This window comes from Bacillus cereus group sp. MYBKT111-2, from assembly GCF_051915205.1.
Taxonomy (GTDB): domain Bacteria; phylum Bacillota; class Bacilli; order Bacillales; family Bacillaceae_G; genus Bacillus_A; species Bacillus_A paranthracis.
This window is the reverse complement of record NZ_JBQAEG010000016.1, coordinates 1-51,198: the sequence shown is the minus strand read 5'-3', so window position 1 is coordinate 51,198 and position 51,198 is coordinate 1. Positions and strand designations below refer to the sequence as shown.

The following is a 51,198-nucleotide window of genomic DNA, read 5'->3' as shown; positions in this document are numbered from 1 at the left end:
GTTCATCCTGAGCCAGGATCAAACTCTCCAATAAAGTTAGTTTGTCTAGCATCTAAAATAAAAATTGACGTTTCACGTTGTTTGTTTCGTTCAGTTTTCAAAGAACTTGTCCGTCGCTCAGAAGCGACTTCATCATATTAACATCTTCATTTTCCGATGTCAACTAAGTTTTAAAATTTCTTTTTTGTCGTTTTCTACGTTTCCGCATCAGCGACGTTTATTAATATACCATCATGGTTTTTAAATAACAAGTGTTTTTTATAAAAAAACAAAAAAATTATCTATCCTCCTTTCTTCTATAGTAAAACCTTTTATTCTCTCTACTGAAAATAAGTATTTTGATTGTATACCAATACACTCTAATTAACCAAACTGCCTTTCATAATCCCTCCCACCTTTTCATTCTCTTCTACATTAAAGTCCACATTTAAAAAGAAAATAGCTTCGCCACTTCCTAATAATGCGCACATGTTGATTTTTTGTCCCTCCACACAAATCATTACTAATTGAAAGAACCGGTTGTTGGCAGATAGCTCCACCCCAACCGAATTCGAGGTGAGAATTTTATCGTCCGACCAACGGCGGGATAGATAACGAAATTCCAACGAAACATCAACTTAAGATTATTGTTAGAATTTTTTTACATTTAATTAATGAAAAATATCCATTTTTTGTTATATAGTAAGAAAGGACGTACTCAACTATAAATAACCCAATGGAGGAATTACTTTATGGATAGGTTAACAAAGTTTTCATTAAAAAACCGCGCCGCTGTTATCATCATGGTTTTTCTCATTTCCATACTCGGTGTTTATTCCGGCTCTAAATTACCTATGGAATTTTTACCCAGCATCGATAATCCCGCAGTCACCGTCACAACCTTATCTCCAGGACTCGACGCCGAAGCAATGACAAAAGAAGTAACCGATCCCCTTGAAAAACAATTTCGCAACTTAGAACACATTGACAACATCACCTCTTCTACTCACGAAGGATTATCACGCATCGATATCGCGTATACATCCAAAGCAAATATGAAAGATGCCACACGTGAAGTTGAAAAGGCCATTAATACAATTAAATTACCTAAAGATGCAACGAAACCGATAGTTAGCCAATTAAATACTTCTATGATTCCACTCGCTCAAATTGCAATCCAAAAGCAAAACGGATTTTCAAAAGCAGATGAAAAACAAATCGAAAAGGAAATCGTACCACAACTCGAAAGCATTGATGGCGTTGCCAATGTTATGTTTTTCGGAAAATCAACTTCTGAATTATCTATTATACTAGATCCAAGCCAATTAAAAGATAAAAGCGTAACAACGGAACAAATATTAAAGGTTTTACAAGGAAAAGAAACTTCCACTCCAGCGGGAGCTGTTACCGTTAATAAAGAAGAATATAACCTTCGTGTCATCGGGGATATAAAAAATGTAGATGACATTAAAAACATCACTGTTGCACCTCAAGTTAAATTACAAGATGTTGCTCAAATTGAACTTAAACAACACTATGACACAATCTCACATATAAATGGCGAAGAAGGCACTGGATTAATCATCATGAAAGAGCCAAGTAAAAACGCAGTTGCAATTGGAAAAGAAATCGATAAAAAAATTAAAGATATAAGTAAACAATATAAAGATCAGTTTTCTATTAAACTTTTAGCATCAACTCATGAACAAGTTGAAAATGCTGTTACTAGCATGGGAAAAGAAGTAATCCTTGGAGCAATTGCTGCAACTCTAATTATCTTAATCTTTTTACGCAATTTCCGAACGACACTCATCGCTGTTGTCAGTATTCCATTATCTATTTTATTAACACTCTTTTTACTACACCAATCTAACATCACACTTAACACTCTAACACTTGGTGGTTTAGCCGTTGCAGTTGGACGTCTCGTCGATGATAGCATCGTTGTCATTGAGAATATTTTCCGCCGGTTACAAAAGGAATCTTTCTCTAAAGATATTATTCTCGATGCAACGAAAGAGGTCGCCGTCGCAATTACTTCTTCCACCTTAACAACGGTCGCTGTTTTTTTACCTATCGGCCTCGTATCAGGAGTAATCGGAAAATTAATGTTACCTATGGTATTAGCGGTCGTATATTCTATACTATCGTCCTTAATCGTTGCACTAACAGTTGTTCCACTTATGGCTTTTTTACTACTCAAAAAAACAAAACACAAAAAGCCAAGTTCTTCACCACGATATGCGGCTACATTAAAGTGGTCTCTTTCGCATAAATTCATTATTCTACTTACTTCTTTTTTATTATTCGCAGGATCGATTGCTGCCTATGTATTACTACCGAAAGCGAATATAAAATCTGAAGACGACACAATGTTATCTATTAATATGACTTTCCCAGCTGATTACGCTCCTGAAACACAAAAACAAAAAGCCTTTGATTTCGAAAAGAAGCTACTTTCTAATTCAGATGTAACGGATGTTATTTTACGAATGGGATCTAGCGCAGAAGATGCACAATGGGGGCAAACGACCAAAAATAATCTCGCAAGTATATTGGTAGTCTTTAAAAAAGGTTCTGATATTGATCAGTATATTAAAGAGTTAAAGAAAGAACATAAAACTTTTGAACCCGCTGAACTTGATTATATAAAAATGAGTTATTCAAGCTCTGGCGGCGGCAATAATTTGCAATTCAACGTAACAGCCACTAACGAAACGAATTTAAAAGAGGCTGCTACTATCGTCGAAACAAAACTAAAAGATATGAATGATCTTTCTAAAGTAAAAACGAATTTAGAAGACTCTAAGAAAGAATGGCAAATCCATGTTGATCAAACAAAGGCCGAACAACTAGGATTAACACCAGAATTAGCAGCTCAACAAGTAGCATTCCTTATGAAGAAATCACCTATTGGTGAAGTTTCAATCAATAACGAAAAAACTACTATTATGATAGAACATAAAAAAGAAAGCATTACGAAACAAGAAGACATTTTAAACACAAACATACTATCACCTATTAATGGACCAATTCCTTTAAAAGACATTGCAACTATTTCAGAAAAACAACTTCAAACAGAAGTCTTCCATAAAGATGGAAAAGAAACCATTCAAATTACCGCAGAAGCTTCAAATGAAGATTTAAGTAAGGTAAGCGCAGAAGTGAACAAAGCGATAGCCGACTTAGATTTACCTAGCGGAGCCAAAGTAAATATCGCAGGCGCCACTGAATCTATGCAAGAGAACTTCACAGATTTATTCAAGATTATGGGGATTGCAATCGGGATTGTATATTTAATTATGGTTATTACCTTTGGGCAGGCGCGTGCTCCTTTTGCAATCTTGTTCTCCTTGCCATTAGCTGCTGTCGGCGGTATTTTAGGATTAATCATTTCAGGAACACCAGTTGATGTAAATTCCTTGATCGGCGCATTAATGTTAATCGGGATTGTCGTTACAAACGCTATCGTATTAATAGAAAGAGTACAACAAAACCGAGAACACGGTATGGAAACGAGAGAGGCCTTACTTGAAGCAGGTTCCACTAGATTACGCCCAATTATTATGACAGCTATTACAACAATCGTCGCTATGCTACCACTCCTATTTGGTCAATCACAAGCAGGAAGTATGGTATCGAAAAGTTTGGCAGTCGTTGTCATCGGCGGTTTAGCAGTCTCAACTGTCCTTACATTAGTAGTCGTTCCTGTAATGTATGAACTATTAGATAAAATCGGGAGAAAAAGACGCTCTCGTAGAAAAATAAATACTTCTACAGAAACACCTGATATTTAAACGAAAAAGCGTTATCTTCACGAATGAAGATAACGCTTTTTTCTCTACCTACTCATATAATTCATCATTTTTTCTGCATACCGCTCTAGAGGTTCACTAGAATTCACAATAAGATATTCACTATTTAGAGGTCTTTTACTACCATTTAACCACTTTTTAAAAGCTACTTCCGACTCTACCTTTTCAATTTGACTGACCAGACGCTTACGTGTTTGTAGTCTCATATTAATCTCTTCCATATCATTCAGATAACACTCAATATATTTATATTTCACACCATGTTTATTAGACAGCTTAATTCCTTTTTCAACCATCCCTTCATATAAAGTGAAACTTTAATCAGTGGGGTTTGTTCATCCCCACTGATTATTAGTTGAACCAATCGGGCTTTTACGGGCAGTTAATCCCCCACCTAACTTCTTTGCTTTCGCTGAATTTTGAGGTGGGGGTCTTACTGCCCGTTAAATGCGGGATAGACATGGACTATCCAATATCACACTATGTCCTTGTTCTAAATATGAATCAATCAGCGCCCATTCAGCATCATACGCAAGTCCACCAATAATCGTTGATTCAATACCTTTCACTTCTAGTGATCTTAACAATGCTGATTTCAAAACGTCATGATCTACAATTATAGCACCTGTTAACTCCCCTATATACTTAGAAACTGTAGATTTTCCCGATCCTGGAAAACCTGACATTTGCAGAAAAAACAAATTAAACCCACTCCCTCATTTTCATCTTTTTATCCCACTATTTGTGAGCAGTAAAACCCCACTGTTTAAAATTTCACTTTATCTATATAACGAATTACAAATTCAACAATCGCTATACCTTTTCCTTCTATATTAAAACGCAAAAAGAACCCCCTACTTATAAATAGAGAGTTCTTCTTTATAACTTATGCCGCTTTTACCTTCTTCGTCGTTTTACTTTTTCTTTTCGCTCCTGTAAAACGTTTGTGCAATATAGATGCTACTAAGCGTGAAATAACATTGAATAGCAATACCATAATAATTAATACAGCTGCAGACTTTGTCGCAATTAACTTCGCATCCGGAATAATTCCTTCAGAATTTAACTTCCAAATGTGAACCGCTAACGTTTCAGCTGGTCTAAATGGGTTTAAAGGATGAGCAGGACTTGAGAAGTCCGCTGCTGAATTTAAAATTGGAGATGTTAAACCCGCTGTATAAATTAATGCCGCCGCTTCACCAAATATACGACCTGCCGCTAAAATAACACCTGTAATAATTTGTGGTAGTGACGATGGAATAATAATACGAGTGATCGTTTGCCACTTTGTTGCACCTAATCCAAGACTCGCCTCTTTCACATTAGAAGGAACCTCTGAAATCGCATTTTCACAAACACGAGTTAAACCTGGCAAGTTTAAAATTGTTAAAGCAAGGGCACCACCCATTACTGTGTATCCCCATCCTGTCATTGTAACGAACACTAACAAACCGAATAAACCAACAACAATAGAAGGTAAAGATGCCATTGTCTCAATACATAAACGAACAAAGTTTAAAAAACGTCCTTGTTTTGCATACTCTGCTAAATATATTCCAGCGCCTAATCCGAGAGGAATAGATATAATAAGCGTTATAACAAGCATATAGAAAGAATTGAATAACTGCGGACCAATCCCACCACCAGCTCTTGTATTACTTGGTTCTCCAAACAAGAAATTAGGATCCCAAAAACCCCATCCCTTTTGTAAAATCTCAAACACTAAGAACACTAGTAAAGCTACAACTAAAGCCGCAACCGCATAAAAGATACCTGTCCAAACTTTATTTACCGTTCTTGCATTCATTATTATCGCTCACCTCTTTGCCCAATTGCTCGAATTACTAAAATAAACAGGAATGAAATAACAAGTAAAATCATTGCTAAAGTCCATAGCGCATTGTTCCAAGCAGTTCCGTTTAATGTATTTGTCATGTCCATTGTCAAAATACCAGTTAACGTTGCTGTCGGGCTATATATGCCTTCTGGTAATTTAACCGTATTCCCAATTACCATTTGAACCGCTAATGCTTCACCAAAAGCACGCGCTAAACCTAAAACAATACCTGTTAAAATCCCCTTTTTCGCAGCAGGAACAATCACTCGGCTAATCGCTTGCCATTTCGTTGATCCTAAACCATAAGAAGCTTCTAAATAATCAAATGGAACAGAGCGTATTGCATCAGAAGCGATACTAGCAATAGTAGGCAAAATCATTATACTTAATACAACAATACCTGCAATTAAACTAAAGCCCACTCCTCCAAACGAATCACGTAATAGCGGTACTAAAATTGTAACCCCTAATAATCCGTATACAACCGAAGGAATACCAACTAATAATTCTAAAACAGGCTTCAATACTTTATTTCCAAACTTCGGCGAAATTAAATTCATGAATATAGCAAGAGCTATAGCAATTGGCGCACTAATAATAACCGCACCTAACGAAACCACCGTTGAACCTACAATAAAAATTACAGCCCCGAAAGTTCCCTCATCAGCATTTGGACTCCATTTTGTCGATGTTAACATTTCAGTAAACGAGATACCACTTTGCGTAAATGATTGAATTCCTTTACCGCAAATAAATGCAATAATAGCTAATGTAACTAAAACAATAAAAATACCACAAAACGTAACAAGTGATCTTCCTATATATTCACTTTTCACGTAATTAATTTGTTTTTTCCCCTTCATCACAGGACAGACCCCACTTCATAAATTGAAATGAACAGGACTGGCCTTGCAGCCAGCCCCATAAATTTTATTACTTATTTAATTTAGACATTGGAATATAACCCATATCTTCTACTTGCTTTTCAAAATCTTTACCTTTTACATAGTCAATGTAAGCTTTTGTTGCTTCTTTTGCCTCACCTTTCGTTACCATGTACTCGTAAGACCAGAATGGATATTTACCAGACGCAATGTTTTCAACTTTTGGTTCAGCACCATCAATTTTCACTGTTTGTAGCGCACCTTTTTTCTCGCCAACCATGTAAGACATTGCTAAATAACTCACTGAACCTGGAGTAGAGTTAATCGCTTGTTCTACTGCACCGTTAGAATCTTGTGTAGTACCAGTTCCATCATTAATTTTCGCGTCTTTCATAATTGTTTTTTCAAATGTAGCACGTGTACCAGAAGAAGCTGGACGGTTAATTACGTTAATTTTTTCATCTTTCCCGCCTACCTCTTTCCAGTTTGTTACTTTTCCAGTGAAGATATCTTGTACTTGTTGTACTGTTAAATTATCAACTTTTACATCTTTATTTACGACAAGTGCGAATGCAATACCCGCTACCTTGTTATCTACTAATTCTTTCGCCTTATCAGCATCTTTTATTTTATCTGCAGATGGAACATCTGAGTTACCAATTTGGACCGCACCAGAAGCTACTTGGTTAATTCCAGTTCCACTACCGCCACCTTGCACTTGAATAGAAACGTTTGAATTTTTCTCCATAAATTTCTTTCCAGCTTCCTCTGCAAGAGGTTGAAGTGCTGTAGAGCCTGCAGCTGCTATTGTACCTGACAATTCTTGTTTTGCATTATCGCTTCCTTTAGCATCTTTACCTGACGTCTCTTCTGCTTTTCCACATCCCACTAATGAACCCGCTACCACTAAAGCTGCTAAAGAAAATTTAATACCCTTTTTCATGACCATGTCTTGTACCCCCATTTGGATTATCACTTTTCACATTTATCTACTTCTTTCGAACACAAATTCATTGTAGGACAATAATATTATGTGAGTGTTAAGCAATTTTTAATTTTAAGTAAATGACGATAATACCCCTTAAAAACTAGGAATCCCAACATTTATAGTTGAAGAACCCAACAAAATCCACACTAATTAGGCTGCAATGTAAATTTATTCTTAACAATGTAAATTCAATGTAAATATTTTTCACTCTTTTTTCCTTTTAGTTAAAGTTACATTTACAATTCCGTTGTATTTTGTTACTTTTACGCGCTTAATTTATGTACATTACACAGAATTTCAGTAATATTTTTTAGTACAACTAAATAAATTGGAACAATTCTAAAAATAAATGAATATTTTTAAAGTACCAATTGACAGCATCATCCAATGTAGTCTACTATATTACTAACAAAAAGTTTACCCAAGGAAACTTTTTAAACTTAAACTAACAATATAGAGATGAGGTAACTTTTATGGTATCGGCTAATAAAAAACCACTTTCCGAATTTAAGACTGGAGAGTTTGTACAAATTGAGAAGATACAATTAGAAGGAACTATGAAACGACGTTTATTAGATTTAGGATTTATCCCCGGCGCAACAATTAAAGTATTACAACGCAGCCCACTTGGAGATCCGGTCGCTTATCAAGTAAGCAACACAACTATCGCACTACGCAAGGAAGAAAGTTCCCTTATTTTCGGGGTATTAATAGGAGATGATTTCAGATGAGCAAATATCGCATTGCTTTAGCTGGCAACCCAAATACCGGGAAAAGTACATTATTTAATACTTTAACAGGTTTAAAACAACATACTGGAAACTGGACGGGAAAAACTGTTTTAAAAGCTGAAGGAGAATATGAACATAACGGTAGTAAATATACATTAATAGATTTACCTGGGACTTACTCACTATATTCAAATTCTGCGGATGAAGAAGTAGCAAGGGATTATATTATATTTGAAAAACCAGAAGTAACTGTAGTTGTTGTAGATGCAACAGCAATGGAAAGAAATTTAAATTTAGCACTTCAAGTGATGGAAATGACGAGTAACGTAGTCATTTGTATTAACTTAATTGATGAAGCTGAGAAAAAAGGCATCGTTATCGATGAAAAAAAATTAGCAAAATCACTTGGTGTACCTGTAGTTAAGATTTCCGCTCGTAACCGAGTAGGCATCGGTCATTTACTAAATGTCATTGCTAAAGTAGCAAATAAAAAGCTAATTCCAGCACCAATTAAAGTTACTTATAGTGAAAAAATCGAAAATATGATTCGAGAATTAGAACCACAAATTTATAAAGTATTCGGTGATACGTATCCAGCACGTTGGATTGCATTACGTATATTAGATGGAGATAAAAATTTCTTAACTGCACTTGAAAAACATCATAACGAACCACTTGTAAGGGAGGTCGTAATCAATGGAATCTCACTCAGCCAGTAAAGCTCTTCCATTAGACTATATTATTCAACACGCTCAAACACTTTCAAAAGAAGATATACGAGATGATATTGTCGGAGATATTTATCGAACATCTGCAAGCATCTGTAAAGAATCTGTTCAATATACAAATACGGATAAATTATATCGTTCTGAAAAACTAGATAAAATTTTCACATCTCCAATATGGGGATTCCCAATTATGCTCGGTATTTTATCTATCATTTTTTATCTTACAATCGCTGGTGCTAACGTACCATCTGATATGATTGCTGAGTTTTTCGGATGGGCCGAAGGATATTTAACTTCTTGGTTCCAAGCAGCACACGCACCTGAATGGTTACATGGCATTTTAATACTTGGTTTATTCCGTGGTATCGGTGCTGTTATTAGCGTTATGTTACCACCTATGGCCATCTTTTTCCCTATGTTCGCACTATTAGAAAACTATGGATACTTACCACGCGTTGCGTTTAATATGGACCGCTTATTCAAACGCTCTGGTGCACACGGTAAACAATCTTTAACAATGGCAATGGGATTCGGTTGTAACGCTGCAGCTATTATGTCAACACGTATTATTGAATCACCACGTGAACGTATGCTTGCAATCTTAACAAATAACTTCGTACCTTGTAACGGTCGCTGGCCTATGTTAATTTTAATGGCCTCATTATTTATGGCTGCTGGTTATACTGGTAATATGCAAACATTAGTTACTGCCGGCGTTGTAGTTGGAATGGTTGTAATTGGTATCGTTATGACATTAACTGTTTCTTGGGTACTATCAAAAACAGCTTTAAAAGGCGTTCCAACCCACTACACACTTGAGTTACCGCCTTACCGTAAGCCAAAGGTTTGGAATACAATTGTACGCGCAACACTCGATAAATCAGTTTATGTTTTAAAACGAGCTGTTGTTGTAGCTGCCCCTGCGGCTGCATTAACTTGGTTACTAGCTAATATTTTCATCGGTGACACAAGCTTACTTATGTATTTTGTAAATTTTCTAGATCCATTTGCTAAAATGTTAGGACTTGACGGCTTTATTCTAGCTGCGTTTATTCTTGGACTACCAGCGAATGAAATTGTTATCCCGATTTTATTAATGTCTTACTTATCAACCGGAGCTTTAACTGAAATAGATGATTTTAATCAAATTAAAAATTTATTCTTAGAAAATGGTTGGACTTGGTTAACAGCGTTAAACACAATGTTGTTCTCACTTCTTCATTTCCCATGCGGAACGACACTGGTTAACATATATAAAGAAACAAAAAGTGCAAAATGGACATTCTTATCGTTTGCAATCCCTACCGTTATCGCCATTGTTGTGACATTCCTCTCTACACAATTGGTACATTGGTTAGGGCTTGTATAAAGCAAAGCATACATAGAAGGTATCCCCCTTCACATATGCTTTGCACGAAAGAAACCTGAAATCATTCAGGTTTCTTTTTTTGCACATCAACATTCCAAGGCTGCGCTCCATACGTTGTGAGTTTCTTATGAATAAAGTATATAGCGCCTGGAAGAATCGCCATTAATATTGTGCAACTAATTCCTAATCCAGTAAACAACTTCCATCACCTTACTTCACTTTCTTTGGTAATGCTGAACCTGAATGTTCAATTGTTGGATCAACGTGAACATTAATTTCAGCATTACTAAAATAATTCTGGCCTTGATCCCAATTCTTACTAACTTTCTTCCACTCTTTATAATTATGCCTCTTATATACCTCTCCTAATTCCAATACATCTACCTTATATTTTTTTTGAACAAGCTGTATAGACTTTTCAATACGCTTCTTCATCTCCTTTGAAATCTCTTTCTTTAAAAACTTTTCATTCATCACTTGTTTTGGTTCATTAAAATGTAACTCAGCTAATATGCCTTCTGTGGACAAATGAATATCAAACTTCGGTTTTGTAGCATTTTCAGTAGACACTTGGATCTTTCGGCGCAACTTATGAATTTCATATGTAATGAGCTGATTCTTTTTACGAACAGTAAAGAAACCTCCAATTTTTTTACCTATTACATAGTTCATTCCTAATGTTTGTTCTCCATTCAAAGTTCCAACGCACTTATTATCCTTTCCACGGATCAATGCCGCTCCTTCCATTTGTACGCCTTGTTTAGTTAACCCTAAGAGAGGTAATGCAAAACTTCGATCTGCAATCATTTTCCCTTGTACTTCACCAATTCTCGCCGCCTCAATCATTTGAGCGTTTTTCGGAGGATGTTCAGCTAACATATCAATGTACTGCGCCGGTAAGTTTTCAGGTTTTGCACTCTGTTTTAAAATAGATTCTGCATTTTTCTTAGAAACGAACAAACGAATATTTCTTCTCATTTCATGGTCACGAAAATATACATCTAACGTATTTTGCAAAACATACGGATTTGCTAGTAATTCATCCGAAAAAATAATGACTTGTATATGCGGAAAAAATAATGTTCGACTAATTTTTTTAGCAATTATTCTTATTTGCTCAAAGACGCTATCTGCTTTCGCACTTACGTTAATATAATTTTCACTATCTCCATCGCCCTGTCCACCTTGTTGTGCTAACTTACTGGGAAGTACCATCTGATACGTCCCTTTCATAATCGGATTTGATTTCTTTTTCTTCACAATATCGTAAGCTGCGCCTACTACAAAGCCTCTTTCTTCTATTTCTTCTAGTTCAGAGCACCCACTTATAGATCCAACTAAAACCATAACCATTATAATTTTAAGAAGGTGTTTCATTTCTACCATTCCTTCTTTTTATTTTATATACAATAAAAACTAGCAAAGGAGCTAATACGACAAATCCCATATCTATCCACGCTAAATACGTTCCGTAACTTGATAACGTATTTAAATTACCCGGGAGCATATTCAGCATAAAAATCAGAGGCGCGCTTCCGAAAATAAAAATATGTTTCTTCACTTTCGGAAACATGGCACAAAATAATAAAGAGGCGACGTCATAATACATTGCTGTCGTGTTATAAATAGTAATAATCCAAGTCGTAAAAAAAATCGCGTCGAACCTTTCTAAAAATCCTCCACCAATTTCAATTTCTTTCCCTAATTCAATTGTCGGATATGTCAATCCACGTGTTGTCATATACGTAAAAACACTAATACAAGTTACATAAATTAAAATGTATGACAACACGTTTACCATCACAGCTTTTGCAACTGCCATCGGTGCTTTTTTCGCCGTCTTATCGTTTAACAAAACTGCATAAAACAGAGCTACCTCAAATCCAATAAATGTGAATATAGAATTTTTAACCCCAACAGCGTATTGACTTACTTCCGTTTGGAAAGCCGGAAACAAATTGTTTATTTCCATTAAATTTATATTTAATAAAGAAAGAAGCACTATTGCAATTAAAACAATAGGTAAGAACATAACATTTAATCGTAATAAAGCTGCTCTCGACCCTGCTATTCCATAGATAACAACTAATAAGAAGAAGAAAGATAGGAGCTGTACCGGCGTATCACTAAATAAATACGTTTGCGAAATAATTGCAATCATCCGCGATTCATATGCTGTCAAAGCCGCAAACGTCAATACTAAAATGCTACTAATTGTATATGCAACAGGCTTCGTCAAATGTATGCTTGTATATTGAACAAAGTTTTGTTTTGGAAATAAAATAGCCACCCTTGTTACAAACCAACCTAAAACTGCACATATTAATCCGCCCAAAAGCAAAATAATCCAACCATCTGAAAATAATGTTTGGTTTGCAATATCCCTTGGCATAGATAATGCGCCTATACCAATAATGGTCGATGATACCGCAAACCCAATTTCCCGAGATCCAATTTCTTCATCGCCATACTCAAATGGTTTCAATTATTCTCGCTCCTTTGGACGTACTGTAGAATCTTTTGTTTGTAAATATTCAGGTCTCTCTTTCAGCATTGATTTTGGCATGCGAATAAACTCTTCTTTCCAATCTTTATAAAATGCAGGAGCAATTGGAGTTGTATACGGTACACCAACACTTGTTAAATTTGTAATATGAACAGCAAGCGCAATAAGAGCTAGAATGATTCCATACAACCCAAAAGCCGTTGCTGCTAATACAAAGACGAAAAGTAAAATTCGAAACGTAATCGTAATGCTATATACAGGGAGAGAAAAGGTAGCAATAGCTGTAACCGCAATAATGATAACTAAAAATGGATTTACAATTCCTGCATTCACCGCTGCCTCTCCAATTACAAGACCACCTACAATCCCAATTGTTTGTCCCATCGGTTTCGGCAACCTAATTCCTGCTTCTCGTATTAACTCCATCGTTAATGCCATCATTAACGTTTCAATATAGGCAGGAAACGGAACACCTTCTCTTGCTCCAGCAATCGAATAAGCTAATTTAGAAGGAATAAGTCCTTGGTGATATGAGACGAGCGCTACATACATCGCTGGCATTAAAATCGCAATTATACCAGAACCCATCCTCAAAAATCTTAATAATGTTCCGATCACCCAGCGTTCATAATGATCTTCCACAGATTGAAAAATATCAACAAATACTAGCGGAGCTATAAGGGCAAACGGTGATCCATCCACCAAAATAGCTGCCTTTCCTTTCGCTAATGAGGCCACAATATTATCAGGCCTTTCCGTATTCAAAAACTGCGGAAACGGCGACAAATTATTATCTTGAATTAATTGCTCAATTGTACCCGTCTCAAAAACAACATCTGTCACTATGGATTGAAGACGCCGATCTAGCTCTTTTACAATGTAAGGATTAATAATGTCTTCTATATATACTAAAGTCACTTCTTTTTGAGATCTCTTTCCCATAATATAAGATTGAAATCTCAGCTTTGGGTCACGTAAACTACGGCGAATTAATACTTTATTCACGTTAATATCTTCATTTAATCCAATTCTCGGTCCACGTATTAAATCTTCTGTTACTGGCGGTTCTAAACTTCTTTTTTCCCAAGCTCTACTATTAATCACGATAGCGGTTTGAATATTATCAATTAATATAACTGTATCTCCCGCTAAAATCGCATTTATAATATCCGGCAACGTTGTCTTCTTGCCAACTTCTGCAATAGAAATAAAGCGATCCAATAATGTTTGAACAACAGCTTCGTCTTTTTGTATCTCTTCATATTGAAGTGTACGAACTACATATTTATAAACATTATCCTTATCTGTTAACCCACATAAAAAGACAACAGCACAGCGTGTAAAACTACCGGCAAGGGCAACTTCCCTAATTGTTAAATCATTCGGCGAACCTAACTCATCTCTAATTTCTTTCATAACTTCAAATAAGTTACCTTTTAGCTCTAACAAGTCCCCCACCTAACTTCCTTTTCAACAAGTTTTTAGTTAGATTCCGCTAATAGAAGAAAATATATACAAAAAAAGAGCTATCTCTTTTCAAAGATAGCTCTAGCATACGAATTACTTTTCTACTATTATATTGTCTTTCTTTATAGATACATTTTTAGTGAATCCGCTAACGATAAACATCACAATCATATTCATTAACAGCGCGACTATACCTACATTTAAATCTTTTATATATTGAGGGAAACCCGGAAACATCGTAGCTATAGTTGAACCAGATAAAGTAATATACGCAACCACTAATAACCCAATCCCCATCCCGGCAATTGCCCCTTGCTTCGTAATAGTCTGACGTGGAAACAAACTACATACAAGTGCCGGGAAAAGTTGTGTCACTATACTATATCCCATTAAAAGAAGTGCTCCTATCGTTTCTCCACCTTTAAAAGTAAACAAAACAGCTACAAGTGTTACTACAGGAACAAATAATTTCGCTACTTTTGCCACTTGTCGATCCGAGGCAGATGGGACCATTGTTCGGTAAATATTTTTCGCTAATAATGTAGAAGCGGCCATGACAAGCATAGAACCTGGAACTAATGCCGTTAAAACTCCAGCACTACCAATAATCCCAATAAACCAAGGATCAAAAGTTTGAAGAGCCAGACGGAATAACGAAAGGTCTACATCCCCTCCCTTTAATCCAGGAACTTGCAAAATAGCTGCGAACCCTGCAAAGAACACGAAAAGTAAAACTAAAGAGTACAGTGGCATAATGGCCGCATTTTTACGAAATACTTTTTCATTTTTTGCAGAGAAAGCAGAGGCAAATGTATGGGGCCACATATAGAAACCGAGAGCTGTTAATACAATAGTAGAAACAAACCAAGAAATGCTCATTCCTTCATCAGGTAAAGATAAAAATCCTGGTTTTGCTGCTTCTACAGCTTCAAACATCGGCTGAAATCCTCCGTAATAATGGTACGGTAAATATATACCTAAAAACATAACGATAAACAGGATCATAATATCCTTCAAAGCGGCCGTCCAAGCAGAGCCGTGTATACCTGAAACCATTACATATATCGTTATAACAATTGCGCCAATCCACACTGCGATAACTGGTGATACCCTTCCGTAAGACGCTTCCGAAACGATAATTCCTAATCCTTTTAACTGTAAAACAAGGTATGGGATAATCGAAATAACCCCAATGATAGAAACGATAAGGCCAAGTGCCTGACTCTTATATTTCTTCACAAAAAAATCTGGCTGCGAAACTAGATTATGCTCTTTTGCATACTTCCAAACTGGTGGTAATAAAAAATAAGATAAAATATAAGCTAACGCACCATAACCTAAAATATAAAAAGTAGGTGCTCCTTTACTATACGCCCATCCACTTCCACCTAAAAATGTGAATGTCGTATAAATTTCACCTGCCATAAGAAGAAAAACAAAAATAGTACCAAAGCCTCTTCCTCCAACTGACCATTGCTCTAAATTCATATCTTTTCCATGTTGCGCCCGAATTCCCAAAAATAGTGCGAGAAACAAAAATAAAATAATGATAAGTAATGCGGTCATTTTACATCCCCCTTATTAGCAGGATCAAATACGTACACAATCCCCATACAAAGAGATGTAATAAGCACTGATAATAATATCCAAAATAATAAAAATGGCATCCCTAATATATAAGGAGTAACTGAATTAGCAAATACGGGGCCAACAACTAAACAAAAAACTGGAATAAGCGCTAATACGTGTATTTTCTTCATCTCATTCTCCTTTACTTATGAAATTCATAATCGATGATACAAAGACTTGCACGCCAATTGGTAATGCATCTTCATCAATCGTAAAACGAGGATGATGGTGAGGATATATAATTCCTTTCTCTTTATTTCCTGCTCCGATAAAAAAGAATGTCCCTGGTGCTTTTTGTAAAAACGCTGAAAAATCTTCTCCAGCCATCGTCGGCTGTAAACGAGTAACTCGTTCCCTTCCATAAAGCTGTAATGCTGTTTGCTCAATAATCTCTGTCACTTCATAATCATTTACTACTGGACGATATCCATATTCATAAGAAAACGTATATTTCGCTCCATAAGCTTCCGTCACATGCTTTACAATCTGTTCAATCCTTTTCTCTGTTTCTTCTCGTAACTCATGTCTTAAACTCCGCACTGTCCCTTCAATCTCCGCTTGTTCTGGAATCACATTATGGGTTGTCCCAGCGTGAAATTGCGTAACAGATACTACAAGAGAATCTAACGGATTCGTGAGGCGAGATACAATTTGCTGAAGTTGCGAAACTACTTGTGTACCAATTGCAATACTATCAACTGTTTCATGAGGGATTCCAGCATGTCCACCTTTTCCTTCTATTATAATTTTAAAAACATCTGGAGCAGCCATTGCGGGACCATAAATTACACCTACTTTTCCAACCTCTAACGATGCCCAAAGGTGAGCACCAATAATATAATCGACACCTTCCATTACACCCGCTGCAACCATTTCCTCTGCACCGCCAGGAAAGTTTTCTTCAGCATGTTGGAATAGAAAACGAATCTCCCCTTTAATCTTCTCTCTTGCTTCTACTAACTTATGTACAACTCCAAGTAATATCGCTATATGTCCATCATGGCCACATGCATGCATTACACCCGGATATGTAGAAATAAAGTCAAACTCATTTTCTTCATGAATAGGAAGAGCATCCATGTCAGCTCGAACCGCAACTATTTTACCAGGCTGCTTTCCAATCAACCTTGCCATTACACTATATTTAGTAGGTCTTGATACTTCTAAACATGGGATTTCCCGAAGTATATCGAACACAAACTGCGATGTTTTCTCTTCTTGAAAAGATAGCTCTGGATACTTATGAAAATGCCTTCTCCACTCAACCAATTGATCCTTTGACAAAACAAGTTCTTTTGCAACATCCATTTCTCTTCTCCCCTTCTTCACCAAGTTAAATGTTATTATAACGTGAATTGTTAACTTTTAAAAGAATCTTCTGAATTTTCTATTATAATTATCTAAAAATAAAAAGCCATCAAAAAGATGGCTTTTTCATTATTATAAAATAGTAATCGCTTGTTTCCCCATTTGCTCCCACGCTTTCTCAAACTCTGCTCGTGGAACAGCAAAACGTGGATTATTTTTTAGAGGATCATTTACATATACAAAGTTTTGATCGTATCCAACTACTACTACACTATGCTCAAAATATGTAATTTTCACTTCACCAGAGCTTGTATTCCATGTTTCAAAACTGCTTTCAGCTAGCGGCTTAAATGTTGTATTAATAATAACCCATACTGGAGAACCAGAACTGATTACCTTATATAGATCATTCACGTCTCTATCTGTTAAATTAATTACTTTTTCAGAAACATATTTTTCTGCTAAATTAAAGATTGGTTTATTGTATACACCATATCCTGGTTCAGCTTTCGTATAAATATTTCCAACAAATCCCTCATAAGGATTTCCACGCAAACCATTTTGTTCAAATGGAACTCGATGAATTTCACTAGCAAGCTGCATCTTATCCACTTGCACACCTTTATATTGTAGCAACATAGCTAAGCTTGTCACTTCACATCCACGAGGTAATTCTGGTAACTGCTTTATAAACGGAACATTTTCAATCATAGCCGCTTCTTTCATTTCAGATAGAAAATCTAAGCGTAGCACTTGTGCCTTTTGTATAATCTTATCTTTCCCTATAAAAAACGCTGCAGCAAATATAATTCCAAAAACAAAAAGATATTTTAACTTTTTCATTTTAAACAAAACTCCATTAATTATTATTTTACAGACATACCTCTTACCATTGTACCTTTCTTCTTGCTAGTTTGCTAGAAAGATTCTGTGAATTATTGTTCATAACTACATCGTTATAAAATTCTAATTATTTTTAATAAAAAGAAAAAACAATATACTTTTTAGCAACATTTTGCTAAAATCAAAATTATTAACATGGTGAAGATATCACCTTGTTAACAAAACCATTCTTAGAGTATTTAGTCATAGTTCGTTTTTTTACATACTCCATTCATTTCATAGCAAATAAACTGAGTATGTGTCACATCCCCCACTAATGATTAAAAACTCAGAATGAAAACCAGTTAACACATATAAGAAAATAACGGGGTGAGGGGCATATGAATCAACAAGTAGAACAAACAGATTTAAAACGTACAATGAAAAGTAGGCACCTATTTATGATTGCACTTGGTGGTGTTATCGGAACTGGCCTATTTATGGGATCTGGTCAAATCGTCCATAACGCCGGCCCTGGTGGTGCTATTCTTGCATTTTTAGTCGGTGGATTTGTTATGTATTTAACGATGTTATGTCTTGGTGAATTATCCGTAGCTATGCCAGAAGCAGGTTCATTCCAAAGCTATGCAAGCAAATTTATTTCACCTGGTTTTGGTTTTGTTGTCGGTTGGATGTATTGGTTAAATTGGGCTGTTACAGTTGGAGTAGAGTTAACAACTGTAAGTATTTTAATGAAACGATGGTTTCCAGACGTTTCTTCGTGGATTTGGTGTGTTACATTTGCGGCAGCACTCTTTCTTGTAAACGCTTTATCAGCAAAAGCATATGCAGAAGCAGAATTTTGGTTCGCAAGTGTAAAAGTCGCAACTATTGTTGTTTTCATGGTACTCGGTGGTGCAGTTATGTTCGGTCTACTAGACTTTAACGGAAAACCAGCTCCAATGCTTCACAATTTCACTGAAAATGGCGGCCTATTTCCAAATGGTGCATTAGCTGTTCTTCTTACGATGATCACAGTAAATTACTCCTTCCAAGGAACAGAATTAATCGGAATTGCTTCAGGAGAAAGTGAAAATCCTGAAAAAACAATTCCTAAAGCAATTAAAAATACCATTTGGCGCACACTATTCTTCTTCGTTCTAGCGATATCAGTTGTTGTAGGTTTACTCCCGTGGCAAGAGGCTAATCTAGTCGAAAGTCCATTTGTACTTGTATTTGATGTAGCTGGTGTTCCATATGCAGCAGACATTATGAACTTTGTTATTATTACAGCTGTATTATCCGTAGCCAATTCTGGTCTATACGCAAATTCGCGTATGCTTTGGGCGATGGCAAAACAAGGAATGGCAAGTCCAGCATTTACGAAATTAACTAAAAAAGGTGTACCACTAAACGCATTGATTTTCAGTCTAATCTTTGCAAGTCTATCCCTATTAACAAGTGTATTTGCAGCAGATACTGTCTTTTTAGTTTTAACATCTATCGCAGCAATGGCTGCTGTTGTCGTTTGGATGTCAATTGCGGCTTCACAGTTTTTCTTCCGTAGAAACTTCGTGAAAAACGGTGGTGACATAAATGATTTAAAATATCGCACACCACTTTATCCGCTCGTTCCAATCGTAGCGTTCTCACTCAATTTCATTACATTTGTTAGTTTAGCTTTCATTCCAGATCAGAGAATTGCTCTTTATTGCGGCATTCCATTTATGGTCATTTGTTACATTTTATATCAAGTGAAATATAAAAAAATTGTCACATTTGAACAACAACAGACTATTTCACAAGAAATAAACTAAATATACGAAATATTCAGCTATCTTTCTTATGATAAGATAGCTTTTTTCTATTTCTTGGGTATCCTGGTATAACTTTATTTATCTTAAAATTTTCACAATCGCATTTTTCTCTGGAAAATAGTTTACAATGTAATCAAGTTACAAATGATATTCACCTTAAAAAGTGTGCATTTGTGTCTATTTTTTAACAATATCTCAAAAACTATTGCCTTCTATAAATTAATAGGTTTATATTGTTTTATTGGCATAGTTTCAATCCAAGGAGAAAGGAGATTTTCAATCGTGCAACTAAAGAAAGCGTTTTGGAAGTTGGCTTCGCTTCTTCCGTTATCATTACTTCTGTTCCTCGGTGGCTGTGATAAAAAACTCGCAGTATTAAATCCGCAAGGACCTGTTGCAAAAGCACAGTATGATTTAATTGTTTGGTCATTCTTGCTTATGTCATTAATTATCGCAATTGTATTCATCTTGTTTACAGTCATCTTGATTCGTTATCGTGAAAAACCAGAGAATATGGACTATGAGCCACCTGAACAACACGGTAACACATTATTAGAAATCATTTGGACGCTTGTTCCTGTTATTATCGTTATCGCATTATCGATTCCAACAGTAAAAGCAACTTATGCTTCGGAAGAGGTTCCGAAAGAGTCCAAACATATTAAACCAGTGGAGATTTATGTTACATCTGCAAACTGGAAATGGTTATTCAGTTACCCAGAGGAAAAAATTGAAACCGTTAACTATTTAAACATCCCAGCTGGTGTACCAATTCAATTCAAACTGACTTCTGTCGGCCCAATGAATGCTTTCTGGGTACCAGAACTTGGTGGTATGAAGTACACAATGGATGGCATGATTATGGACCTTTATTTACAAGCTGATAAGCCAGGTTCTTACCTAGGCCGTAGCGCGAACTTCTCTGGTGAAGGATTTACTCACATGGAGTTCGAAGTTGAAGCAAAAACTAAAGAGAAATATGACAAGTGGGTTAAAGAAGTACAACAAACTGCTCCTAAACTAACAGAAGATAAGTACAACGAAATTGTTAAACCTGGTGTAGTTGGTCGTATGACATTCTCTAGCCATCACTTAAGTTATGTAGATCCAAAATCACTTGAATATTGTGATTACAACTACTACAAAAACAAAAAATAATAGCTATAATTCCAACAGATTGGAGTGAACACAGTGAAGCTTGATGAATTCTTTGTCACAGGTGACCCGATTATTTACGGTGCAGACGCTTCTATCGTTCTTGTGACATTAGCAATCATTTTCGTACTAACTAAGTATAAAAAATGGAAATGGCTTTGGGACGAATGGTTAACAACTGTTGACCATAAAAAGATTGGGGCCATGTATATTATCTCTGCGGTTATTATGTTATTCCGTGGTGGTATGGACGGTTTAATGATCCGTGCACAGTTAACATTCCCTGAAACAACTTATTTAAACGCTGAACACTATAACGGAATCTTCACAACACATGGTACAGTTATGATTCTTTTCATGGCGATGCCATTCGTTATGGGATTAATGAACCTTGTAGTACCATTACAAATTGGTGCTCGTGACGTTGCATATCCGTTCTTAAATGCTTTAAGTTTCTGGTTATTCTTTGTCGGAGCAATGTTATTCAACATCGCTTTCGTAATTGGTGGTTCTCCAGACGCTGGGTGGACTTCTTACTTCCCAATGGCAGGTACAGAGTTTACTTCTGGTGTAGGAAATAACTACTACGCAATTGCATTACAGATTTCAGGTCTCGGTACGTTAATGACAGGTATTAACTTCCTTGTTACTATCTTAAAAATGCGTACACCTGGTATGACTTTAATGAGAATGCCAATGTTTACTTGGTCAATCTTAATTACAACGATTATCATTATTTTCGCTTTCCCAGTATTAACAGTTGCTCTTGCATTAATGACATTTGACCGTCTATTCGATGCTCACTTCTTTACGATGGCGAGCGGCGGTATGCCAATGTTATGGGCCAACCTATTCTGGGTATGGGGTCACCCTGAAGTATATATCGTTATTTTACCGGCATTCGGTATTTTCTCTGAAATCATTAGTACATTCTCACGTAAACGTCTATTCGGTTACAGTGCGATGGTATACTCAATGGTTGCAATTTCTTTACTAAGTTTCGTCGTATGGCTTCACCACTTCTTCACGATGGGTGCAGGTCCAGCGGTTAACTCATTCTTCTCGATTTCGACAATGGCGATTTCGATTCCAACCGGGGTTAAGATCTTTAACTGGTTGTTTACACTGTATAAAGGACGTATTCGTTTTACAGTTCCAATGCTTTGGTCATTGGCATTTATTCCAAACTTCGTAGTCGGTGGGGTTACAGGGGTTATGCTTGGTATGGCAGCAGCTGATTATCAGTACCATAACAGCTACTTCCTAATCGCTCACTTCCACTACGTATTAATCGCAGGTACAGTATTCGCTATGCTTGCTGGATTCACATTCTGGTATCCAAAAATGACTGGTCATATGTTAAATGAACGCCTAGGTAAATGGACATTCTGGATCTTTATGAGCGGATTCAACATCTGTTTCTTCCCAATGTACTTCTTAGGTTTAGACGGTATGACTCGTCGTATGTACACTTACTCTGAAAGTCTTGGATGGGGATGGCTAAACCAAATCGCATCTGTTGGTGCGGTAATGATGGGTATCGGCTTCCTACTTCTTTGCTACAACGTAATTTGGAGTGCTCGTCACGGTGAACGTGACACAACTGGAGATCCATGGGACGGCCGTACACTTGAATGGGCAACTCAATCTCCTGTACAACATTACAACTTCGCGAAACTTCCTGAAATCAAAGAAGCTGATGCTTTCTGGTACATGAAAAAACGCGGAGAAACAGTTACACCAGCAGCAGAAGACATCAAACCAATTCACATGCCAAGTAACTCTGGTGTGCCTATTATTGCGTCTGGATTCTTCGGTCTTGCAGGTTTCGCATTAGTATTTAGCTGGTTCTGGCTTGCAGCAATCGGCGGCATTGGTATTTTAGCTTGCTTAATCTATCGTTCATTCGATTACGATGAAGGTTACTATATTAGTGTTGATGAAATTAAAAAATCAGAACATGTAGCATGAGAGGTGAAATGATATGGCGGCTTTAGATAAAAGCTTACCTTTGGAATATCAATCCGAACAAAGCAGATTGAATATCCTAGGATTCTGGATTTTTCTTGGGGCTGAAATTATGCTGTTCGCAACACTTTTCGCCTCTTATCTAGTACTTGCTGGTCGTACGGCAGATGGCCCAACACCAGCACAACTGTTTGAACTTAAAACGCTTTTAATTCAAACATTATTACTTTTAACAAGTAGTTTCACATGTGGTATCGTGATTCACGAAATGCGTAAGCACAACCAAAAAGCAATGCTTGGATGGTTCGTCCTTACATTACTTTTAGGTGCAGGCTTCCTATTCTTCGAGATCGAAGAGTTCATTATGTATATTGGTGAAGGCGCAACAATTCAAACAAGTGCTTTCCTATCTGGATTCTTCGTTCTTCTTGGAACACACGGAGCCCACGTAACAGGCGGTATCATTTGGGCAATTTGTGTTATTATCCAAATTTTAAAACGAGGTTTAACACCAGTTACAGCTCGTAAAGTATTCATTATCAGCTTATACTGGCATTTCCTTGATTTAGTTTGGGTCTTTATTTACACACTAGTTTACTTGAACGGGATGGTGGCGTAAATGGGTCAAAATAACAATCAAGCAAACGGGCATGCGCATAGCGGATTCCCTTGGTCACACGTTTTCGGATTTATTTTATCGCTTGCACTAACGTTTCTAGCGTTATACGTGGCACTTTATACAAACCTGCCACTATCAACGATCTTAACTACCATTATCATAATGGCTGTTGCGCAAGCGTTGTTACAATTAATTATGTTCATGCATTTAAAAGAAGGAGAAGGAAGAGTTCAAGTTCTTACTATGATTTACAGTTTCTTCGTTGCAACTGCAACAGTTGGTTTAACTGTATGGATCTTCTTCTCAATGTAATGTACATGAAAAAGACTGCTGAGATTCCTCAGCAGTCTTTTTTTATTCCCTCCCCTATTACATCCACATTACGGAATTAACAACAGAATCATGAAAAATATACTTATTATGACAAATGTTAAGAAAACTCTTTCTTTATGAAATCGAATCCATATGCGTTGCTTTTCTACCTATTATATGGCTAAATAAGTACTATATTTATTTGAAGGGAGAGAACGCAATGGAACATCACACTTCTGTTCTATCACTTATGGTTGTCGTTGCAATCGCGTTTTTCGTTCCCCTTTTGTTACAACGCTTTAAATTAAAAGCACTTCCTGTCGTTGTTGCAGAAATCATCGCAGGAATCTTTGTAGGTAAAAGTGGGTTTAATATTATTGAGCCAGATATGTGGCTTCAAGTCTTATCGACACTAGGATTTATCTTTCTTATGTTTTTAAGCGGTTTAGAAATTGATTTTTCTATCTTTAAACAAAAAGGGAAAAAGAATACGACAAACGAACCAAACACATTCCAAGCAGCAAGTGTTATCTTCTTATTTATTTTCATCTTATCTTATGCCCTATCATTACTATTCGTATGGTTAGGATTTGTAGATAATGCAATGTTTATGACTTTAATTATTTCAACAATCTCTTTAGGTGTTGTCGTACCAACATTAAAAGAGAATAACCTAGGAAAAACAGCAATTGGACAAATCATTTTATTGGTCGCTGTTATTGCGGATTTAGTTACAATGATTTTACTTGCTGTATTCGTCGGATTAAATTCCGAAAGCGGCCAAAGCATGTGGCTCCTTCTTCTTCTATTCGGCGCTGGTATTGTTATTTACTTCGTTGCAAAACGTTTTAAAAACATTCCATACTTAGATAGCTTAAAAGCTGGTAGTGTACAAATTGATACAAGAGCTGTTTTTGCACTCATCTTAATATTAGTTGGGTTATCTGAATCCGTTGGAGCCGAAAATATTTTAGGTGCCTTCTTAGCAGGTGTACTCGTATCATTATTATCACCAAATGAAGATATGGTTGAAAAACTGGATTCTATCGGATACGGTTTCTTCATTCCTATTTTCTTCGTAATGGTTGGTGTAAATTTAGAGGTCTGGTCTATTTTTAAAGAACCTTCTAGTATGCTCATGATTCCAATTCTAATTGTAGGACTCTTTATTTCAAAACTGATACCATCACTCGTCTTACGAAAATGGTATCCACGTAATATCGTACTAGGAAGTGCCATCTTATTAACATCGACACTTTCTTTAGTTATTGCAGCTGCACAAATTGGTGAAAAACTAGGAATCATTAGTCCAAGTTTATCTGCCTCCCTTATTTTAAGCGCAGTTATTACTTGTATTTTCGCACCTATATTATTTAAAAAGATGTTCCCAAAAGTGGAAACACCAAAACCAAAAGTTTCAATCATTGGTGCGAGCAGAATTACCCTTCCGTTATCACTTGATTTAAAACGAGAAGATTATGACGTAACACTATATATGATGCGTCAAAATAAAATAAATGATGAGGAAGCGAAATCGCACGACTTCCCAATTGTGAAATTAGATGACATCACAATTGCATCATTAACCGAACAAACAGCATTTCATGCAGACCGCGTTGTTGTTGCAACAAGTGATGATGAACAAAACTTACTATTAGCAGAACATGCAAAAGAACTAGGTGTTGAACATGTTATTGCAAGTGTAGAAGATCCGCTTCTACAAGAAAAAGCAACACAAGAACATATCGCCGTATTCTCAACCATTAACTCTACACGTATTCTATTACGTGCATTAATTGATAAACCGAGTCTCGTTCGCTTAATTACAACAGCAAACGAAACAGTCCGTGAAGTTGAACTACGAAGCAATAAATATAACGGCGTTGCACTTCGTCGCCTTCCGTTTCTAGGTGATGTACTAGTCATTCAAATTTATCGTGGGAATAAAGCATTAATCCCGCATGGTGATACAAGACTACAACACGGTGACACATTACTTGTAACAGGCTCAAAGGAACATATCGATACACTAAAAAGCATATTAGAATAGAAAAATGCCCCTTACATAATTAAGGGGCATTTTTTTCCATTCCATATGGTAAAATGTTACTATCACATATTATGAGGATGGATTACATTATGTCTATTATAACTTTAGCTCTCTTATTATTAGCAGAAATACTCGTTGCCATTATTCTCATCGGTGTTAGTATTGAAATTTGTAGTTACGGATGGAAAAAATCAAATGGAATAAAATACTCTTGCCTCTTACTTTCACTCCTTCTCGGAACCGCTAGCATACTCGGACTTTTCGCCGCACCTGCCTATTTCTTTATACAATTAACAGAAAAAGCGTTATAAGAAAGGATGTTACTATGATTACCGTGAAAAATATTGATGGATCTGAAACTTACGTATTACGTCAAAAAATTTTGCGCCCGAGTCAAACATTAGCAGATTGTAAATACCCTTCTGACTATGAAACAGATACCTTTCACTTAGGCGCATTTATAAACGATCAACTTATTAGTATCGCTTCTTTCTCAAAGGAAATGCATCCCGACTTACAAGCAGGTATGCATTATCGTCTACGAGGAATGGCCACATTGCCTGAGTTTCGAAACAACCACGCTGGAAGCTCCTTAATTCAGAAAGCAGAACAAATCTTACAAGAGCGTCAAGCAAATATGCTATGGTGTAATGGCCGAATTACTGTAGCTGACTATTACAAGCGCTTAGGCTTCCAAGAACATGGTGAAATCTTTGAAATTGAACCAATTGGCCTTCATAAAGTACTGTATAAAAGAATATAAGAAAAGCTTTCCGCAATACGGGAAAGCTTTTCTTATATTTCAATCTTCACTTTTTATCTTTTTCATATATATGTATATAAACAGACTAGGAACTAAAAAACAAGCAAACATAATAAGTCCTGTCATACTAATTTCCTTTATCGAAATATCTGGTGTTACAACGATACAAATAGCTAAAATCCCAATAATAATACTTACCGGAATGAATAATAGTTTCATAAAATAGCTGCGTGATACTCCGCCCGTATGCTCATACACTTGCACCGAGTTTTTTAAGTTTAAAAAGTTAATCCCTATTATCCCGCACATAAATACCATTAATAAATCCGAAACACTTTCATATCCTGCATCTTGCAAAACGTAACGATAAAAAACAATACCTAGTATGAAAATATTTTGTAAGATGAAAACTAATCTAATATGTTTTAACCCCTCAATCATTAAACGTTCATCTTTCACAATTTTCATCGAATCACTCCTTTTCCTCCCAAAACAAATCATTCAAAGTTTTATCTACTGCATAACAAATTTTTAAACATAAATCTAAAGACGGATTGTATTTGCCCTTCTCAATTAAACTAATCGTTTGCCTTGTAACTCCTACTTTTTCTGCTAATTGTTGCTGTGTTAAATCTAACTGAACACGCGCGACTTTTATTTTACTTACAGCCATTCATGTTCCCCCTCCATCCATATTGTAACATATATATTACATTAAGTAATTTATATTTTGCGTGATTGATTATAGTTTCACTTTATTATACACAAAAAAGGAGCCCCTCATAAGAAGCCCCCCTCTCCTATATTATAAGAATAAATGACATCCAAATAAAATTGTAAATAAGTAGAGTAACGGATGTACCTCCATCCCTTTCCCTTTCACAATTTTTAAGACTGGATACACTAAAAATCCAATTGCAATTCCATTCGCAATACTAGACGTTAACGGAATACCAACGAAAATTAAAAATGCTGGTAATGCATCTTCAAATTCATTCCAATTAATATCACGAATACTTTGTGCCATTAAACTACCTACAATAATTAATGAAGGAGCTGTAATAGCGGCTACACTTGATAAAGAAGCAATAACAGGGCTAAAGAATGCCGTTATAATCGTTAGGCCGACTACTACAATACCTGTTAATCCCGTTTTACCACCTGCAGCAATACCAGCTGACGATTCAATCGTCGCTGCTGTTGGGCTTGTCCCAAAGATAGAGCCTGTAGTACCGCCAATTGCATCCGCAATAAATGCTTTACCAAAACGTTTCTCTGTATTATCTGTAATTAAACCTGCTTGTTTAATTAAACCGAGTAATGCTCCTGTTGTATCAAATAACAGTACAAGTAAAAATGAAAATACAACGCCATATAATCCGTATTCAATTACATCTGAAAAGGCGTTAATTGGATTTGAAACGATAATCCCCTCTGGTAAATGAGGCATCGCAACAATTTTATCCGTAAACTTCAGCTGCCCTGTAAAGAAGGCGATAATTCCTGTCACAATCATACTAATAAATAATGCACCGCTCACACGCAATGTCATTAATACCGCCGCTAAAATCAAACCAATTAAAGTTAAAATAACGGCTGGAGAATGGAAATCACCAATCGTAACTAAGTTAGATGGATGATCAACGATAATTCCAGATAGACGTAATCCAATAAAAGCAATAAATAACCCAATTCCACCTGCAATTGCATGTTTTAAACTATCAGGAATTGCGACAATAAGCTTTTGTCTAAATGAAGTGAAAGATAATAAAAGAAAAATGATACCTGTTACAAATACTGCTGAAAACGCAATGACATATGTAATCCCCTCTGCCTGTTGAACGACAGAATAAGCAAAATACGCATTCATTCCCATAGCTGGAGCAATAACAATTGGATAGTTAGCTAAAAACGCCATACATAGCGTCCCTACAACAGTCGCAATAATAGTTGCCGTAAAAGCTTGATCAAATGGTACACCTGCATCAGATAATATTTTCGGATTGATGACAAGAATATACGCAAATGTAAAAAAAGTTGTGATGCCAGCTAAAAGCTCTTGCTTCACAGAAGTGTTATATTTTTGTAATTGAAACATGGTTATGTACCCTTCCTACATCTGAATTATTATCACACATTCTTTTCTTACTAGTATGTGAGAAAATATAATACTTAATCTTAACAATCAATAAAAAGAAGAGTCAATATATTCGCTAATAGTTCGAATTTTAAGTTTAAGTCTGACAAGCACAGATATAGTACAGTTAATAATGATTATTTTTGTAGCATAACAGATGTAAATGTTTTATAATTTGAAATAGTTAAATATTTAGTAAACGCATTCAAATATCGTTCACTCTACAAGGAGGATTCTTCTTATGCAGCACACAAACAAATCTGGAACTTTAAACCGAGGTTTAAAAGAACGACATATTACTTTAATGTCACTCGGTTCAGCTATTGGCGTTGGACTATTTTTAGGATCTGCTTCTGCTATTAAACTAGCTGGCCCTTCTATTTTACTAGGCTATATGATTGCTGGACTCGTTATTTTTTTCATTATGCGAGCACTCGGAGAAATGGCAATTGAACAACCTGTTGCTGGCTCTTTTAGTAAATATGCATATGATTATCTTGGACCACTAGCTGGCTATATTACCGGTTGGAACTACTGGTTCTTATGGGTTGTTACTTGCATGGCTGAAATTACGGCTGCTGGCATTTACATGCAATACTGGTTCCCAGATATTCCGCGCTGGACTTGGGCATTACTTGCTCTATTATTAATGAGCGCTTTCAACTTCTTATCCGTAAAAGTATTTGGAGAACTTGAATTTTGGTTTGCTCTCATTAAAATTGTCACAATTATCTGTATGATAGTAGTTGGGGCTGGTATTATTTTATTTGGCTTCGGAAACGGCGGTATCGCTACTGGCATTTCAAACCTTTGGTCACATGGTGGCTGGTTCCCAAATGGTTTTTCTGGGTTACTACTCTCCATGCAAATGGTGTTATTCGCTTATTTAGGTGTTGAATTAATCGGTGTTACAGCGGGTGAAGCTCAAAATCCGAAAAAAACACTCGCAAAAGCAATTGATAACGTATTTTGGAGAATCTTACTGTTCTACGTTGGGGCTCTATTCGTTATGATGGCAATTTATCCATGGAACGAACTTGGTGAGAAAGGAAGTCCATTCGTATTAACATTCCAACAAATCGGTATCGCAAAAGCAGCAGGGATTATTAACTTTGTCGTATTAACAGCAGCTCTTTCTTCTTGTAATGGTGGTTTATTTAGTACAGGCCGTATGCTGTATACATTAGCTCAGCAGAAAAAAGCTCCTGAAAGATTCGGTCGTTTAAATAAAAATGGCATTCCAAGTCAAGGAATTGTAGCAACGGCAATCGTTTTACTCGTTGGTGTTATATTAAACTATCTTGTACCCGCAAAAGTATTTACATGGCTCACTAGTATTTCAACTTTCGGGGCAATTTGGACTTGGGGTATTATATTAGTCGCTCAAATTAAGTTCCGTAAAAGTTTGCCGACGCAAAACAAACAAAAGTTATCGTATAAAATGCCTTTATACCCATTAAGTTCATACTTCTCACTCGCTTTCCTTGCACTAGTCTTATGTATAATGGCGTATTCAGAAGATACAAGAATTGCATTGATTATTGGCCCAATTTGGCTTATTGGTTTAGCTATCGTGTATTACATGAAAGGTTTTCATAAAATTGATGAAACACCTAATTCAAAAATTAGTTAAACAAAACATCCCTTCCTTATTACTTGGAAGGGATGTTTTTATATCTATATAAATATTTCTCAACAAAATTCACGGTATTTTTACAATTTTTTAATATTTTTTATGTTTTCCGTCTTTATTTTTACAGAAAAATAAATTACATTATTAAAGCACATATATTTATTATTAGGGGGATTCTTCTATGAAGAATAAAAAATGGATTACATTTTCTTTAGCAACAGCAATTACACTAAGTATAGGAGCTTCGTTCATACCGTCTACTTATGCCGAAAGCTCTGTAGACCCAGCTCCTGAAATTGCTGCAAAAGTTGTAAACCAAAATAATGGGAAGAAAGTATTATTCGATAATACACACGGTCAAACTGCCGGGACAGCTGACTGGGTTATTGATGGCGGCTTTTCTGATTTCGGAAATGGTATCGCTCAAAACGGCTATAATGTAAAAGAACTACGTAAATCAACACCGATTACATACGAAGATTTAAAAGGCTATAATGTGTTTATCGTTCCAGAAGCAAATATTCCTTACAAAAAATCTGAACAAGATGCTATGTTACAATACGTGAAAAATGGCGGTAGTATCTTCTTCATTGCCGATCATTATAATGCAGATCGTAATAAAAATCGTTGGGACTCTTCTGAAGTATTTAACGGATATAGACGCGGTGCTTGGGATAATCCAGCAAAAGGAATGTCTAACGAAGAAGCCAATTCACAAGCTATGCAAGGAGTAGAAAGCTCTGATTGGCTATCTGACAACTTCGGTATTCGATTCCGCTATAACGCAATCGGCGATGTTTCCGCTAAAAATATTGTATCACCTGAACAATCATTCGGAATTACAGAAGGGGTTTCATCTGTAGCAATGCATGCTGGTTCTACTTTAGCAATTACAAATCCAAAACTAGCAAAAGGACTTGTTTATCTTCCAGAAAACCCAGCAAAATGGAATAACGCTGTTGATAGCGGTGTGTATAACGGCGGTGGTGTTGCAGAGGGTCCTTATGCTGCTATCGCAAAAGTAGGCCTTGGAAAAGCTGCCTTTATTGGAGACTCTTCTCCTGTTGAAGATGCTACGCCAAAATACGTTCGTGAAGACTCTGGCCAAACAAAGAAAACTTACGATGGATATAAAGAAGAAAACGATGCGATTTTACTAGAAAATATCGTAAATTGGCTATCGAATAAAGAAACATTTACAAGTTTAGACCAAGTAAATGGTTTACAACTTGATTTACCTACCACTTTACAAACATTTGAACAACCAAGCTTATCAACTGAGCCACAACCTGAACCTTGGAGTGCGCCAAATGCAGGTTATCAATGGTTTAATACAAATACTTTTAAACCTGGTTCATATGGCTATAACGGTGCAGTAACAGCAAATGACTACGTTGTTACACACCCTAGCACTCTACCAAACAATGAAGTGTTCCAAATCAAAATTCAAGTAAATAACTTATTACCAAACACAACATACAATAATTATTCTTTAGGTATATTCACTACTGGCGGTACACAAGTAGCAAAAGTTCAAAATACAAATGGTACTTGGCCATCTACTTTCGGATATAGCAGTGCTTTTTCTTTCACAACAAACAGCTTAGGTTCTGCTGAAAAAATTGTGAACGTACAAATCAATCCAAATACGACTGGACAAGCAACACTTCGTCTACGCCAAAATACAACAGCGAAATATAGTGAAACTGTAACGATTAATAAGAAATAATGAAAAAGGCAATCCGGATATGGATTGCCTTCTTCTCATTTCTCTTCTTTTGAGAAAAACATTCTTGAAATAACGATGCCTATACTTCCTACGATTAAGAATAACACTGCCCTAATCATCATTGAAACTTCTGGTAAGTCTAGAAGGAATAGCTTTCCTATCGTTACGACTAACACGACTAAGCCGGCATATAATATTTCATTCATATTTTTATTCCGGCCAAGCCAAACTGCAAATAATGCATACACCATCCATAATAACGATACAGATACACTTATTATGCTTCCATCTGTGGACAAAACTTCACCGATTCTATTAATTATAATAAATACAATCACCATAAACCAATAGAGTGCTATAGAATACATATACTTGCCAAAGCTCGCTAATACTTCTTTCGCTTGTCTCATGCAATAATAGAACGTTCCTATTAAAATAAGATGAGCAACAAAGCCTGCCGAAATAAATTGATCAAACGGGCTAAAAATAGTCTGTACCATTCCAATTGCGTAAACCGTCGCACTAACATACAATTTTATCTGTTGTTTTCCTTTAATAGAAGTAAACATACCGAGGAAACCTTGTAATAATAGTACAATCGCTGCATTCACTAAACTATACTCATATAAAATCGCTAAACTAAATGCCCCCATTGCGAAACCAAATAAAAGATTTGTAAATGTAGAATGTCTATCCTTCCTATATTCAAACACGAACATAATAGCGTGTACGAGTGCACTTATCATTAATCCCCATGTTGTAAATTCATGTATTTTTGAAATGGCTAATATAAAGAAGACTGCATTCGCACTAAATATCGCCAAGCGTGGCTCTACTATAAAACTTCTCTCTGTAAACATATGCCAAAATAATAGTAAGTGAATTAAACCATAAACTACTGTTAACTGGACTTGCAAATCCTCTACTAACATTGACATAACAGCAAAGAAGACAAAAAGAACAATAGCAGCAACAACATAAGAAATCATATATAAATACTGATAACGATTTTTCAACGCATACCATAATAAGCTGAGCGTTAGTATCGTCTCATATCCAAAGAAAATATACGGATTAGGAGTTGTACTATTTAATAAGAACGGCACGAAGAAAGCTCCTACCGCTACAAAGATAGTAAGATATTCCGATTGATACCTCTTCGCTATATAAATACCTAAAATGACCCATGCAATATTACATACAAACGCAACACTCGCTGGAATAAATCCATATAAATAATGTGCCGCAAATGTCGTTAAAACTATACCCGTAATACTTCCTCCTGCTAGTACTAACCCTAATGCTTGCCGCTCGCGTTTAATTTGAATATCCCCTATATAATAAAAACCGATTGATAGGACAATACCAAACACAATTCGTATTGCTGGTGTTAATAATCCCGCATCTACCCCTGCTTTAAATAACCAAATTACTCCAAGCAACATAATACCGACAAATATGCGCGGTAACCACGTTTGGCAAAACTTAATAATATTAAATGGTTCTGGTTTAAACGCAGCTATATCTACTTGTTTTACCTCACGTTCTTGCACAGGCTCTTTTATTGTAACTACTTCTTCTTTTTGTTTTTCCTCCATCACCGTTTCAATATATTCTTTCTTTTCCGTCCTAACATGTTGCTGAGCATTTTTTACTTCTATTTCTCTTTGTTTTGCTTTCAATTCCAAAAGTGCTTCTTGAATCGTTTCAATTGCTGTTTCGAGTGCTTCTATTTTCTTGTTCAAATCCTCCTTCATGCGCTCCCCCCTCATCATCCGTTCAAAACCTATATATTACCAATTACTTTTATCATACTCTTAGTCTATTCATTTTCAATACTATTTTTCCAAAAAAGAAAGGTGTTTTCCAAAATAGGAAAACACCTTTTACTCATTTCTTCTTATTTAAAACACTACTCACGATAACACCAATACAAGCACCTATAATAGCTGGAACAATCCACCCAACACCTTCCATATAAAACGGAATGTATTTCAATACTGATGTCCACTGATTCATCATCACATTTTTATTGAAAATATCAACTGCACTAAACACCGCTACAATTCCAACAGTTACTGTATATACGTATGCATACTTCTCAATATACTTATGGAATAGCCCTAAAATAATAAGCGTTAATGCAACTGGATAAATAAATCCAAGAATCGGTACTGATACTTTTAAAATTTGTGTTAATCCTAAATTAGCTAAAATCATACTAACCAAACTTAATATAAATGCCCAAACTTTATAAGCTACTTTCGGAAATGCACTTGCGAAAAATTGACTACAAGATGTAACAAGTCCGATTGACACACATAAACACGCGATCGTAAAAATAAGACCTAATAAAACGACCCCGCCTTGCCCAAATAATGTAGTCATCACTTGCGCTAACACTTGCGCGCCATTATCAAATGTCCCCAATGAACCACTCATTGAACCGACATATCCAAGTATGACATAAATAATAGATAATAATAGTCCTGCACCAATTCCAGCAATACTCATATATTTCGCTAAACCTTTATCATCTTCAATACCTTTTGCACGAAGAGCATTTGCAATCACAATCCCAAAAATTAAAGCTGCTAATGCATCCATCGTTAAATATCCATCTAAAAACCCTTGGAACATAGGCGCTTGTCCATAATTTCCAGCAGCCTCTTTCACACTACCTACTGATGTAAACATGCTTTTTATAAAGATAAGAGCAATCATACCTAATAATAACGGTGTTAAAACTTTTCCGAACAACCCCATTAATTTAGACGGTGATAAACTTAACCAGTACACAATACTAAAGAAAATAACTGTGTAACATAATAAGACTACGCTACCCGCTTCCGGAAATAGCTGACCCGGTCCCATTTCAAAAGCTAGACTTCCTGCACGCGGAATACCAAGGCCTGGTCCAATAAATACATACACGATACACGGAAAAATAATGGCGAATGAAGAATGAACTCTACCCGCTAGCGTTTGAAAACTTCCTGCTTTTGCAATCGCAATAACTCCCAATATCGGAAGACCTGTTGCTGATATAATAAACCCTACTAATGAAATCCACACATGTTCTCCTGCTTCATATCCAAGAAAAGGCGGGAATATAAGATTCCCCGCTCCAAAGAACATTGAGAATAACATAAGACTAATAAGTAAAATTTCTTTTTTCTGTAACAATTTCATCTCTTTCTCCTTCTTTGATTTCATCTTTTATGAAATCAATTCCACATATAAAAAAGTGCAAAAACCCGCTTCCTTACAAAGAAAACATAGTCCATAGTCTAACATAAAAGAAACATCCATTCTATAGCTACCCCCCTTTTCCAATTTCTTCTGAAAAATCAACCTTTATTGACTTATAATAGTTAATAAGGTAAAATATTAAATGTACAAAATTATTAACTTTGTTTTTGTTTGTGTCAGGAGGAAAATAACATGGAATCAGCGATACAACTAGAAAGAGAACAACAAAGAAAAAAGAAACATCCTCCAGGTTTATACTTACTCTTCTTTACAGAAATGTGGGAAAGATTTAGTTACTATGGATTACGAGGATTATTAACATTATATTTAACGACAGCTTTAGTAAGCGGTGGTCTTGGGTTTAGTCCCGCATGGGCACTCTCTATTTACGGATTTTATACTGGAGCCTGTTATTTCACACCAATGATTGGTGGATACTTAACAGACCGTTTTCTAGGTAGACGAAAAGCGATCACAATTGGTGGTATAACAATGGCAATCGGTAACCTTACACTATTTGCCTTACAAAACCAAGTCGGCCTATACCTCGGATTAGCGCTTATTATTATCGGTAACGGATTCTTCAAACCAAACATCTCTACACTGGTTGGGGAATTATACGAAGAGAACGATCCAAAACGTGATAGTGCATTTACCATTTTCTATATGGGTATTAATGTCGGATCATTTTTAGCTCCACTCGTTTGCGGATTTTTATCAGAAAATTTATTCAAAACAACGGTTGATGGCGTTGTACATTACGGATTCCGTTACGGATTCTTAGCCGCTTCAATCGGAATGATTATTGGACAAATTTTATTTACAACACTATCAAATCGCTTCCTTGGTGATATCGGTAAAAAACCAACTCGCGATTTACAAACAACAGATGGACAACCATCAGTAGGAGATACACCGTTAACAAAAAAAGAAAAACAACGTACTGCAGTTATCGTCATTTTAACATGCTTCGTTGTCTTCTTCTGGGCTGGCTTTGAACAAGCTGGTAGTTCATTAACATTATATACAAACAAATTTGTAGACCGCTCTGTATTCGGATGGGAAGTTCCAACATCTTGGTTCCAATCGGTCAATCCATTATTTATTATTTTACTTGCTCCAGTCATTTCGGCATTATGGGCAAAACTTGCGACTCGCAAGCGTGGAGATTTAAAAATCCCAACTAAAATGGGACTTGGTATGATCTTGCTCGGTATCGGTTATATCATTCTCGTTATTGCTACATTAAAAACAGGTAGTGATGAACATAACATTACAGAAAAAGCAAACTTACTATTTATCGTCTTTACGTATCTTTTCCATACGTTAGGTGAGCTATTCTTATCACCTGTCGGACTATCAATGGTTAGTGCACTTGCCCCAGTAAAACTTGCTTCTTTATTAATGGGAGTATGGTTAGCAAGCTCAGGAATCGCCAACATTTTAGGTGGACAACTTGCAAGCTTCACAACTTCACTTGGATATGCTGAAGTATTTACAGTAATTGGCGCTGTAGCAATTGTATTAGGTTGTGTTTTATTATTAATTTCTAAGAAATTAGTGAAATGGATGGATTAAAAAAGATGAGGGGAAATCCCTCATCTTTTTTATGCATTCTTACCTTTTTCTATCGCTTGTTCGTACAGATTTTTATGTTCTTTATATTCACTTGGCACAAAATTCTTATAGAAGAATGCAAGCCAACTGTCTCCTTTTTTATATCCTTCTTCTCTAATTTCTGCTGCTTTTTTATTTGATTTAAATCCTTCAATAAACCATTTCTTTAACGATTCATTTTTTTCATATTTAGCAGGAACTTTCAAATCATAGTTTTCAAATGCATACTTATAGCCAGCCTTTTCTACTGCTTTTTTTGTAGATTTATAACCCTTTTCATAAGCTGTTTCATACGCCTTCACGTACACATCTTTCTCTCTATTTCCGGGGTTCTTTCCGGCTAATTCCTTACCTGCCTTTTCCCCTAGTTCAGCTTGCTCTTTTTCAATTTTTTCTGTTCTTTCTTTATTCCCTACTTGGAAACCTTCTGCAAAATTCGGCTTAAACTCTGGAGCAATTTGACTATCTTCCATCGTCTCTTGTGCTAAACCTTGCTCTTTTCCTTTTTCAAAATTCGTTTTCTTCTGCTCTTCTAAAGACCAAGATGCAGCATAAGCAGTTTTGAATGCTTCTTTATATGTATCTGATTTTCCAGCTAAATGTGATTCTGCATCATTTTTCCCCGCTTTAAAATCAATCTCTCCATTTTTTTGTCCCTCAAGCTGTCCTTTTTCCATATCAGCTTGACGTTGTGCTTCCTCTCGCTTACGTGCTTCTTCCGCTTTTCTTTGTTCTTCAGCTACACGTTGTCTCTCTGCCTCTGCTTTTCTTTGTTCCTCCGCTACACGTTGTCTCTCTTCTTCAGCTTTACGCTGCGCCTCTGCGGCACGTTGTTTTTCAGCTTCAGCATTGCGCTGCGCTTCCGCTTGTCTTTCAGCTTCTACAGCACCATTATTATTTTGACTAGGAGCTGGACTTGTTGCACCACTACTAGAAGCTGGTTTATTGTGATAATGATATTCCCCGTACTGCAATCCCCATTTTTCACAATTTGTACGACACGTATGTCCCCCATTAGCATCTGTACGTCCTGGATGCGCATAGGCTGAAATTGGAGTTACCAATAACGCTACACTTGTTGTTAAAAGAAGTTTCTTCACCTGTTGTTTCACTCTTGTTCCTCCCAAAATCTTGAATTCTAACTTTATTATACATAAATAGAAAAATACTTAAATACCAACTAAAATATTCTATTATTTCTCAACATTAGTAAAAAAGAAGGTCAACTCTTTAGAGAGTTGACCTTCTTTTTTATTTCTTCGCCTTCGTTCCTACTAAATCACCAGCAACAACATAACGTTTAGAATTATCTTTTACAGATACACATGTAATAAGCGTTATCTCATCTTTCCCATGATCTTCAACAACCTCCCATTTATCAGGAGTTACTTCAGATACACCAGTAACCGCATATTCATATTCGTTTTCATTATCATACAAATAAACTTTATCGCCTTTTTTTAGAGACGCTATATCACTAAATAAAACACCTTTTTTAGACATGTTATGTCCTGCTAATGCATAGTTCCCTTTTCCCATTACTTGATTTTCTTTTACTGTTGCTGCACCTGATAATAAGTTTTTCTCAGTAGAAGATTTTAAAACAGGAAGTTCTAATGAAACACTCGGAATCGAAATACGACCAATTACTTGTTTCTTATCTAAAGATGCGTTCGCTACTTCTGCCAAGTCTGGTTGATTAATTTTCGAAGCATCTACAAATTCTGTCTCATGTTTTTCATAATCCATTTTTTGAACAGCCTGTACATTTTCAGTCTGTTTCTTTTCAGCTTGATATCCATCATAAAATGGTTTGCCGATTAATACACCACCTACAACAAATAGGAGGATTGCTACTATACTATAAATTCTTTGCTTATTCATATACAATTCCTTTCCGTTACAAAATCTTACTCTATTTAAAATGATAAGATAATATTGCTATATGTACAAGTGTAAGCTGAAAAGAAACCTTCTTGCTGATGCAAGAAGGTTTCTTTTTAAGCGATTTTATTTCGATATAAAGATACGTGGAAAATTGTCATTTGAATAAAGAAAATACTAAATGCAATATATATTGGATATGCAGGAACATATAGATTAGCAATTGGAGAAAGCGTTAAAAAACCAACCGCACAAGGCAACACGTACCATAGTGACATAAATGTAGTACGACAAGCCTTTTCTGTAATCGCCTTTTCCCGCTCGTCTTCTTGAGGAAATAACAGTGGAAACATCCAATATGATAGCTCTTTATATTTTTTCTTTTGAATTTTATAAAGAACAGTCGATACAATACCAAATATTAAAAGCAATCCTATTGGCATTAAACTCACCGAAACTTCAAATGGTAACCTCTTCGTTTGAATAAAATTAGCAACTTCGATAGTAAAATAATATAACTCAATAAATGCCCAACCTGCTAATACCATTAAGAGTACATTCAACATATAGGAAAATACAAGTCTATTCATCCTCTTCCCCCTCCTTATTTAAAACAAACACATCTTCCATCTTGAGCTCGAACACATCGCAAATCATAAGCGCTAATAACAATGAAGGAACATAATCCCCTTTTTCAATTGCAGCAATCGTTTGTCTCGTCACTCCAACCTTTTCTGCTAATACACTTTGCGAAAAATTAAACCGCGCTCTTAATTCCTTCACTCTATTTAAAATGGTCAAATTTACCACCTCTCACCATCATTGTATGCTATACTTAACAAAATGTAAACTCAACTTAACATTGTTTTTATAAAAAAATCCAACTCTACGTATTGTAAAGTTGGATTACGTGTTAGTTTAAAATTGTAACTTTAACGATTTTTCTTCCCCATTGACTAGAAGACCCTTTATCAGGCATTAACACATCAATTCTGTTACCTTTAATCGCTCCACCAGTATCTGCTGCAATTGCGACTCCATAACCTTCAACATTTACAGTTTTACCTAATGGAATAACTTTTGGATCTACAGCAATTAATTTCATTCCTGGGTTTGCAGTTAGATTATAACCTTTACCACCTGGTCCCCATGCAGAGAATACTTGTTGACCTGGTGCATAACCATTTTCCCCTGGATCAGCTGTATAAGCTGTAGCTTCTACATAAATTTCTTTCCCACCAGCAGTTGGCTTAGGAGATGGTTCAGGTTGTGGAGGTTCTACCTTCGAATTATTATTAGTAACTGGTTCAGCTGGTTTATCAGCTGGTTTACTAGCTTTTGCTTGCTTTTGCTTTTCAGCAATTTCCGCTTGCGCTTTCGCTAAAGCTTCTTGTTCAGCCTTTGCAGCTGCCTCCGCTTTTGCACGCTCTTCTGCTGCAATTCTTGCTGCTTCTTGCTCACGAGCAATCGTTTCTTGTACTGCCTTCATGTTTGATTCGATTTTAGCCTTTTCTTCTGCAGCTAAATTAAGTTGGCTTGCAACCTGATTATATTTAGCTTGAACTGTTTGTAAGTTAGCTTGACGCTTTTTCAAGTTATCTTGCAAATCAGCTTGTGCTTTTGCTAATTTTTGTTTGTCTACTACTAAAGATGCTTCTTTTTCGTCAATTGTTTTCTTGTCTGCTTCAATTTGACGAAGATCTTGTTCCTGTAGACGTAAAATTTCTTTATCAGCTTCTAAAATAGTAGAAACTGCGTTCATACGTTGTAAGAAATCTGCAAAGTTTTTTGACTCTACTACAACTTCTACTACTAAACTTGTATTTGAACTGTTTTGAACAGAAACCATACGTTTTCTCATAATATCTTTACGAGCAAGGACTTTATCCTCTAAAACGACAATTTCTTCCTTTTTTTGCTCAATCTGCTTATGTGTTTCATCAATTTTACGTTGAATAGCAGCTTGATCCTCTTTATTTTTTGCAATTGTATTATTTAAATTATGTAGTTCGTTTTCGATACCTTGAATTTCTTTACTAACAGCTTGCTTCTCTTGCTCTTTCTTTTGCATTTCTGCATCGTTTTGCTGCAATTGCTGTTGCATGTTGTTAAGTTTCTCGTCGTTTGACTCTGCTTTAACAGCGACTGTACTAGAAAGACTTATAATTCCTGCTAATACTAGACTACTGATTCGCTTAAAATAGTTCATAATCCGACTCCCTTCTTATACAGTTATACATGATTTATTTTACAGTTTGTTTACAATACCATTAAATACAGTTTATTTTTCATGACGAAAAAAAGGGAATTATGCATAAAATGTAATAGATTCTTAAATATTTAACAATTCCTATATTTAAAAATTATAAAAGATGCTAAAATCCAAATATAGAGAAAATATAACTTCTAAAGGCGGTTGAAATAAATATATGTTTACTCAAAAGAAATCACTCCAACATAAAATTGATCAATTAGAAAGTCGTATACAAGAACTAGAAGCAGAATTAAAACAAAAGGATATCGAACAACAAGAGACTATTTCTTCTATCCACGATCGTGTACAAAGCGTTGTTCAAGAGCATCAACTTGTAAATAACCAGCACAATACACTTCAAAATTTAGTTCAACAATTAAGCTCATGTTTCGAAAATGTTTCAACACGCACTACACATTCCAATGAATTAAATAATGAAATGTTACAAAAAGAACAAAGCTTAATTCAATCTATTGAAGAAATCATTGACTGCTCTAATGAAGGAAAAGAATCTGTTCACCGTTTACTTATTGTAATTAACAAATTAGGCGAACAATCTCAACGTACGTCTAATAGTATGAATCATTTAAGTGAACGCTCAAAAGAAATCGAGCAAATTGTAGAAGTCATTCAAAACATTGCAGCACAAACAAATTTACTTGCTTTAAATGCAAGCATTGAAGCTGCACGTGCTGGTGAACATGGTAAAGGATTCGCTGTCGTTGCCAATGAAGTAAGAAAATTAGCTGAAAGTACAGCTGAAAGTACAAAAAACATTGGCAACTTAACGAAAAAAATTCAAGAAGAAATTGAAAAAGCATACGATAATACAAAAGATAATTTGCATTTAGTCGATGAAGGTGTAGAAATGAGTGCCGATACAAACGCTAGAATTGAAAATATTTTAATTATGATTCAAACGTTACAAAACGGTGCTACTAATGTTATTAAAGCTATTGAAAACCAAAAGTCTTGTAATGATGATATATTACGAGAATTCGCTACTACACAACAAATGTTCCAAAAGTTAAATACTACTATTATGAATCACATTCATGATGCTGAGAAAGTCGATGTTCAATTAACGAAAAGTCTTGAAGAAACAGCAGTTTCTCATTAATAATAAAAATCCCTTATACTGCTATAAGGGATTTTTATTATATTTCGAATATTTATTTCTTCTCAATATTCATCCGTATCTTTGTTATAATGGACAAGTTGTTTCTTTCGACTATTAAACAAGGAGGTTATTATGGAACAATTTTACTACATTTTAAAATATTTAATTCTTGGTCTGTTCCAAGGACTAACAGAACCGATTCCGATTTCTTCAAGTGGTCACCTCGTTTTAGCACAGCATTTGCTAGGACTAAAAATCGAAGGGTTTAGCTTTGAACTACTTGTTAATTCAGCTTCATTATTAGCTGTATTACTTATTTATAGAAATGATTTAATTCGTCTAACGAAGAATGGTCTATCTTATATATTTACAAGAGCAGAAGATGCAAAATCAGATTTCTTCTTTATTATTTACCTTGTTATTGCGACCATTCCAGCAGGTGTTATTGGTGTTTTATTTAAAGATTACATCGATCAATACTTAAAAGGTGTGAAAATGGTTGGGATTTCCCTTCTTATTACCGCTGTCGGTCTTTGGATTATTAGAAACTTGCGTGGACGTAAAAATGATGGCGACCTTTCTATGAAAGACGCAATTATTGTCGGCCTAGCACAAGCTTGCGCACTAATTCCTGGAATCAGCCGATCAGGTGCAACAATCGTAGCAGCGATGTTACTTGGTATGAAGCAAGAAACGGCTCTTCGTTTCTCATTCTTACTATATATCCCTGTTAGCTTAGGTGGTTTATTACTAAGTATTACAGACATTGCAAAAGATCCAAATCTAGATACACTATTCGTACCATATATCGTTGCATTTATCGCAACATTTATCATGACGTATATTTCATTAAAATGGTTTATGAACATTATGGCAAAAGGAAATTTAAAATATTTCTCTTTCTATTGCATTATCGTAGGTGTACTTACTCTTATTTTCTTATAAGGTGAAACTTACAAATCAAAAAGCGAGTCATTCTATTACACTAGAACGACTCGTTTTTTTATGCATATACTTTCTTTTCTTGACAATACAAACGAATAACATGTTTATTTTGTTGAAATACATCATGCGTTAGGCGGATAATAATAAAATTTCGTTTTATTTGATCATCATGAACAAAAATCTGTTCTCCCTCTTGAAAACGCCACGCACTTTCAAAAGTTGTAATATGATCCCCACTTACAGAAAAAAGCTCATATCGCATATTTTGTACCCTCTCTCAACTTATAATAATCATAATATCATTATATTAAATTTAGTATAACTTAATTCCGTTGAAATTTGTAATTTTTTCTATTTCGAAATATTTTAATTTTGTTTTACGCTTCTTTTAACGTTATAATGATAAACGAATTTTCATTGAAAGGAGCTTCATTTTGACTGCATATATATTTCCAATAAAAACAGCATTTATTTTATTTCCTATTTTAGCAATGTTCCTCTTAATACCTTTTTTAATATTTAACTACCGAAAGTACGGTTATTTAAATAAATGGCGTTCATTTATTTTGTACTCATTATTACTTTACTTATTAAATGCCTATTTTCTTGTGATTTTGCCGTTACCACAAACATATGATACTTGTAGCCTACAACCGGCTAATACACAACACATGCAACTATCACCATTTTATTTCATACAAGAAATTAGTAATCATACTTCGGCAATTTTAACGAAACCAGCTACTTATTTCTACCTATTAAAAGAATCTGCGTTTTTACAAGTAGCATTTAACGTTCTATTAACCGTTCCATTCGGTATTTACTTACGGTATTATTTCCGACGTAGTTTCTTACAAACAATTTGTATTTCTTTTTGTCTTTCACTCTTTTTCGAGCTAACACAAGTGACTGGACTATACGGTATATACAATTGTGCGTACCGCTTATTTGATATAGATGATCTGTTTTTAAATACATTAGGCGGCGTAATCGGCTTTATCATTGCACCAATTTTTACGTACTTCCTTCCGAAAGCAAGCGAATTAGATAGTCATATTGATTTGGAAACGAAACCAGTCGGATTCGTTCGTCGCTTTATCGCGATGCAAATTGATTGGATTTTCTTATCCATCGTTGTACCTGTCATTAAAAACAAAGGAAATTCTTTCTTTGTTTCTAATATTCAATCTTACACGAACATATACGAACTCATTTTCATAACGTGTTCGATCTTTATTTACTTTATTATCATTCCATACTTTACGAATGGAAAGACAATCGGTAAAGCATTGCTTCGTATTTACGTGAAAGGACAATCAGATCGTATTACGTTGAAGGAACTATTCATCCGTTATGGTATATTCTATTTCGTTTTAGGTGGAATCAATTATATTCTTTCTAGTAGCTCTATCTTAAATCTTAAAGAGCCTTTAGTATTAGTAGTTATATTATTATTCCAACTCGTAATTAACGGTCTATTTATTATTCATGTTTTATTACATGTATTTAGTCGTGATAAGTTACTATTTTACGAGCGAATTAGTCAAACAAGAAATGCGATCGTACTAAAAAAAGCTGACAAGTAATACTTTGTCAGCTTTTTTTCATAATCGTAAATAACTTTTCTGTGTAAGGATTTGAAAACATTTCTGCTTCATCTAATAATTTCCTCACCTTTAGAAACGAATGCAATTCTGGATATATATTTTGTAATTTTTCGTACGTTAACGTATGCATTTTTCCCCAATGCGGGCGTCCTTCATACTTTAGAAAAATTTTCTCCACCTCACCAAAATAAGCAGCATACTTCATACCTTTATACATATGAACAGCTATATACGCAGAATCTCTTCCATACGCTGGACTGAGCCATATATCATCCCTTTTCACATAACGGCATTCAATTGGGAAGTGCACTTTATACTTTTTCTTTTCAATAAGGTTTGAAATTTCTTCTACAACGGCCTGCATATACTTTGAAGGAACACTATACTCCATTTCATAAAATGGAACCGCACGCGATGTAGCAAATACTTCATAACTCGGACCAATTATTTTTGTATTCGGTACAGCTTTAGCTGATAATCGACTTACTCCTTTACTTATAGAAGGAAACCATTTACATCCTTTAGATAACAAAGAGAACATCTTATTTTCAAGTAACTCTACCTTTAGTTTATGCCATTTCAAATCACTTTTTTTACCCGTTGTTTCGTTTGTAATTTTCACTTGCACTTCATCTGAATAAGGAAAAACAAAAAATTCAAAATGGCGATTCTTCTTATATTCTTCTAGCTTGTTCATTACAGTAGATAATGACTGTTTTTCACTTTTATAAACGAGTGAATAGGCTGGAATAACCTTCAGTTTTATTTTTACAATGATACCTAACATCCCAAGCGACAACTGAAAAGCTCTCCAATATTGTACATTCTCCGTTTCCGAACAAACTATACTCTCACCTGTAGATAAAACTGCGGTAATCTCTATAACTTGTGTTGATAAACTTCCAAAGGTAATACCCGTTCCATGCGTCCCCGTACTAATTGCTCCTGCGATAGATTGCGAATCAATATCCCCTAAATTTTCTTGCGCATAACCTTTTTCCTCAAGTAACTTCCCTAGCTCATGTAACTTTGTTCCTGCCCATACTTCGGCAACCATTTCTTCCGTATCAATATTCACAGTTCCCTTCAATTCATCTAAAGAAACTAAAATTTCTTCCGTTTGCACAAGAGGTGTAAACGAGTGTCCTGAACCGACAACACGAATTTTCTTCCCTTCTTTTCGTGCAAGCTCTACAACTTCTACTACATCTTGTATACTTTCTGGATACATCGTATAATGCGGTGTTCCTTCTACATTCCCTGTCCAATTTCTCCATTTTTGTCCCTTTATAGAAAGCATTGGCCATCCCCCCGATATGTTGAATACTTCCCAATAATCTCTCCTTCTTTCACACGATATAAAAACGGAAACCGCTCACATAACTCTCCAGCTTTACTATGGCGAAACAAGATACAATCTCCTATTTCTACTCGTTCCTCACCGTTATAGAAAATCGGTGTTTGCACTTCACCAGCACCTTCTAAAGCTAATAGTTTGGCACCATCTGGCCTCCAAATCTCAGGTTCTTTATCTTTCCCGATTGCTCCTGAGGCCATATATCCACCACCTAAACAAGTGTAAATTGTTGGTGCTGGTTTACGCACAACTGGTAAAGCAAATCCGACAGCTGGATGAAATTGCACCTCTTTATAATAATCAAACAGCTTCGGGGCATAAAAAGCCGAACCTATTGTAATCTCTGAAACTGAATGATCTTGCTCAGTTGTTTTTATACTTCCTGTGCCTCCCCCATTTACAAACCTTAGTTCAATACCTAGATTTTGTATTTCTTTTACGATATGTCCTCTTCTTTCTTTAACTTCTAACACTGATTTCTTCTTTAAATATGAAATCACTTTACTTTTCGCTCGTTGATTCGGTATGTGATCTCCTACCCCAGCAATTTGGGCTTCATATCCCATTACACCATCTAGTATTAAAAATGATGATTCTTTCAATCTTTTTACTATTTTCAAAGCACCTTGCACATCTTTTACCGGTGATCTTTTGACCCCAAAATGGAACTTAAAAAAAAGACTACTCATATCAATATCTAAGCAAACACGAAAACATCCTTTAGACTTCTCAGCAATTTTTTCTAAATAAACAATATGATCTTCACAATCCACCATACAAGTTATAATGAGCCCTTGCTTTGTTAGCAAACTTATTTCATGTAACGCTCTTTCATCATAAGCAGGATATCCGAGCAATAAATCATTGAATCCTTGTTCAATTAAAAATAAAGCTTCCCTAGGTGAAAAACACATAATACCTTGAAATCGTTCATTTGCAGCTAAAATCTTTTGCATAACCGGAACAGAACGTAACGATTTACTCGCTATACGAATCTTCTTATTGCCACTTAATTCTATAATCAATTGAATATTTCTATCTAAAGCTACTTCATCCAAAAATGCACACGGTAATGGAACTTCTTTAAAAATTCCTCGATCCACATTTTTCTCTCCTCTTCTCTATATGTCTTATACATATTGGAAAGAAAGTTGGAATCTCCTCTACAAAATAAAAAAGTTTCTTCCTATTTAAGAAGAAACTTTTTTAGGACTACTTCATAGAAATAGTTGCTGCTACTGGATAATGATCAGAATAATCATCATACGTATATTTTTTGAGCCATGATGTAACAGTCCACTGTGGAGATTTCGGTTGTAACACTTTATTCTCTACAAATGACGGGTTCGCATGGTCTTTACTTGCAATAATATAATCTAAATACTCGGCAGGGCTATCAGGGAAATTATATTTTGCAATACTGTTTGTCGTCGCATCCCAAGTTGCTGTATGTCCCGTATAAGATGGAATAGAAGCGTGCAATGTTTTGAACATCGATGCGTACTCTGAGTCACTATTGTTCTCAGCATTTATTTTATTCACGTTCATATCACCACCAAATAGGACGTACTCGTCATTTGGTATATTCTTATTTTTAATAAAATCTTGAATTTCTTTTAGCTGGTTTGTACGTACAGATGCAGGTGAAGTTTTTCCGCACATACTATCTTCAGCCTGCAAATGCGTCCCAATTACATGAACGAAATGATCATTTTTCTTAATTTTCGTGTATACAAATCCTTTATTCGATAAATTATCCGGTCCGCATCCTTGTGCAAATACATATTGAACCTTTTCAACGATCGGCCATTTGCTCACGATTGCAACGCCTCCATCTTCAGGCGTTGAAGATGAATAACTACCTAACGTTTTATCCCATTCATTTCCGTTACTACGACCTAATACAGCTGTTTGATTTGGGTATTCTTTCTTCAAATTTCCTAAAAGGCGATCTGAAGCACTATTATCAAACACTTCATTTAATATAACAACGTCTTGATTTTTAATATAATCTGCCGCCCCAATTAAATCAGCACGCTGACTTTGTCCCCAATTCGGATATAAGTTAGTTGATAGCATGTACACGTTATGCGTCATCACTTTCAAAATGTTGTTTTGATCTGTAGACGTATCTGCTTGAGCTGAAGATCCTCCGTATAAAACTCCTAAACCAATCCCAAGGCTAAGTACACCTTTTAGCAATTTACCTTTCACGTTCCATCCCTCCATATGTATAGTATTGAACTACTCACCACTTAACGTCCTTACGGACTGTTTGAAGTGGGAGATTCCTAAGTACAGAAGCCTAATGGCTTCTAATTCATTAGGCTATCCCCGTAGTTCCTACGGTTAGAAGCCTTAAAGCTTCATTTTTAAGATTGATACTTGCGTTAATATCTCTGTCGTGATGACTATTGCACTCAGGACAATCCCATTCACGAAGATTTAGATTCTTAACGTCTTTATTTTGATACCCACAACAAGAACATAATTGGCTTGAAGCAAATGTTTTGGATACCAGAATGACTTGTTTTCCATACCATTTTGCCTTGTATTCTAGCAACGTTCTAAATTGTGACCAAGATACTTCACTAATCGCTTTTGCTAACTTATGATTTTTTAACATATTCGATACTTGCAAATCTTCTATACCGATAACATCGTGGTTTTTGATGATTTCAGTTGAGATTTTGTCCAAGTAATCTTTTCTAGCATTAGCTATGTATTCATGAATTCTAGCTACCCTTACTCGTTGTTTATTCCAGCGAGAAGATCCTTTCATTCTTCTAGAAAGAACGCGCTGTGCTTTTGCCAACTTCTCTTCCAATGAGCGAAAAAATTTAGGGTTTTTATAGGTTGTTCCATCTGACAAAATGGCGAAATCTTTTAATCCTACATCCATTCCAATATAAGAATGTGTTTTCGGAAGTTCTTGCACTTCTGTTTCAACTAACAATGACACAAAGTATCTGCCAGAAGGGTTCCGTCTAACCGTAGCATTTAAAATACGTCCCTTTATTTCACGACTTTTGGCAAATCGAACAAGACCTAGTTTCGGCAATTTCATTTTGTTTCCGACAACAGCAATGTTTTCATTTGTTTGTTTTGTGGTATAAGATTGTACGTTGTTCTTTTTAGATTTGAAACGCGGGGCACTGTTTTGTTTTTTAAAAAAGCGTGTATAAGCATCCACAAGGTTGCGAACAGACGATTGAATAGCAATACTATCCACTTCTTTTAGCCAAACAAACTCTTTCTTCATGGCAGGAAGTTTGGCAGAGCATGTACCATATGTCAAACCTTTTCCTGTTTCTTTGTATGCATTATCCCATAGAGATAGGAAGTGATTGAATACAAAACGAGAACAACCAATCGTTTTATTGATCAGGATCGCTTGTGCTTTATTTGGATAGATACGAAATTTATACGCTTTATTGATCATCCTTCATTTCACCTCCATTTCGATATATTTCCATTATATACCAAACGCACATTCGATAGTTAGTTAAGTGATTATGACAAATTATCCGGTAACACTTTACATATGTCGAACAATTAAGATGACTTCCTGCCATCTCTTGTTCGAAGCCAATTCATCTCCCACCTACTCGCTGGGCTACGCCCTTCACGCTCCTTGAGGAAGGAGTCTTCTTGGCTAAATTGATAAAAAGGTCAAATACTCTATTGTGAGATTTGACCTTTTTTAAATACTTAACGATCTCCGTACGTATCAAACCAAAGCTGAATGTATCCAGCAGTAACACGTTGTGCATCCATTAATCGCTTACCTGTCATTGGCGTAACTTCAGCGCGCCATTTATCTGCATATTCTTGTGACACAGCTGCTTTTACGAACCAATCTTTCGTATTATCATTTACAATTCCAGAGTAATCTTGTTTCGCTACTACTGCCGCTCCATGAATCCACTCTTCTGGATTTGTACCTTTCCAGTTCCAATATCCATTTCCATCCGTCACTTTATAATTATCTTTTATCGTATCTACAAAGTTTTCATATTTAGAATGGAATCCTTGTGGATACGAAAGATTTGTAAAGTTTGCTGCATGCATCGGTTGGTTTACATCTCCTAAATAATGAAGAGATAATCCTAAATAGAAGAATGCTTGTTTCATATCTTTATTTTTATATGATTCACCAGCTAATTTAAAATATTTAGCGCCAGTTTCTTTTGCCTGCTTTGCAAATGGAATATATGTTTTTCCATTGTCTGGATCATAGAAATGTGAAGCAAATGTGCTATTATCATAATAAGGATTTTCATAGTCAGCAGCATAAATACCGTTCTCTAACTCCGTACGCCATTCATTTAATTGTGCAACTCGATCTTGTTTTACAAGTGTTGTATTGCGAGACATAATATCAATCGCACGGTTTACAATCCATAAATGAGAATTTACGCCTTCTTTATGTTTATCTTCAGCAGACCAGCGGTGAACTATTTTTATTTTACTTCCCCCATCGTTTTCATGAGCAAATGCAACGCTTTGTAAAGGAGCTACTACTGTAATAGCTGCTGCTAAAGCAAGTACTTTCTTTTTCATCTGAAATCCTCCATTTTATAATCGAATTATTGTAAACTTTTTGTTAGGATCCTATGATGTCATCCGGTTAACCTATGACTAGAATATCCCACCTTTCATGAAATTTCTATTACTAAATCAAAATATTCAAATGTTCATATCATTATAACTTTATACACAGTGAATATAATGAATGAATACACTTTCATTTTAATAAACTATTATTAAGGCTTATCTAAACTAATGTAAAAAAAGAGTAAAGCTGAACTGCACCCCAATTGTTAGACACAGTCTAACAATTGGAGGTGCAGTTTTTCTATGGCTAAATTTACAGCTGATGAAAAAATACAAATCGTTCTACGTTATTTGAACGG

General features: G+C 35.6%; 45 protein-coding genes and 3 pseudogenes. 18 read left to right on the top strand and 30 right to left on the bottom strand.

The features are described from left to right. Window positions 1–359 precede the first annotated feature (359 nt). Window positions 360–605 (bottom strand): hypothetical protein, encoded by a 246-nt coding sequence (locus ACTFNE_RS26635; RefSeq protein WP_141108656.1) that lies wholly within the window; start codon window positions 603–605, stop codon window positions 360–362. Window positions 606–731: 126 nt separating this feature from the next. Between ACTFNE_RS26635 and ACTFNE_RS26630 the strand changes: the two genes are divergently transcribed. Then, window positions 732–3,776, top strand: coding sequence for an efflux RND transporter permease subunit (locus ACTFNE_RS26630; RefSeq protein ID WP_046197140.1), 3,045 nt, complete (start codon window positions 732–734; stop codon window positions 3,774–3,776). Between the two features lie 44 nt (window positions 3,777–3,820). Here the strand turns inward: ACTFNE_RS26630 and ACTFNE_RS26625 are convergent. The 5 genes and pseudogenes from ACTFNE_RS26625 to ACTFNE_RS26605 form a co-directional block, all read right to left on the bottom strand. After that, window positions 3,821–4,102: pseudogene (locus ACTFNE_RS26625) on the bottom strand (AAA family ATPase); the annotation flags it as partial. 150 nt (window positions 4,103–4,252) lie between these two features. After that, window positions 4,253–4,495, bottom strand: a pseudogene (locus ACTFNE_RS26620) (AAA family ATPase); the annotation flags it as partial. A gap of 185 nt (window positions 4,496–4,680) precedes the next feature. Next, complete coding sequence (pstA, locus tag ACTFNE_RS26615) at window positions 4,681–5,601, bottom strand: phosphate ABC transporter permease PstA (RefSeq protein WP_000994142.1); 921 nt, start codon at window positions 5,599–5,601, stop codon at window positions 4,681–4,683. Window positions 5,602–5,603: 2 nt separating this feature from the next. Continuing rightward, on the bottom strand, window positions 5,604–6,494 hold the full coding sequence (gene pstC / locus ACTFNE_RS26610) for a phosphate ABC transporter permease subunit PstC (RefSeq protein ID WP_000676680.1): 891 nt from the start codon (window positions 6,492–6,494) through the stop codon (window positions 5,604–5,606). A gap of 70 nt (window positions 6,495–6,564) precedes the next feature. Continuing rightward, window positions 6,565–7,464, bottom strand: coding sequence for a phosphate ABC transporter substrate-binding protein PstS (locus tag ACTFNE_RS26605; protein ID WP_000245119.1), 900 nt, complete (start codon window positions 7,462–7,464; stop codon window positions 6,565–6,567). Between the two features lie 512 nt (window positions 7,465–7,976). On the opposite strand from ACTFNE_RS26605, the gene ACTFNE_RS26600 reads away from it, so the two are divergent. The 3 genes from ACTFNE_RS26600 to ACTFNE_RS26590 are packed head-to-tail and all read left to right on the top strand — an operon-like array spanning window position 7,977 to window position 10,331. Continuing rightward, window positions 7,977–8,234 carry a FeoA family protein gene (locus ACTFNE_RS26600; RefSeq protein WP_000252986.1) on the top strand — a complete coding sequence of 86 codons (258 nt, stop codon included), beginning with the start codon at window positions 7,977–7,979 and terminating at the stop codon, window positions 8,232–8,234. Then, complete coding sequence (locus ACTFNE_RS26595) at window positions 8,231–8,953, top strand: FeoB small GTPase domain-containing protein (protein ID WP_000049870.1); 723 nt, start codon at window positions 8,231–8,233, stop codon at window positions 8,951–8,953. Before ACTFNE_RS26600 ends, ACTFNE_RS26595 begins: the two co-directional genes overlap by 4 nt. Beyond that, complete coding sequence (locus ACTFNE_RS26590) at window positions 8,931–10,331, top strand: nucleoside recognition domain-containing protein (RefSeq protein ID WP_046197141.1); 1,401 nt, start codon at window positions 8,931–8,933, stop codon at window positions 10,329–10,331. Before ACTFNE_RS26595 ends, ACTFNE_RS26590 begins: the two co-directional genes overlap by 23 nt. A gap of 61 nt (window positions 10,332–10,392) precedes the next feature. On the opposite strand, the gene ACTFNE_RS26585 is transcribed toward ACTFNE_RS26590, so the two are convergent. The 8 genes from ACTFNE_RS26585 to ACTFNE_RS26550 form a co-directional block, all read right to left on the bottom strand. Continuing rightward, window positions 10,393–10,530 carry a hypothetical protein gene (locus ACTFNE_RS26585; protein ID WP_052737288.1) on the bottom strand — a complete coding sequence of 46 codons (138 nt, stop codon included), beginning with the start codon at window positions 10,528–10,530 and terminating at the stop codon, window positions 10,393–10,395. A gap of 11 nt (window positions 10,531–10,541) precedes the next feature. Further along, entirely contained in the window at window positions 10,542–11,708 is a 1,167-nt protein-coding gene (gene gerLC, locus ACTFNE_RS26580; RefSeq protein WP_000681659.1) for a spore germination protein GerLC, read from the bottom strand. After that, complete coding sequence (gene gerLB, locus ACTFNE_RS26575) at window positions 11,692–12,816, bottom strand: spore germination protein GerLB (protein ID WP_046197142.1); 1,125 nt, start codon at window positions 12,814–12,816, stop codon at window positions 11,692–11,694. The genes gerLC and gerLB overlap by 17 nt, the downstream gene beginning before the upstream one ends. Next, the gene (gene gerLA / locus ACTFNE_RS26570; RefSeq protein WP_141108657.1) at window positions 12,817–14,295 is read right to left on the bottom strand and encodes a spore germination protein GerLA; all 1,479 of its coding nucleotides are present in this window, start codon (window positions 14,293–14,295) and stop codon (window positions 12,817–12,819) included. Window positions 14,296–14,397: 102 nt separating this feature from the next. After that, on the bottom strand, window positions 14,398–15,870 hold the full coding sequence (locus tag ACTFNE_RS26565) for a sodium:solute symporter family protein (protein WP_000125920.1): 1,473 nt from the start codon (window positions 15,868–15,870) through the stop codon (window positions 14,398–14,400). Continuing rightward, a complete protein-coding gene (locus ACTFNE_RS26560) occupies window positions 15,867–16,064 on the bottom strand; it encodes a DUF3311 domain-containing protein (RefSeq protein WP_000719858.1) in 198 nt (65 codons plus the stop codon). Before ACTFNE_RS26560 ends, ACTFNE_RS26565 begins: the two co-directional genes overlap by 4 nt. Window position 16,065: 1 nt before the next feature. Continuing rightward, window positions 16,066–17,241: an amidohydrolase gene (locus tag ACTFNE_RS26555; RefSeq protein WP_046197144.1), complete on the bottom strand. Its 1,176-nt coding sequence runs from the start codon at window positions 17,239–17,241 to the stop codon at window positions 16,066–16,068. Between the two features lie 132 nt (window positions 17,242–17,373). Further along, window positions 17,374–18,084 (bottom strand): C39 family peptidase, encoded by a 711-nt coding sequence (locus ACTFNE_RS26550; protein WP_046197145.1) that lies wholly within the window; start codon window positions 18,082–18,084, stop codon window positions 17,374–17,376. Between the two features lie 380 nt (window positions 18,085–18,464). On the opposite strand from ACTFNE_RS26550, the gene ACTFNE_RS26545 reads away from it, so the two are divergent. The 8 genes from ACTFNE_RS26545 to ACTFNE_RS26510 all read left to right on the top strand — a co-directional run bounded on the left by ACTFNE_RS26545 (window position 18,465) and on the right by ACTFNE_RS26510 (window position 26,747). Further along, entirely contained in the window at window positions 18,465–19,880 is a 1,416-nt protein-coding gene (locus tag ACTFNE_RS26545) for an amino acid permease (protein WP_270706262.1), read from the top strand. Between the two features lie 282 nt (window positions 19,881–20,162). Then, on the top strand, window positions 20,163–21,038 hold the full coding sequence (locus ACTFNE_RS26540; RefSeq protein ID WP_001176167.1) for a cytochrome aa3 quinol oxidase subunit II: 876 nt from the start codon (window positions 20,163–20,165) through the stop codon (window positions 21,036–21,038). Window positions 21,039–21,071: 33 nt separating this feature from the next. Further along, window positions 21,072–23,006 carry a cytochrome aa3 quinol oxidase subunit I gene (qoxB, locus tag ACTFNE_RS26535; protein ID WP_000762372.1) on the top strand — a complete coding sequence of 645 codons (1,935 nt, stop codon included), beginning with the start codon at window positions 21,072–21,074 and terminating at the stop codon, window positions 23,004–23,006. A 13-nt stretch (window positions 23,007–23,019) separates the two neighbouring features. Next, window positions 23,020–23,622 (top strand): cytochrome aa3 quinol oxidase subunit III, encoded by a 603-nt coding sequence (gene qoxC, locus ACTFNE_RS26530; protein ID WP_000729317.1) that lies wholly within the window; start codon window positions 23,020–23,022, stop codon window positions 23,620–23,622. After that, window positions 23,623–23,934 carry a cytochrome aa3 quinol oxidase subunit IV gene (qoxD, locus tag ACTFNE_RS26525; protein ID WP_000531380.1) on the top strand — a complete coding sequence of 104 codons (312 nt, stop codon included), beginning with the start codon at window positions 23,623–23,625 and terminating at the stop codon, window positions 23,932–23,934. It begins immediately after the preceding gene. Between the two features lie 220 nt (window positions 23,935–24,154). Next, window positions 24,155–25,984 carry a monovalent cation:proton antiporter family protein gene (locus ACTFNE_RS26520; protein WP_000399994.1) on the top strand — a complete coding sequence of 610 codons (1,830 nt, stop codon included), beginning with the start codon at window positions 24,155–24,157 and terminating at the stop codon, window positions 25,982–25,984. Between the two features lie 53 nt (window positions 25,985–26,037). Next, entirely contained in the window at window positions 26,038–26,295 is a 258-nt protein-coding gene (locus ACTFNE_RS26515; protein ID WP_003296716.1) for a DUF4022 family protein, read from the top strand. 14 nt (window positions 26,296–26,309) lie between these two features. After that, complete coding sequence (locus tag ACTFNE_RS26510; protein ID WP_046197147.1) at window positions 26,310–26,747, top strand: GNAT family N-acetyltransferase; 438 nt, start codon at window positions 26,310–26,312, stop codon at window positions 26,745–26,747. Between the two features lie 39 nt (window positions 26,748–26,786). Here ACTFNE_RS26510 and ACTFNE_RS26505 read toward each other — a convergent pair whose 3' ends face one another. The 3 genes from ACTFNE_RS26505 to ACTFNE_RS26495 all read right to left on the bottom strand — a co-directional run bounded on the left by ACTFNE_RS26505 (window position 26,787) and on the right by ACTFNE_RS26495 (window position 28,845). Next, entirely contained in the window at window positions 26,787–27,215 is a 429-nt protein-coding gene (locus ACTFNE_RS26505) for a hypothetical protein (RefSeq protein ID WP_046197148.1), read from the bottom strand. A gap of 4 nt (window positions 27,216–27,219) precedes the next feature. After that, window positions 27,220–27,420 carry a helix-turn-helix transcriptional regulator gene (locus tag ACTFNE_RS26500; RefSeq protein WP_000301182.1) on the bottom strand — a complete coding sequence of 67 codons (201 nt, stop codon included), beginning with the start codon at window positions 27,418–27,420 and terminating at the stop codon, window positions 27,220–27,222. Between the two features lie 132 nt (window positions 27,421–27,552). After that, window positions 27,553–28,845 (bottom strand): NCS2 family permease, encoded by a 1,293-nt coding sequence (locus tag ACTFNE_RS26495; protein ID WP_000487209.1) that lies wholly within the window; start codon window positions 28,843–28,845, stop codon window positions 27,553–27,555. A 280-nt stretch (window positions 28,846–29,125) separates the two neighbouring features. On the opposite strand from ACTFNE_RS26495, the gene ACTFNE_RS26490 reads away from it, so the two are divergent. Both ACTFNE_RS26490 and ACTFNE_RS26485 read left to right on the top strand, forming a co-directional pair. Further along, window positions 29,126–30,517, top strand: coding sequence for an amino acid permease (locus ACTFNE_RS26490; protein ID WP_046197149.1), 1,392 nt, complete (start codon window positions 29,126–29,128; stop codon window positions 30,515–30,517). A 181-nt stretch (window positions 30,518–30,698) separates the two neighbouring features. Continuing rightward, on the top strand, window positions 30,699–32,246 hold the full coding sequence (locus ACTFNE_RS26485) for a DNA-binding protein (RefSeq protein ID WP_270706256.1): 1,548 nt from the start codon (window positions 30,699–30,701) through the stop codon (window positions 32,244–32,246). A 35-nt stretch (window positions 32,247–32,281) separates the two neighbouring features. On the opposite strand, the gene ACTFNE_RS26480 is transcribed toward ACTFNE_RS26485, so the two are convergent. Both ACTFNE_RS26480 and brnQ1 read right to left on the bottom strand, forming a co-directional pair. Further along, window positions 32,282–34,003, bottom strand: coding sequence for a DUF2339 domain-containing protein (locus ACTFNE_RS26480; protein WP_270706254.1), 1,722 nt, complete (start codon window positions 34,001–34,003; stop codon window positions 32,282–32,284). 133 nt (window positions 34,004–34,136) lie between these two features. Next, entirely contained in the window at window positions 34,137–35,438 is a 1,302-nt protein-coding gene (brnQ1, locus tag ACTFNE_RS26475; RefSeq protein WP_098487519.1) for a branched-chain amino acid transport system II carrier protein BrnQ1, read from the bottom strand. A gap of 252 nt (window positions 35,439–35,690) precedes the next feature. On the opposite strand from brnQ1, the gene ACTFNE_RS26470 reads away from it, so the two are divergent. Next, window positions 35,691–37,076 carry a peptide MFS transporter gene (locus tag ACTFNE_RS26470; RefSeq protein ID WP_000443147.1) on the top strand — a complete coding sequence of 462 codons (1,386 nt, stop codon included), beginning with the start codon at window positions 35,691–35,693 and terminating at the stop codon, window positions 37,074–37,076. Window positions 37,077–37,105: 29 nt separating this feature from the next. Here the strand turns inward: ACTFNE_RS26470 and ACTFNE_RS26465 are convergent, their stop codons facing one another. The 5 genes from ACTFNE_RS26465 to ACTFNE_RS26445 form a co-directional block, all read right to left on the bottom strand. Further along, the gene (locus ACTFNE_RS26465; protein ID WP_270706253.1) at window positions 37,106–38,227 is read right to left on the bottom strand and encodes a YHYH domain-containing protein; all 1,122 of its coding nucleotides are present in this window, start codon (window positions 38,225–38,227) and stop codon (window positions 37,106–37,108) included. A gap of 139 nt (window positions 38,228–38,366) precedes the next feature. Continuing rightward, window positions 38,367–38,999, bottom strand: a complete 633-nt coding sequence (locus tag ACTFNE_RS26460; RefSeq protein WP_046197154.1) for a class A sortase — start codon at window positions 38,997–38,999, stop codon at window positions 38,367–38,369. A gap of 116 nt (window positions 39,000–39,115) precedes the next feature. Beyond that, window positions 39,116–39,589, bottom strand: coding sequence for a hypothetical protein (locus tag ACTFNE_RS26455; RefSeq protein WP_046197155.1), 474 nt, complete (start codon window positions 39,587–39,589; stop codon window positions 39,116–39,118). After that, on the bottom strand, window positions 39,582–39,800 hold the full coding sequence (locus ACTFNE_RS26450) for a helix-turn-helix transcriptional regulator (protein ID WP_046197156.1): 219 nt from the start codon (window positions 39,798–39,800) through the stop codon (window positions 39,582–39,584). Before ACTFNE_RS26450 ends, ACTFNE_RS26455 begins: the two co-directional genes overlap by 8 nt. Window positions 39,801–39,912: 112 nt before the next feature. Beyond that, window positions 39,913–41,208 carry a 3D domain-containing protein gene (locus ACTFNE_RS26445; protein ID WP_046197157.1) on the bottom strand — a complete coding sequence of 432 codons (1,296 nt, stop codon included), beginning with the start codon at window positions 41,206–41,208 and terminating at the stop codon, window positions 39,913–39,915. Window positions 41,209–41,839: 631 nt separating this feature from the next. On the opposite strand from ACTFNE_RS26445, the pseudogene ACTFNE_RS26440 reads away from it, so the two are divergent. Next, window positions 41,840–42,373: pseudogene (locus ACTFNE_RS26440) on the top strand (methyl-accepting chemotaxis protein); the annotation flags it as partial. A gap of 132 nt (window positions 42,374–42,505) precedes the next feature. Further along, window positions 42,506–43,318 (top strand): undecaprenyl-diphosphate phosphatase, encoded by an 813-nt coding sequence (locus tag ACTFNE_RS26435; protein ID WP_000434782.1) that lies wholly within the window; start codon window positions 42,506–42,508, stop codon window positions 43,316–43,318. Window positions 43,319–43,376: 58 nt separating this feature from the next. On the opposite strand, the gene ACTFNE_RS26430 is transcribed toward ACTFNE_RS26435, so the two are convergent. Further along, window positions 43,377–43,580, bottom strand: coding sequence for a hypothetical protein (locus ACTFNE_RS26430; RefSeq protein WP_001268330.1), 204 nt, complete (start codon window positions 43,578–43,580; stop codon window positions 43,377–43,379). A gap of 172 nt (window positions 43,581–43,752) precedes the next feature. On the opposite strand from ACTFNE_RS26430, the gene ACTFNE_RS26425 reads away from it, so the two are divergent. After that, window positions 43,753–44,904 carry a VanZ family protein gene (locus tag ACTFNE_RS26425; RefSeq protein WP_000127970.1) on the top strand — a complete coding sequence of 384 codons (1,152 nt, stop codon included), beginning with the start codon at window positions 43,753–43,755 and terminating at the stop codon, window positions 44,902–44,904. A 7-nt stretch (window positions 44,905–44,911) separates the two neighbouring features. Here ACTFNE_RS26425 and ACTFNE_RS26420 read toward each other — a convergent pair whose 3' ends face one another. The 5 genes from ACTFNE_RS26420 to cerA all read right to left on the bottom strand — a co-directional run bounded on the left by ACTFNE_RS26420 (window position 44,912) and on the right by cerA (window position 50,845). Continuing rightward, complete coding sequence (locus ACTFNE_RS26420) at window positions 44,912–46,225, bottom strand: D-arabinono-1,4-lactone oxidase (RefSeq protein WP_270706252.1); 1,314 nt, start codon at window positions 46,223–46,225, stop codon at window positions 44,912–44,914. Next, window positions 46,213–47,385: an amino acid deaminase/aldolase gene (locus ACTFNE_RS26415; protein WP_000373739.1), complete on the bottom strand. Its 1,173-nt coding sequence runs from the start codon at window positions 47,383–47,385 to the stop codon at window positions 46,213–46,215. Before ACTFNE_RS26415 ends, ACTFNE_RS26420 begins: the two co-directional genes overlap by 13 nt. Window positions 47,386–47,494: 109 nt before the next feature. Beyond that, window positions 47,495–48,511, bottom strand: a complete 1,017-nt coding sequence (gene sph, locus ACTFNE_RS26410; protein WP_254796425.1) for a sphingomyelinase C — start codon at window positions 48,509–48,511, stop codon at window positions 47,495–47,497. Window positions 48,512–48,605: 94 nt separating this feature from the next. Beyond that, window positions 48,606–49,724, bottom strand: a complete 1,119-nt coding sequence (tnpB, locus tag ACTFNE_RS26405; RefSeq protein WP_046197160.1) for an IS200/IS605 family element RNA-guided endonuclease TnpB — start codon at window positions 49,722–49,724, stop codon at window positions 48,606–48,608. A gap of 269 nt (window positions 49,725–49,993) precedes the next feature. Further along, window positions 49,994–50,845 (bottom strand): phospholipase CerA, encoded by an 852-nt coding sequence (gene cerA, locus ACTFNE_RS26400; RefSeq protein ID WP_000731014.1) that lies wholly within the window; start codon window positions 50,843–50,845, stop codon window positions 49,994–49,996. Between the last annotated feature and the right edge of the window lie 353 nt (window positions 50,846–51,198).

Bases quoted from the DNA above. Each gene is read 5' to 3' on its own strand.
- ACTFNE_RS26630 (WP_046197140.1), top strand. From the start codon at position 732: ATGGATAGGTTAACAAAGTTTTCATTAAAAAACCGCGCCGCTGTTATC.
- pstA (WP_000994142.1), bottom strand. From the start codon at position 5,601: ATGAATGCAAGAACGGTAAATAAAGTTTGGACAGGTATCTTTTATGCG.
- pstC (WP_000676680.1), bottom strand. From the start codon at position 6,494: ATGAAGGGGAAAAAACAAATTAATTACGTGAAAAGTGAATATATAGGA.
- ACTFNE_RS26605 (WP_000245119.1), bottom strand. From the start codon at position 7,464: ATGGTCATGAAAAAGGGTATTAAATTTTCTTTAGCAGCTTTAGTGGTA.
- ACTFNE_RS26600 (WP_000252986.1), top strand. From the start codon at position 7,977: ATGGTATCGGCTAATAAAAAACCACTTTCCGAATTTAAGACTGGAGAG.
- ACTFNE_RS26595 (WP_000049870.1), top strand. From the start codon at position 8,231: ATGAGCAAATATCGCATTGCTTTAGCTGGCAACCCAAATACCGGGAAA.
- ACTFNE_RS26590 (WP_046197141.1), top strand. From the start codon at position 8,931: ATGGAATCTCACTCAGCCAGTAAAGCTCTTCCATTAGACTATATTATT.
- gerLC (WP_000681659.1), bottom strand. From the start codon at position 11,708: ATGAAACACCTTCTTAAAATTATAATGGTTATGGTTTTAGTTGGATCT.
- ACTFNE_RS26565 (WP_000125920.1), bottom strand. From the start codon at position 15,870: ATGACCGCATTACTTATCATTATTTTATTTTTGTTTCTCGCACTATTT.
- ACTFNE_RS26560 (WP_000719858.1), bottom strand. From the start codon at position 16,064: ATGAAGAAAATACACGTATTAGCGCTTATTCCAGTTTTTTGTTTAGTT.
- ACTFNE_RS26555 (WP_046197144.1), bottom strand. From the start codon at position 17,241: ATGGATGTTGCAAAAGAACTTGTTTTGTCAAAGGATCAATTGGTTGAG.
- ACTFNE_RS26550 (WP_046197145.1), bottom strand. From the start codon at position 18,084: ATGAAAAAGTTAAAATATCTTTTTGTTTTTGGAATTATATTTGCTGCA.
- ACTFNE_RS26545 (WP_270706262.1), top strand. From the start codon at position 18,465: ATGAATCAACAAGTAGAACAAACAGATTTAAAACGTACAATGAAAAGT.
- qoxC (WP_000729317.1), top strand. From the start codon at position 23,020: ATGGCGGCTTTAGATAAAAGCTTACCTTTGGAATATCAATCCGAACAA.
- qoxD (WP_000531380.1), top strand. From the start codon at position 23,623: ATGGGTCAAAATAACAATCAAGCAAACGGGCATGCGCATAGCGGATTC.
- ACTFNE_RS26520 (WP_000399994.1), top strand. From the start codon at position 24,155: ATGGAACATCACACTTCTGTTCTATCACTTATGGTTGTCGTTGCAATC.
- ACTFNE_RS26515 (WP_003296716.1), top strand. From the start codon at position 26,038: ATGTTACTATCACATATTATGAGGATGGATTACATTATGTCTATTATA.
- ACTFNE_RS26510 (WP_046197147.1), top strand. From the start codon at position 26,310: ATGATTACCGTGAAAAATATTGATGGATCTGAAACTTACGTATTACGT.
- ACTFNE_RS26505 (WP_046197148.1), bottom strand. From the start codon at position 27,215: ATGAAAATTGTGAAAGATGAACGTTTAATGATTGAGGGGTTAAAACAT.
- ACTFNE_RS26500 (WP_000301182.1), bottom strand. From the start codon at position 27,420: ATGGCTGTAAGTAAAATAAAAGTCGCGCGTGTTCAGTTAGATTTAACA.
- ACTFNE_RS26495 (WP_000487209.1), bottom strand. From the start codon at position 28,845: ATGTTTCAATTACAAAAATATAACACTTCTGTGAAGCAAGAGCTTTTA.
- ACTFNE_RS26490 (WP_046197149.1), top strand. From the start codon at position 29,126: ATGCAGCACACAAACAAATCTGGAACTTTAAACCGAGGTTTAAAAGAA.
- ACTFNE_RS26485 (WP_270706256.1), top strand. From the start codon at position 30,699: ATGAAGAATAAAAAATGGATTACATTTTCTTTAGCAACAGCAATTACA.
- ACTFNE_RS26480 (WP_270706254.1), bottom strand. From the start codon at position 34,003: ATGAAGGAGGATTTGAACAAGAAAATAGAAGCACTCGAAACAGCAATT.
- brnQ1 (WP_098487519.1), bottom strand. From the start codon at position 35,438: ATGAAATTGTTACAGAAAAAAGAAATTTTACTTATTAGTCTTATGTTA.
- ACTFNE_RS26470 (WP_000443147.1), top strand. From the start codon at position 35,691: ATGGAATCAGCGATACAACTAGAAAGAGAACAACAAAGAAAAAAGAAA.
- ACTFNE_RS26460 (WP_046197154.1), bottom strand. From the start codon at position 38,999: ATGAATAAGCAAAGAATTTATAGTATAGTAGCAATCCTCCTATTTGTT.
- ACTFNE_RS26455 (WP_046197155.1), bottom strand. From the start codon at position 39,589: ATGAATAGACTTGTATTTTCCTATATGTTGAATGTACTCTTAATGGTA.
- ACTFNE_RS26445 (WP_046197157.1), bottom strand. From the start codon at position 41,208: ATGAACTATTTTAAGCGAATCAGTAGTCTAGTATTAGCAGGAATTATA.
- ACTFNE_RS26435 (WP_000434782.1), top strand. From the start codon at position 42,506: ATGGAACAATTTTACTACATTTTAAAATATTTAATTCTTGGTCTGTTC.
- ACTFNE_RS26430 (WP_001268330.1), bottom strand. From the start codon at position 43,580: ATGCGATATGAGCTTTTTTCTGTAAGTGGGGATCATATTACAACTTTT.
- ACTFNE_RS26420 (WP_270706252.1), bottom strand. From the start codon at position 46,225: ATGCTTTCTATAAAGGGACAAAAATGGAGAAATTGGACAGGGAATGTA.
- sph (WP_254796425.1), bottom strand. From the start codon at position 48,511: ATGGAGGGATGGAACGTGAAAGGTAAATTGCTAAAAGGTGTACTTAGC.
- tnpB (WP_046197160.1), bottom strand. From the start codon at position 49,724: ATGATCAATAAAGCGTATAAATTTCGTATCTATCCAAATAAAGCACAA.
- cerA (WP_000731014.1), bottom strand. From the start codon at position 50,845: ATGAAAAAGAAAGTACTTGCTTTAGCAGCAGCTATTACAGTAGTAGCT.